The following is a 46442-nucleotide window of genomic DNA, read 5'->3' as shown; positions in this document are numbered from 1 at the left end:
CGAATCGAATTATACAGTACATTTAGCAAATGTCAACTAAAATTATCGAAAATTCTAACTAACTGTGTTATACTGTCTGCTTCGTTTTCTTCACCGCGTCAGCAGCGAAGAACCGAACTATACGCCTACCTACAAAACCAGTCAACACATTTCACAAAATTATTTTCTGAAATTTAATCACTTCCCTGTTTTAACAGGGTTTTTATTTCTAAAAAAATACTATCAAACTCCCACACTATCCATACATACAAAAAAATACAAACTAAAGGCCGTCTGAAATGCTCTTTCAGACGGCCTTTTTTTATGGTTTCTATTTATCCAATACGTTGAAGGACAATTTCTAGGACAAATTTACTGCCCACATAGGCAAAAATCAGACTGACAAATCCGACAATAGTCCAAACGGCGGCTTTCTTGCCGCGCCATGCGGTCATGCTGTGTTTCAACAATAATGCGCCATAAATCAGCCACGACATAATACTGAAGATGGTTTTATGCGTGAAGGTCATGGGTTTGCCGAAAATGGCTTCGGCAAAAAACGTCCCGCTGATAACTGAATAGGTCAATAAAACGAATCCTGCCCACATACCTTGGAACATAAGTTTTTCCAAACTCAATAATGGCGGCAAGAAACTAACTAATGCGGAAAAACGGCGTTTGTGCAGATTGCGGTCGAGCAAAAGGATCAGGATGGCAAATAAGGTAACGATGCCAAACAATCCGTATGCGAGCAATGATGATGCAATGTGCGATAGCGGCAATAAGTCTACAATTTGACGACCTGTGAAATCTCCCGGGAAAAGGAAACCCAGCAATAAGGTCAATGCAGCACAGGGATACAATAAGAGTTGCACACCGCGCAGACAATAAAAGAAGCTGCCCAGGCAGTACATCATCAGCATCAGCCAAACTATCAGACTGAGAGAATAACCAAAACCGGTAATCAATACCCTATCCTGCAATACAGGGAACATTAATGCTGCGCCATGTACCAATAATGCGCCACTCAAAATCAGCAGCTCGGTTTTCAGCGGGTAAGACTTATTATTGTGCTTTTTATGTTGCAACCAGGAAAATACGCCCAATCCGGCATACACCAGCATAAGGCAGATTAAGACAATCGGCATAAATATCTTTCTCAATAGACGTGTGAACACTAGACGGACACCCGGCAGGGTTTCAGACGGCCTTGGTGTCGTGTTTGTGTTCTTGAAGCATAACTTCGGACTATCGTGTAAAATAATCCGAATTTTATTTTAACAAAGAATGCCCTGTATTGGGCAGCTATTCTCATTATCAAGGATAAGTATGTTAGACAACCTGACCAACCGCTTCAGCAAGGTACTTAAAAATATTCGCGGCCAATCAACACTGACCGAAGACAATATTAAAGAAGCCTTGCGCGAGGTTCGTCTTGCCCTGCTGGAAGCCGACGTTGCATTGCCCGTCGTTAAAGAATTCGTCAACACAGTCAAAGAACAGGCCCTTGGTCAAGAAGTCGTCGGCAGTCTGACACCTGACCAAGCCTTTATTGGTGTGGTCAACCAAGCCTTAGTCGAGCTGATGGGCAAGGAAAACAAAACACTGGATTTATCGGTTTCACCGCCTGCCATCGTTTTAATGGCCGGTTTGCAGGGTGCCGGTAAGACAACAACCGTCGGCAAACTCGCCCGCCTGCTGAAAAACGATCAGAAGAAAAAAGTTTTGGTGGTATCTGCCGACGTTTACCGCCCTGCCGCGATTGAACAGCTGCGCCTATTGGCCGAACAGGTCGGCGTGGACTTTTTCCCATCCGATACCAACCAAAAACCGGTTGAGATTGCAACTGCCGCCGTCGATTACGCCAAAAAACATTTTTACGATGTATTGATGGTCGATACCGCCGGCCGCCTGGCAATCGATGAAGAAATGATGAACGAAATCAAAGCGCTTCATGCTGCGGTTAACCCGGTTGAAACTTTGTTCGTCATCGATGCCATGTTAGGTCAGGATGCTGTGAACACTGCTCAGGCATTTAATGAAGCCCTGCCGCTGACCGGTGTCGTATTGACCAAGATGGACGGCGACTCGCGCGGCGGTGCGGCATTGTCCGTACGCCATGTAACCGGCAAACCGATTAAATTTATCGGTGTCGGCGAGAAAATCAACGGCCTCGAACCTTTCCACCCCGACCGTCTTGCCAGCCGTATCCTCGGCATGGGCGACGTATTGACCCTGATTGAAGACGTTCAAAAAGGTATTGATGAAGAAGCCGCCGCCAAAATGGCAAAAAAGCTGCAAAAAGGCAAAGGCTTCGACCTCAATGACTTTAAAGAACAAATCCAACAGATGCGCAATATGGGCGGCTTGGAAAACCTGATGTCGAAAATGCCGGGCGAACTGGGTCAAATATCGAAACAAATCCCCGAAGGCACGGCTGAAAAAGCGATGGGCAAAGTAGAAGCCATCATCAACTCGATGACTCCAAAAGAACGCGCTAACCCTGCCCTGCTCAAAGCCAGCCGCAAACGCCGTATTGCAATGGGCGCGGGTACGACCGTGCAGGAAGTGAACAAATTGCTCAAGCAGTTTGAACAAATGCAACAGATGATGAAGATGTTCAGCGGCAACGGTTTGGGCAAACTGATGCGCTTGGCCAAAGGTATGAAGGGAATGAAAGGCATGTTCCCGGGTTTGTAAGCTAATTTGACAGTAAACGCCGTCTGAAAAGTTTCAGACGGCGTTTTTATTTTTACTCTAGCAAGAATTACTATTCACATATAACTATGAAATCTATTCCTTTTAAGGATTTTCATAGCGTACCGATGCCTCTTCCAACATTTCCCATTGGCCACCACTACCATGGTAGGTTTCGGCACCAAGCCTGAAAACGGCATTGCAGTGCGTACATTGAAAATAATGTACCACGAAATCGTTCCAACCATATATGTCACGATTACCCTGAGAATCAGTATGGGTAATGTAACCGCTATTGGCAATGGTTTTAGCAAAATCAAGGCTGGGACCATAAACTTTGGCGTAGGCTGGGGTAATGTCGATGAGCGTGCCGTCTGCTAAACGATCAGAGGCTCGCAGTAACATTTGCGATAATTCTTTCGGAACCCTGATACGAACGGTAGGTCGCAGGTCAGAACAGTAATCACACATTGTTTGGATCTTTCAGCATAGTAAAGGAAAACGAAGTGGAAGGAGCGCGAAATCCTTGCTTATTCAATCCTCAACTTATTGCGGCTTTTTCTGCTCTTCGCGTACTTTGTCCACCAACTGGTCAATCGTGGTCATGCCGGACTGCCAGTCTTTAAATTCGACTTGGTATTTGCCACCAACGATCACAGTCGGTGTGCCGCTGATTTGGAATTTATTGGTCAATTCTTCCATTTGGGCCGCACGTGCTTGGCTTTCGGGCGCTTCAAATGCAGCCAATACTTTTTTGCCGTCAAACGCGGTTTGCTCAGACAACCATTTTTTCAGGGTATCGGTATCGGCCAAGTTGATTTTTTGGTTAACCATCGCATCGAAAATATGGCTGTTGGCTTTATCTGATTCACCGGCCATTTCCACTGCGGCCGCCAAACGTGCCAAAGGTTTCATTTCATCACCCCACACAACATGCTCCCGGCGCATATAGGTATCGTCTTTAAACGTTTTGATGTGCTCGCTCAAAACCGGCTCAAGATGGGCGCAATGCGGGCAGAAGTAGCCGAAGAATTCCAATACTTCGATTTTGCCGGCCTGCTGTTGCGGAATCGGATTGGACAATACGGTGTAATTGACACCTTCGGTCAATGCGGCAGGGGCTGCCGGAGCGGATGTGTTGCTTTGGGCGCTGTCTGCCGGAACGCTGGTTTCCGCCTGTTTGCCGCAAGCGGCCAATGCCAACAGGGTCAATGAAGTCAAGGCTAAGGTTTTCAGTTTCATAGGTATCTCTTTACATTCAAATCAATGGGCGGATTTTATGGCATTTCGTTGGAGGTGTGTTCGATTTGAGTGAAAAAATGTGTTTAGTTTTATTTCAACCTTTATAAAGGCCGTCTGAAATATGGCTTAGATCATAGCCTTATTTTCAGACGGCCTTTGCCTGATTTCATCAGAAACGGTAATTTACCCGGGCGGTATAGCCACGCGGATTACCCGGCATGGCGTCCGAACGCCAATATTTTTGATTGAGCAGATTGGCTGCGGCAAAGGTAACGTTGACGTTTTTATGGTTCCAGCCGAGCATGGCATCAACTCGGGCAAAGCCGGGAAGCGTGGTAACTTCTTTGTTTCTTGAATCGTAGCCGTAGCGTTTGCCCGTACCGGTTACGCCGATTTCGCCATAGAGGTTTTCGGTTGGGGTGTAACGGAAAAACAGGTTGCCGGTAACGTTGCTGGTGTTATTCAAATGAATGCCCACTCGGTCGGGATTGTCTTTGTCTTCAACGACTTTCGCCTGCATCACGCCCAACGAACCGCGCAGATAGAGTTTTTTGGGAATGATTTGCCCGATGGCGGACAATTCCACGCCACGCGAACGGTGTTTACCGCCGACTGCCCAAGTGTAGGGATCATTTTGCGCGTCGGGGCGGTAGCGGATATTGAAGCGTTCTATTTGGTAGGCAGACAACGTAGTGCTGAGGCGGTCGTCTAGCCAACTGCTTTTAACGCCGGTTTCGTATTGGCGGGTGTACTCGGGGTCGGCGTTGAACACGGCGGAAGACGACGTATCGATGCTCAAATAGCCGCGTCCGCCATAAGGTGCGAAGCCTTTGTTATACGAGGCGTAGAGCGTGTGGGCAGGCGTTGCGTTCCACACTGCGCCGATGTTGGGGCTGAATGAGTGACCGCTGTATTGGCGGCGGCTGCCGGTGAGTTTGTTTTCTGAATTGAAGGTGTACTTGTCGTAACGGCCGCCGAGGACGAATTTCAAATCGGGCGTGGCGGAGAAGATGTTTTGCACAAAGATGCCGTAGGAGTCGGCTTTGTGGCGGTTTTCGGTCAGTACGGGCTGCAATCTACCCGAAGCCGGCCAGCTTGCGCGGTCGTAAGGGTCGATGGAGGCAGTAAAGGCGCGGCTGTAACCCAATGTCGGGTTGCGGTGTTCGCGGCTGTAATCCATGCCTACGGTCAGGTGGTTTTCAAAACGGCCGATGTTGTAGTCGCCGTTGAGCGTGAAATTGGACGACAGGGTTTTGTTGTCGGTCTGCTGCCAGGCGTAGTTGCGTTTGATTCGGCTGCCGTTTTCGCTGCCTGCATGAAAATGGTCGAAATCCTGCGCCGCCGTGCGGTGGGCAAGCTGCCATTGGGCGCGCCATTTGTCATTGAAGGCGTATTCAAGGTCGGAACGCCAAACTTGCAGCTTGTCTTTCACAAAATCGTTCGGGTGGGCAAAGCCCATGCGGTAAGGCAGTCCGAAGCGGTCGTACACGGACTTGGTCGGGCTGCGGTCGGGCGTGCGCTCCACATTGTCGTAGGTATATTGTCCCGTCCATTTCAAGCCGTTGTCGAGTTTGACGGTAATGCTGGGCGAAACCATGACATTTTTGCTGTCTATGCCGCTGCGGAACGAATTGGCGCGCCCGACTTCGCCGGTGAGGCGGATGGCGACGTTTTTGTTCAGCACTTCGTTGATGTCCATATTCAGGCTGCGGTTTGCCCACGAGCCGTAAACTGCACCGATGTTGCGGCTTTGTTTGAAGTTGGCGTATTTGCTGACCATGTTGATAACGCCACCGCCGTTGGTGCGGCCGTAAAGGACGGAAGACGGGCCTTTCAGGATTTCCACGCGCTCGATGTTGGCGGTACTGCGACGCACTTGTCCGCTTTCGCGCACGCCGTCGCGGTAAATATCGGATGCATCGGCTTGGAAGCCGCGCAGGAAAATGCTTTCGCCGCGCATATCGTAGGCAGCGTCAATGCCGGCATTGCCTTCGAGGATGGAACTCAAATCGTTCGTACCGTAATTTTTGTTTTTCTGGATATTGAGCGTATCGACGGTTTGCGGCGTTTCTTTGATGAGCTGTCCGTTGCGGGTAACGGCGGCTTCGTCGTAGTTGATGTAGCCCTTGAGTACGCTGGTGTCAGACTGCCCGACCACAGAAACAGTGGGCAAAGTAGCGGTGTAATGTTCACCATTGTCCTGCGTATCGGCGGCAGTAACAGGGAAAGAAGCGATAATCAGCGTGGGTAATAAAGCCAAATGAAATGGTATTTGCATTTTTATACTCAATTTAACGAAACAACCGAATTATATTGTCTCACAAAAGAAATGAGAATAGTTTCTTTTAATTATATTTAACATGATATTTGTAAACAAAGGCCGTCTGAAACACATATCGGTTTCAGACGGCCTCTCTTCTTGATAGGCACTTCTAAACTACTTACTCAACAGCATTTCCTGCATCAGCTTCATGCCCCATTGCCAGCCGCTGAGTGCGCCGTTTAACTGGCCCGAATGCGGCGATTGAAGCAGGCGTGCATGCCAGCGGTCAGCCTGTTCTTGCGCCCAATCGCGTGGCGTGCCGTTTGTTTCGGCGATGACCAACGCCGTACGGCAAGGACAGCGGACACGTTGGAACGTATGGATTTCGTCCTTGGGAAAAGCTTCGGGACGCGGCGAGACCAAAATAATATTGGTCAGGCGTTTTTGCGTCAGGATGTCGGCTTGGTACAGCCATGCTAAAAATGCGGACACGCCGGCACCATGAGCCACGACGGCAATATTTCTGCTGACGATATGGTCGAAGGCCGTCTGAATAGCGTGTTGCCATTCGGAAATGGTTTGCCGACTATCGGCTTCGGCAGTTTGAACAATCGGATAGCTGACCGCCCAGCGATCTATCCACATTTCCGCTTCATCCGCATCGCGTATCAGAAACAGTGCCATTTCTTCGAGTTCGAAGCTCTGCATTTCAGACGGCCTATTTGAGCAAGTCGTTGAGTGTAAATGCAATCAGCAATGCGGCTGGCACGCTGAGGATGGCACAAGTCGCCAAACAAAGTACGATGTTGGCAATCAGCCGCCAACCCTTCCAAGCAAAACATTTGGCCGCAATCAGCAGGCAAGGCAGAGAAAACAGCAGCCATACCAACGCCCACGTCGGATTGGCCTTGGTCGGCGCAACCCAACCGGACATCCGTGCCAACATAAACACCGCCCACACCAGCATGGGCAATACAAATGCCGCCACGACCCACGCCGCACCTACGCCAGTCTTGCCGTTTATATTCCAATCATATTTACCAAAAACCTTATTCGGCAACATAGTCATACTCCACAACTAACGGGGCGTGATCTGAGAATTTTTCATCTTTATAAACGTGTGCGGAAACGGCCTTGGCGGCCAACTCCGGCGTCACCATCTGATAATCGATACGCCACCCGACATCTTTCGCATACGCTTGTCCGCGGTTACTCCACCAGGTATAGCCCGGCACATCGGGATAAAGTGTGCGCCACATATCCGTCCAACCGAGTTTGTGGATGACTTTGCCTATCCATTCGCGCTCTTCTGGCAAGAAGCCCGAATTTTTCTGATTGCCCTTCCAGTTTTTCAAGTCGATGTTTTGGTGGGCAATGTTCCAGTCGCCGCAGACGACGATATCGCGCCCTTCGTTTTTCATGGCTTCGAGCATGGGATAGAACGCGTCCAAAAAGCGGTATTTCACTTGTTGGCGCTCTTCCGCGCTGCTGCCGCTGGGCAGATACAGCGAAATTACCGACAACTTGCCGAAATCGCAACGGACAAAACGGCCTTCCCTGTCGAATTCTTCAATGCCCATGCCGATTTGCACATTGTCGGGTTTGCGTTTACTGTACACCGCCACGCCGCTGTAACCGCGCTTTTCGGCGCAATGCCAGTAGCCGTGCATACCGTGCGGATTCTTCATATCGTCTGACAGGTCGGCTTCTTGAGCTTTCAGTTCCTGCACGCAGACAATGTCCGCGCCCGATGCGGCGATGTATTCATAAAAACCTTTTTTATAGGCGGAGCGGATGCCGTTGACGTTGGCAGAGATGATTTTCAACATAAGATTTGAGTAATTTTTAAAAACGGATAATAGGATTGGAGTTTTCAGACGGCCTGCAAGTCATAAACAAATACTTTGGAATTGCGGCCGTTGGCATTGTATTCCTGCCGGCGTTCGGCAGGCAGGTCATCGGCTAAGGCCGTCTGAAAGCCTCGTTCGACAAACCATTCGCCCGTATGCGTGGATAAGGCGAAGAGCGTTTTAATATTTAAGGCGCGTGCTTTTTGAAACAGATGTTCCAACAGCAATTCGCCGTAGCCGCCATCACGCGCTTCGGGCGACACCACCAGGCAGGCCAATTCGCCGCAGTCCGGTTCGGAAAAGGTTTTCAACGCCACGCAGCCGTAAATGTTTTGATCGTGTTCCAATACGGAAAAACTAGAAATATGGTTTTCCAAATACTCGCGGCTGCGGTGTAACAAGATGCCTTGTTCCGCCAACGGACGGATTAAGGCGATGATGTGCGGAATGTCGTCGCTGCGTGCCTGACGGATGGAAACAAACGGCTCACGGGCAATAGATGTACCGCTGCCCTCGCGGGTAAACAGCTCGCGCAACAGGCTGCCGTCTTCACGGCCGTTGAGAATCTGCACCCGCGATACGCCGTTTTCCAACGCACCTACCGCTGCATGCAACAAATCGGCCGGCGCATCGGGATTATCGTGTATCAGCTCCTGCACTTCACCGACAGACAAAGTATTGGCCAAAGAGCCGTCGGCACGACGGATACCGGCTTCTTCGGTCAAGAAAACCAGCTTCTCCGCCTGCAAAGCCATTGCCACTTCCTGAGCGGTTTCACACATACTCAGATTGAAGGTTTTGCCGCTGTACGAATGCCCCAAAGGGCTGATCAGCACCACGGCGCCGCCATCTAAGCGCAAACGGATTTCTTCTGCGTCGATTTTGCGGACGGTACCGGTATAGCCCATGTCCACACCGTCGATAACGCCCAACGGACGGGCGGTAATAAAGTTGCCGCACGCGATAACCGGCGGCTTGCTCCGTTGCGGTGCGGATACGCTGCTGAACAAGGCGGCTTCGACATCGCTGCGGATAATCCCCGCCACCTGCTTCACTTCCATCAAAGTTGCTTCATCGGTAATTCGTCGGCTGCCGCTGTATTTCGGAACAAAATCCCGACCCGAAGCCAATTTGTCGAGCAAATGCCGCGAACCATGTACCAAGACCAAACGCAAGCCCAAGCTGGCCAACAGGTTCAAATCTGCGGCCAAACGAATCAGGGTTTCGCCTTCCAACAAGCTGTCGGTCACGCCGACCACCATGGTTTTGCCGCGCAAATATTGTATATAGGGCGCGGCCTCGCGAAAGCTGGCAACAAAATGGGCGATGGCACTCATAGCAGGGCAAGATAAAAGAGTTGCATAATCAAAACCGTCAGCGCAATCAGCGATGCCAACGTCCAGTTGAAACCGTCCTTGCGCGTTTTGACCGCCGCCTGCTCTTCCGCCTTAGGCTCTTCCTTGATCGCGCTGTTGAGCAAATTGGAAATTTCTTTGCGCGAGAGTTTGGAATGCTTGAGGATTTGCGCGCCGATGTTATGCACGAGGCGCACATCCGTTACCGCCACAGGCAGATGAGCCGGATCGGCCGGCAGGTTGCCCGACAGATAATCCTTGGCCTTAAACATCCCCGAACAACGCGTGCAGACCACGAAACCCTGCGCCACGTTCAACTGGGCATCTTTCACCCAATGTGGTGTTTTACAATGAGGACAAGAACAAGCAGGCATGAGTATTTTCCGTAAGTGTATTGAATCAAAAATATATATTTTAGCTAATGTTTCAGGCCGTCTGAAACAGTTTTCAGACGACCTGAGCATGATGTTATGGTTTAAACCGCGCCGTAACGTTCGCGATAGGCTTTGACCGGCTCGAAGAAGCCGCCAAATTCGGCATTGTTTTGCAAGAGCGTGAACAAGTCATTCAGGTTGGCAATCGAAACCACCGGCAGGCCGTATTGTTTTTCGACTTCCTGCACCGCCGACAATTCGCCCGTGCCTTTTTCCATGCGGTCGAGCGCAATAGCCACTGCGGCAGGCGTTGCGCCTTCGGCCTCAATCAGTTTGACCGACTCGCGCACGGATGTACCGGCGGAAATCACATCATCGATAATCAGCACGCGGCCTTTCAAAGGCGCACCCACCAACACGCCGCCCTCGCCGTGGTCTTTGGCTTCTTTGCGGTTGTAGGCAAACGGTACGTTTACGCCTTTTTCCGCCAACATCATCGCTGTTGCCGCCGCCAAAATAATGCCTTTATAGGCTGGGCCGAACAGCATATCGAATTTCACGCCGCTGGCAATAATGGCCTCGGCGTAAAACTTCGCCAGCTGCAAAGTCGATGCGCCGTCATTGAACAAACCGGCATTGAAAAAATAAGGCGACTGACGGCCGGCCTTGGTCGTAAATTCGCCGAATTTCAACACATTTTGTGCCAAAGCGAATTTGAGGAAGTCTTGACGGAAATCGGACATTTGGGTTCTCCCGAAAGATGTTGATTTATCAAAGAAACGATTATAAAGGATTCATGCGGAAAAATCAGGCCGTCTGAAAGCAGGTTCAACCCCGCGTTAAACCGACAAGGCGGCATTGCCTTCTTATCCCTGCACTCAAAGCGGATTATTCCCGATGATACGGATGGTTGTGCAAAATCGAAACGGCGCGATAAAGCTGCTCGGTCAGCAAAACGCGCACCATACCGTGCGGCAAGGTCAGGCTGGAAAGGCGCATCATCATATTTGCCTGCTGTTTCAAACGGTCGGTCATGCCGTCTGCGCCGCCGATAATAAAGCAGACGTGTTCGCCGTTTTGCTGCCAGCTTTTCAAATGTTGCGCCAATTCGACCGAAGTCGGCGCTTTGCCGCGCTCGTCCAATACCACCAAAAACGCGCCCTGCGGTATGGCTTCCAGCAGGCGTTTTTCTTCAGCCGCCATGCCCTGAGCCGCATTCACACCCGCGCCGCGTTTCTCTGGCTTGATTTCTTTCAGCGCATAATTAACATCGCGCCCGAAGCGTTTGGCGTACTCGCCGACGGCTTCATCCACCCAACGCGGCATTTTCGTGCCGACAGCCAAGACGGTGATATTCATGGGGTATCCTTTTGTATCGTTGTCGGTTGGATATTATGGTCAAGCAAGCCCTTAACCTTTTCAAACCATGAGCCAATACCCATGCAACCGACTGAAAATAAAAGGCCGTCTGAAAGCCGAATGTATCCCGTTCGACTGTTTCAGACGGCCTTTCAATGATTAGCAGTGAACCAGTGTACCTTCGTTTTCGCCGGTTACCACGCGTTTGAGCGAGCCTTCTTTAGCAATACCGAATACCACGATATTGAGCTTGCGTTCGCGGCAGAGGGCAAAAGCAGTGGCATCCATCACTTTGAGGTTTTTCAACAAGGCTTCGTCAAAAGTAATGGTTTCGTAGCGTGTTGCAGATGGGTCTTTTTTCGGGTCTGCGGTGTACACGCCGTCGACGTTGGTGGCTTTGAGCATCACGTCGCAGTTCATTTCCGCGCCGCGTAATGCAGCGGCAGTGTCGGTCGTGAAGAATGGGTTACCGGTACCGGCGGCGAAAATCACAACTTTGCCTTCTTCCAAATATTGAATGGCTTTAGGACGGGCGTAAGTTTCAGCGATTTGCTGCATAGACAGTGCGGATTGTACGCGCGCTTTGATGCCCAAAGTTTCAAATGCGTCTTTGAGTGCCAACGCGTTCATCACGGTTGCCATCATGCCCATGTAGTCGGCAGTGGCGCGGTCCATGCTGCCTGCTTGGGCGGATACGCCGCGGAAAATGTTACCGCCGCCGACAACGATACCGACTTGCACGCCCATTCTCACGATTTCGGCAATTTCGCCGACAGTTTGAACGATGGTATCGTGATTGATGCCGAATGGATCAGAGCCCATCAGGGATTCGCCGGAGAGTTTCAGTAATACGCGTTTGTATTTGATTTGCTGTGTCATGGGATACCTTGCTTTCTTGAATGTCGTCGGTCGGAGTTCGGGCCGTCTGAATTTTCAAACGGTCGGATTACAATGATATGGTGTGTCGTTCTATTATTGTTTTGTTTTCAGACGGCCTTTATATTCAGCCGTCTTAAAATAGGTACCGTAAACGGTTTTCTCAAAAAAAAGCACCCTGATTCGTTTGGAATCTAGGTGCTTTCTTTTTCATAAGTGCCTTACACTTTAGCAGCGGCAGCAACTTCGGCTGCGTAGTCAACAACGGCTTTCTCGATACCGTCGCCTACTTTGTAGCGTACGAAGCTAACCACTTCAGTGCCGTTTTCTTTAGCGAATTGGGCAACAGTTTGGTCAGGGTTCATCACGAATGCTTGGCCGTTCAGAGTGATTTCAGCCAAGAATTTGCGAATACGGCCTTCAACCATTTTAGCGGCGATGTCGGCAGGTTTGCCGGAAGCGATAGCTTGTTCGGTGTAGATGTGGCGTTCTTTTTCAACGGTTTCAGCATCTACTTCGGCTTCGCTTACGCATTGTGGTTTAGCGGCAACGATGTGCATACCGATTTTGCGTGCTACGTCTTCAGAGCCTTTGTACTCAACCAATACGCCTTCGGTAGCCAAAGCACCGTGGATGTAGGCAACCAGTTGGTTGGCAGTGTCGATCACTTGGAAGCGGCGAACAGACATGTTCTCGCCCAATTTAGCGATGATGGCTTTGCGTTCTGCTTCAACCAGTTCGCTCAGTTCTTCAACAGAAGCCGGTTTTTTCTCGGCAGCAGTTTTAGCAACGAAGTTGGCAAATTCTACGAAGCCGGCGTCTTTAGCAACGAAGTCGGTTTCGCAGTTTACTTCAACCAATGCGCCGACATTGCCGTTGATCGCGTAAGCCAATACGCCTTCGGCAGCAGTACGGCCAGCCAGTTTACCGGCTTTCGCACCAGATTTAATACGCAGGATTTCTTCGGCTTTGTCGAAGTTGCCTTCAGCTTCAACCAAGGCTTTTTTGCATTCCATCATGCCCAGGCCGGTAGCGGCGCGCAGGTCGGCAACCATTTTTGCAGTAATTTCTGCCATTTTGAATCTCCTAGATTTTTGGGAACACGGCCATTGCCGTGTTTGGAAATAGTGGCCGTCTGAAACGGATTTCAGAACGGGATTTGAGAAAAGGGGCATAACGCCCCTCTTCTGTGTACCGAATTATTCGGCAGCAGCTTCTTGGGCAGCGGCTACAGTTTCTTGCAGCGCTTGGTTTTTGCCTTCCAAAACTGCGTCAGCGATGCCGCGGCAGTACAGGCGGATGGCTTTAGCGGAGTCATCGTTACCAGGGATAACGTATTTCACGCCGTCAGGGCTGTTGTTGGTATCGACTACGGCGATAACAGGGATGCCCAATTTTTCAGCCTCAACCAGAGTACCTTTTTGGTAGCCGGTATCGATAACGAAAATCGCGTCAGGCAGGCCTTTCATGTTTTTGATACCGCCCAAAGAACGTTCCAGTTTTTCAACGTCGCGTTGCATTTCCAGAATTTCTTTTTTGTTGAAACCGCCTTCAGCAGCGTTTTCCAGGGCAGCAGTTTTTTCTTCCAGGCGTTTGATGGATTGCTTAACGGTTTTGTAGTTAGTCAGCATACCACCCAACCAGCGGTAATCAACGAAAGGCATACCGGCACGGGTAGCTTCTTCGCGGATAATGTCGCGGGCTTGGCGTTTGGTACCTACGAACAATACTGTACCTTTGTTGGCAACCAGACGACGTACGGCTTCTTGCGCCTCTTGGAACATCGGCAGGGTTTTTTCCAAGTTTACGATATGGATTTTGTTGCGCGCACCGAAAATGTATTGGGCCATTTTCGGGTTCCAGAAACGGGTTTGGTGACCGAAGTGAACACCGGCTTCAATCATCTGACGCATAGTAATTTGAGACATGTTATTTCCTTGAAAGGGTTAAAGAGCACACATTCAATCGCATAGAACTTGATAGGCGGCGCCTATTGTCAAGCACCCTTCGGCGAAAGTGGGCATAAGTTTTAAAAAAATAAAAGCGTGTTTCCCAAATGGAAAACTGACGGATTATAGCGGATAAGAGGCCGTCTGAAAAGGGATTTCATACCTTTCCGTCCTGTTTTTCATCCGTCTGTACCGCCTTTTGGCGGGCCGCTTCAAACTCCGCCTGCTCCTGCCGTTTCATCCGGCGGTTGCGGCGGCGGATGGTCACGACGAAGACCGTGAACACGGTGGGCAACACTGCCCAAAAAACCAAATAAATCAACGCGCGCGCAATACTCGGCTGCGCGGCGGAAAACATCACGGCAACAAAAAGATAGCCGATGGCGACAATGTGCCACATCGTGTGCGTCCTGTTTGAATGTTAACAAAATCGTTATAATCGCAACATTCTACCGCAATCCCGAAAGGCCGTCTGAAAATGAGGAATCCCGAAAAATCGGCACTACGCAAACAGTTCCGCCGCGCACGCGCCCAAATGAGCGCCGCCGAGCGAAACGCCGCCACCGAAACCATCAACCGCCTGCTCAAGCCCTACATTAAAAAAGGACGGAAAATAGGCGTGTATTGGCCGATGGGCAAGGAATTGCGATTGGACGGCTTTGTCCGTGCCGCACAAAAACGCGGCGCAAAACTCTACCTGCCCTATATCGAACCGAACACGCGGCGGATGTGGTTCACCCCCTACCCTGCCGACGGCGCCAAACAAGAACGCAAACGCGGCCGCGCCAAATTGCATGTCCCCCAATTCACCGGCAAAAAAATCCGCGTCCACCAACTCAGCCTGCTGCTGGTCCCCATCGTCGGCATCGACAAACGCGGCTACCGCCTTGGACAAGCCGGCGGCTATTACGACGCCACCCTCTCCGCCATGAAATACCGCCTGCAAACCCGAACACTGGGCGTAGGCTTCGGCTGCCAACTGACCGACACACTGCCGCGCGAACCGCACGACCTGCCGTTGGACGGGTTTGTATCGGAGTCGGGCGTGCTGGTGTTCAAACATCATTAATCAATAGCTTTCAGACGACCTCAAAAAAGCCGTCCGTTAAGACACTATAAAAGATCGTCTGAAAAATCAAACCATCAAATACAAAGGAAACCACATGGCTGATTTTTCATCCGCTCCCGTTTTGTCCTTCGATCGCGTCCGTCTCGAACCTTTAACAACGGCACACGAAGCCGGTTTGCGCGAAGCAGTTTGCGACGGCGAAGTTTGGAAGCTGAACGTAACCACCGCGCCCGAACCCCACCAAGTAGCTGACTATATCCGCACCGCCATACAAACCCGCCTCGCCTTTGCCGTCATCGACGAAGACACGGGAAAAATTGTTGGCTCGACTTCGCTTTACCACATCGACCTCGCCATCCCACGCCTCTACATCGGTTTCACATGGTATGCCCTGTCGGCACAGCGCACGCACATTAATACCGCCTGCAAAATCATGTTGCTCGACTACGTTTTCGACACTTTAAACTGCCGTTGCGCCTGCTGGCAGACCGACAACCTCAACACCGCCTCCCAACGCGCCATCGAACGCTTGGGTGCACACCAAGACGGCATCTTGCGCTGCCACAAGCTGCGGAAAGACGGCAGCGTGCGCGATACGGTTGAATACAGCCTGCTGCGTGAGGAATGGCCGCAGGCAAGGGTAAAACTGCTCGAAAAAGCGGCAGCTTATGACGCGTCCTGAAAAAACGTTTTCTTCTTCATTTTTTCATCAGAACACGCCCATCTTGCTGAAAATCCGAACTCTTTAAAAATTAATGAAATAAGGTGCAACACCGTCAATCCCCTGATAAATAAAGGCCGTCTGAACATTTCAGACGGCCTTTATTCGGATTAAACCTTACTTCGCATCTTTAAATCCGCGTTTCAAATGCACCATCAGCAATGCAACGGCGGCAGGCGTTACGCCGGAAATGCGGCTGGCTTGGCCGACGGTTTCGGGTTTGTGCTGGTTGAGCTTTTGCTGCACTTCTGCCGACAAACCTTTGACTTTGCTGTAATCGATATCCTCGGGCAGCTTTAAGGTCTCGATGTCGCGGCGGCTGTCGATTTCTTCGTTTTGGCGGTCGATATAGCCTTGGTATTTGACTTGGATTTCGACTTGTTCGACCACGCTGTCGGCAAGTGCGGTTTCAGGTTGTGCGTCGGGCAGGGTCATCAGTGCGGCGTAGTCGAGGTTCGGGCGGCGCAGGAGGTCGTGCAGATTGGCTTCGCGGCTGAGTTTTTGGCCGAACACGCGGATTTGTTCTTCTTCGGCGAGTTTTTGCGGCGTGTACCACGTTGTTTTCAAACGTTGGATTTCGCGTTCGATGGCTTCGCGTTTTTCGTTGAACATGCGCCATTGCTCTTCACCCACCAAACCGATTTTGTAGCCGTCTTCGGTCAGGCGCATGTCGGCGTTGTCTTCCCTGAGTTGCAGGCGGTATTCGGCGCGGCTGGTGAACATTCGGTAAGGCTCGTTCACGCCTTTGGTGATAAGGTCGTCCACCAATACACCGAGATAGGCTTGTTCGCGGCGCAGCAGGAGCGGGTCTTGTTCGCGGACGTATTGCACGGCGTTCGCGCCTGCAAGCAGGCCTTGTGCGGCGGCTTCTTCGTAGCCGGTTGTGCCGTTGATTTGTCCGGCGAAGAAGAGGCCTTGGATGGTTTTGGTTTCGAGGCTGGCTTTGAGGTTGCGCGGGTCGAAGTAGTCGTATTCGATGGCGTAGCCGGGGCGCAGGATATGGGCTTTTTCCAGACCTTTCATGCTGCGCACGAGCGCAATTTGGATGTCGAACGGCAGGCTGGTGGAGATGCCGTTGGGGTAGTATTCGTTGGTGGTCAGGCCTTCGGGTTCGAGGAAAATCTGGTGGCTGTCTTTGTCGGCGAAGCGGTTGATTTTGTCTTCGATAGACGGGCAGTAGCGCGGGCCGACGCCTTCGATTTTGCCGGTGAACATGGGGCTGCGGTCGAAGCCGCTGCGGATAATTTCGTGTGTTTTCAAATTGGTATGCGTAATCCAGCAGGACACTTGGCGCGGGTGCATTTCGGCGTTGCCGCGCACGGAGAAGACGGGCACGGGCGTGTCGCCGGGCTGTTCGGTCAGCTGGGAGAAATCAATCGTGCGGCCGTCGATGCGCGGCGGCGTGCCGGTTTTCAGACGGCCTTGCGGCAGGTTCAATTCGCGCAAACGGCCGCCCAAGGATTTGGCGGCAGGATCGCCGGCGCGGCCGCCTTCGTAGTTTTCCAAACCGATATGGATTTTGCCGGACAAAAACGTGCCGGCAGTCAACACAACGGCGCGTGCTTTAAACTCCACGCCCATCGCGGTGACCACGCCGCTGATGCGTTCGCCATCAAGCGTTACGTCTTCAACGGCTTGTTGGAAAAGCTCCAGATTTTCTTGGTTTTCCAGCATTTCGCGGATGGCGGCTTTATATAGGATACGGTCTGCCTGCGCGCGCGTGGCTCGCACTGCCGCGCCTTTACTGGCGTTCAAGCGGCGGAACTGGATGCCGGATTTGTCGGTGGCCAACGCCATCGCACCGCCCAATGCGTCGAGTTCGCGCACGAGGTGGCCTTTGCCGATACCGCCGATGGAGGGGTTGCACGACATTTGACCGAGGGTTTCGATGTTGTGTGAAAGCAGCAGGGTTTGCGCACCCATGCGTGCGGCGGCAAGTGCGGCTTCGGTACCGGCATGGCCGCCGCCGACGACAATCACGTCGTAGGTTTTGGGGTAAATCATGTAAGTCATGTTTATGTGTTCTGTAAAGGTTTCAGACGGCCTTTTGTTGATCAGGCCGTCTGAAAAGTGGAATAAAATCTTAAAAAACCAAGCTTAGAAGGTATAGCCTGTTTCCAATTCGTCATCGCCGACCAATTCGACCAGCAACGCATACAGCGGCGCCAAATCGTTGTAACGGCGGGATACGCGGCGCAGGTAGTTCAAGAAGCGCGGGATTTCAGGACGATATTTGTCTTTGCCGTCGCGGTAGTACAGGCGGGCAAAAATACCGGCCACTTTCAAATGGCGTTGTACGCCCATCCATTCAAACCAGCGGTAGAACTCGTCAAACTCGGCAGGCACGGGCAGCTGGGCAGCGCGTGCTTTTTCCCAATAACGGATGACCAAGTCCAATACAAATTCTTCTTCCCATTCGATAAACGCATCGCGCAACAGCGACACCAAATCATAGGAAATCGGGCCGTAAAGCGCGTCTTGGAAGTCCAACACGCCCGGGCGGCCTTTTGCCAACATCAGATTGCGGACGATAAAGTCGCGGTGGACATACACTTTGGGCTGCGCCAACAGGGGCGGCAGCAGCGTATCGACGGTTTGCTGCCACAACTGGCGTTGCTTGAAGGTCAGCTCGCGGCCCAATTCTTTGGCCACAAACCATTCGGGGAACAAGTTAATCTCGCGCAGCATGACTTCGCGGTCGTATTCCGGCAGTTTGCCGGGTTGGCTGGCTTTTTGCAGCTCGATCAGTTCGTCGATGGCTTCGAGCAGCAGGGCTTTGTGGGCGGTTTCACTGTTTTCCTGATTCATGGCAGTCAGGAATGTGGTGTTGCCCAAATCGTTCAACACCATAAAGCCCAACGCTTCATCCACATGAAGCACTTGCGGCACATTGACCATATTAAACAATTTTTGCACTTTCAAATACGGCGCAACACTCATCTTCTCAGGAGGCGCGTCCATACAGATGACGGTTTGGCCGTCTGAAAACGTCGCGCGGAAATAGCGGCGGAAGTCGGCATCGGCTGCCGCAAAGCTCAATTCGAACGGCTGGTTCGGGTAAACAGACTCCAGCCAGTTTTGTAATTCGGTTTGTCGTTGCATAGCGGTATCGCAGAATTTCAGGTTACAATAACCGCTATTCTAACTGGCAAACCGATTTAAGGGGCGATTTTGGCTCGTTTATTTTCACTCAAACCCTTGGTACTCGCCTTAATTATGGGCTTTGGCGCAACAGCCGTGCGCGCGGAAGATGCTTCTGTTCCGCAGGCGGAAGACTATACCCCTGCCCACACCGCCGAATCCAAACCGGCAAAAACCGGCCAAAGCGAAGCCGATCCGCTTTCCTTGGGCAGCACTTGCCTGTTTTGCGACCACGAAGATGCCAAGCCGGCCGAAACCGCCGAAATCAAACGCAGCGGCGAGCCAGCCCTGCCTGCCGATTACACCCGCGTCAACGCCGATAAAATAGAAGGTCAGACCCAAGTCGGCGTCCGTGCCGAAGGCGACGTCATTGTCGAGCGCAATGCCGATGTTCTCAACGCCGATTGGGCGCAATACGACCAAGCCACCGATACCGTTACCGCCGGCGACCGCTTTACCCTGTATCAAAACGGTTCGACCGTATCCGGCGACCAATTGGTTTACAACCTCAAAAACCAAACCGGTTCCGGCACCGCCGTGCGCCTCAATACTGAACAAGGCGGCCGCCGCCTTCAAAGTGTCAGCGAAAAAGCCGAACTCAAAGGCAAAGGCCTCTACAAACTCATCAATACCAAATTCAACACCTGTTCGCCCGGCGACGCCAGCTGGTATATCCAAGCGCAAAGCATCGAAGCCGATGAATCGACAGGCATCGGTGTGGCCAAACACGCTTCGCTCGTATTCGGCGGCGTCCCCGTCCTCTACACGCCTTGGGCGGACTTCCCCATCAATGGCAACCGCAAAAGCGGCCTGCTCGTTCCGACCATTGCCACCGGTTCAGACGGCCTTGAGCTGAGCCTGCCCTACTACTTCAACCTTGCGCCGAATTTGGATGCCACCATCCGCCCGGGCATCATCAGCAAACGCGGTGTGCAACTGGGCGGCCAAGTGCGTTATCTGCAGCCGAATTACAGCGGCGAAGTCGATGGCGACTGGATGCCGAACGACCAAAAAAGCGTCCACAACAACCGCTACCAGTTCAAATGGAAACACCAGCAGCAGCTGAACAGCAAAATCAGCGGCGGCATCAACTACAACCAAGTTTCCGACGACGATTACTACCGCGACTTCTACGGCCGCGAAGACATCGCGCGCAACGTCAACCTCGACCGTCAGGCATGGCTCAATTACAGCGACAAACTGTTGGGCGGCAGCTTCGACGGCTCGTTGCGCGTACAAAAATACCAAACGCTGGCCAACCAAGACGGCTATAAAGACGAACCTTATGCCATCATGCCCCGTCTGACCGGCCGTTGGCAAAGCCATCTCGGCAAGGCTCAACTCAACGTGTTCGGCCAATTCACCCGTTTTGACCACGATACCAAGCAAGACGGCAGCCGCGTGGTGCTCTACCCGAGCGTCAAATGGGACTTCCACAACCAATGGGGCTACATCCGACCTAAAGTTGGCGTACATGCCACTTATTACAGCCTCAACAGCTTCAATGGTCAAAGCGGCCGCAATGTCAGCCGCGTCCTGCCGATCATCAACGTCGACAGCGGCCTGACTTTCGAGCGCAGGGCCCGTCTATTCGGCGGAGAATACCTGCAAACACTTGAACCGCGCCTGTTTTACAACTACATTCCGACCAAGTCCCAAAACGACCTGCCCAATTTCGACAGCTCCGAAAACAGCTTTACCTATTCGCAGCTGTTCCGCGAAAACCTGTATTCCGGCAACGACCGCATCAATTCTGCCAACAGCCTGACGCTGGCCACACAAAGCCGCATCCTCAACCCCAATACCGGTGCGGAACTCTTCCGTGCAGGTATCGGCCAGAAGTTTTATTTCAAAAAAGACAACGTCCTGCCTGACGGCAACGTCAGCAATTATCCGCGCAGCCAATCCGACTGGGTAGCCTTTGCACACGGCAACATTACCCCGAGCATCCGCATCGACTTGGACATCCACTACAACCAAAACCAAAGCCGTGCCGAAAGCTACGCTGCAGGGATTACCTACAACCCCGAACCGGGCAAAGTCTTAAGCGCGCGCTACAAATACGGACGCAACGAGCGCATCTATCTGCAAGCCAACGGCGACTATTTCTATGACAAACTCAGCCAAGTCGACCTTGCCGCCCAATGGCCGTTGAGCAAAAACCTATACGCCGTCGCCCGTTACAACTACGAAATCGAAGCCAAAAAACCGCTGGAAATGCTCATCGGTGCAGAATACAAAAGCAACTGCGGCTGCTGGAGCGCAAGCTTGGTCGGCCAACGCTATGTTACCGGCGAAAACAGCCACAAAAACGCCGTATTCTTCAACCTCCAACTCAAAGACTTAAGCAATATCGGCAACAACCCATTCGAAAAACTCCGCTTAGCCATCCCCGGTTACAGCAAAACCAACGAGGTAGTCAAACAATGAACTTCAAACCCCTGATTCTCGTCGCCGCACTCACTCTCGCAGTAGGCGCACACGCCGCTCCTAAAGCCAAAGCAGGCAAAGCGCGCGCAGCCAAAGCCCCTGCCGTCAGCGCCACCGCCATGCCTGCCGTACAAAGCGGCGTACATCTTTCAGACGGCATTGCCGCGGTTGTCGACAACGAAGTCATTACCCACCGCCAAGTAGAACAAGCCGTGGCACAAGCGCGTCAAACCATGCCTAAAGGCACGCAAATGGACGCCAACGAGCTGCGCCAACAGGTTTTGGCACAAATGATCAACCAATCCCTGATCCTCCAAGCCGGCAAACGCCGCAACATCCAAGCGACCGATAGCGAAATCGAAGCCGTTATCGCGCACAATCCCAACATCAAAAATCCGTCTGCCGCCGTCCGTCAAGACATCGCCGACAGCATTATTGTTGAAAAAGTGCGCCAACAGGCCATCATGCAAAACAGCCGCGTGAGCGACTCCGAAGTGGCACGCTACATCGAGCAGGCCAAACAACAAGGCATCACCCTGCCCGAAGCCGACCCTGTGCGCCAATATCATGCCCAACACATCCTCATTAAAGCCGACAACGACAATGCCGCCGTCGGCGCAGAAAGCACCATCCGCAAAATCTACTCACAAGCCCGCAGCGGCGCAGATTTCGGCGGTTTGGCACGCCAATACTCGCAAGACAGCAGCGCCGGCAACGGCGGCGACTTGGGCTGGTTTGCCGACGGCATGATGGTTGCCCCATTTGAAGAAGCCGTCCACAAACTCAAACCCGGCCAAATCAGCGCCCCTGTCCGCACCCAATTCGGCTGGCACATCATCAAGCTGAACGACGTCCGCGAAGCAGGTACGCCTGAAGAGCGCCAACAAAACGCCGTCCGCCAATACCTGTCCCAACAAAAAGCGCAACAGGCGACCACCAACCTCCTGCGCGAACTGCACAGCAGCTCCTACGTTGACGTACGCTAATTGCGCGTATTGTTAAAAAGGCAGAAATCCGTACAATAAGGCCGTCTGAAAACCATTATTCAGACGGCCTTTTCCCTTAAGCAACCATTGATTAAAGCACCCCATCATGTCCATCCGTCCTAACTGGCAAGCCGCCACCCTGCTGCAAGCCGAAGAAACCTCCATTACCTCCGCACACACCGGCCGCACCTACCGCATTCAAGCCGCGGCACTCGGCGAGCGTCCGGCAGGCGGCTATCCCGTACTGTATATTCTTGACGGGGATGCCTTTTTCCCTGCCATCCTCAATATGGCGCAATCCCTGCTCATCAACCCCATCACCAAAAGCCATGCCGCCTGTCTGATTGTCGGCATCGGCTACACCGGCGGCACCATCCGCGACTTAAGCCAACGCGCCCTCGACTACACGCCGCCGCTGCCCGACAACGCGCCCGAATCCGAACGCAAACAATACGGCCAAGCCGACCGCTTCAGCCGCTTTATCGATGACGAACTCTCCGCCCTGCTCGACAGCAAATACCGCATCGACACCCAAAACCAAGCCGTCTTCGGCCATTCGTTCGGCGCACTGTACGGCCTCTATTCCCTATTTACCCGCCCCGAACGATTCCGCCATTATTTGCTGGTGTCACCGTCTATCTGGTGGCAAGACCGCCGCGTACTCGATTGGCTGCCCGACACTTTGCCACAAGGAATCGGCATCCGCCTTGGCGCAGGCGAACATGAAGGCAGAAACAACCGCCCCGACCAAACCAGCAGCGGCATGGTTGCACAAGCCAAAATTCTTGCCGGCACTTTGCACCACCTCGGTGCGGATGTCCGCTTTACCCTCTACCCCAACGCCAATCACGGCAACGCCCCGTTTTACGCCCTGACCGACTGCATCGAATATTTGCGCAACGTATGGCAGCGTTAAAGCAGGTTTGCCAAACATTGAGGCCGTCTGAAACGCAAACTTAGAAGCGTATTGAACCTATCGGATCAATTTAAAACCCTCCAAAATCCAATTATAAAAAGGCCGTCTGAAATCTATTGTTCAGACGGCCTTTGATATACGGTTTGCCAATCAGCCATTATCCCTGCTTTTTCCATTCCAAAGCCAAATCATACAGCGCCTTTTTATTCTCGCCGGTAATCTTGGCGGCAAGCTCGGCTGCTTGTTTGGTCGGCAACTCGGCCGCAAGGATTTTCATGGTGTTTTGCGCCGCTTCGGGCAAATCACTGTGCTTTTCTTTCACAGCAGGGTGCAACACCAGCACCATCTCGCCGCGCGTTTGGTTGCTGTCGTTTTTAAGGGCGGCTTGGATTTCGGCAACCGTACCGCTGAGAAAGGTTTCAAATGTTTTGGTGATTTCGCGCGCCAAAGTCAAACGGCGTTCGGGAAACTGCGCGGCCATATCCGCAAGGCTTGCTTCGATACGGTGCGGCGTTTCAAACATCACAATCGGAAAATCGGCTTCCGCCCATTTGGCCAGCAGCTTTTGGCGTTCGCCGGCCTTAGGCGGCAGGAAACCATTGAAGTAAAAATCGGATTCCGTCACACCGGCCACGCTCAACGCCCCCATGACCGCGCTTGCGCCGACCACAGGCACCACTTTAAATCCGGCTTCGCGCACGCGGGCGGCAAGTTTCGCACCCGGATCGCAAACCGCAGGCGTACCCGCATCCGAAACTTGGGCGACGCTCAGGCCGTCTGAAAGATGGGCGATGATTTTATCGGCCATTTGTTGCTCGTTGTGTTCGCGAACGCTCACGAGTTTGCCCTGAATACCGTACGCACTCAAAAGCTGGGCGGTAACACGGGTATCCTCGGCGCAGATAATGTCGGCCTTTTGCAGCACGGCCAGTGCGCGCAACGTTATGTCGGCTAAATTGCCGATGGGTGTGGCAACAACGTATAATATCTGTTTTTCGATGCTGTCGACGGCTTTTTGCAGGTGTTTTGTGTACATAGATTCAAGGCCGTCTGAAACGGCGTCTCTTTAAAAACAATGATTATATAACGGGTAAACTTTTCATGCGCTTAAACCACAAACAGGGGGCGGCGGCCGAAGATGCGGCACTGGCGTTCCTACAGGCCAAAGGCTGCTCGCTGCTGGCACGGAACTGGCATTGTGCCTACGGCGAAATCGATTTAATCGTCAAAAACGGCGGTACGATTGTGTTTGTTGAAGTAAAATACCGCAAAAACCGAGGTTTCGGTGGTGCCGCATACAGCATCTCGCCGTCCAAATTATTGAAATTGCAACGAAGTGTAGAGTATTATCTGCAAAAGCACGGGTTAAACCATGCGCCCTGCCGCCTAGACGCGGTACTGATTGAAGGCGACGGTCAACCCGAATGGATTCAAAATATTACAGGTTAACCTCATGACAACATTACAAGAACGCGTTTCCGCGCATTTTGCCGAGAGCATCCGCGCCAAGCAGGAAGCCGAAAAAGTACTGGTCGAGCCGACCGCACAGGCTGCCGAGCTGATGCTGCAATGCCTGATGAACGACGGTAAAATCCTGGCCTGCGGCAACGGTGGTTCGGCTGCCGACGCTCAACACTTCGCCGCAGAAATGACCGGCCGTTTTGAAAAAGAACGCATGGAATTGGCCGCTGTCGCGCTGACGACAGACACCTCCGCCCTGACCGCCATCGGCAACGACTACGGTTTCGACCATGTATTCAGCAAACAAGTGCGCGCACTCGGACGTGCAGGCGACGTATTGGTCGGCATCTCCACCTCCGGCAATTCCGCCAACGTCATCGAAGCCATCAAAGCCGCACACGAGCGCGACATGCACGTCATCGCCATGACCGGCCGCGACGGCGGAAAAATCGCTGCCATGCTCAAAGATACCGACGTTTTGCTCAACGTCCCTTATCCGCGCACTGCCCGCATTCAAGAAAACCATATTTTGCTGATTCACGCCATGTGCGACTGCATCGACTCCGTCCTGCTTGAAGGCATGTAACCCTTTCTTTTCAGACGGCCCATCCCTTAGAGGCCGTCTGAACGCCCACCCGTCCATACCCAAGGAAAAGGATATGAAGAATATCAAACGCTACGCCCTCCCCGTTCTGACAGCGACCCTCTTGAGCCTGAGTCTGAGCGGCTGCGTCGGCGCACTGATCGGCGGTGCAGCCGTCGGCACCAAATCCGCCGTCGACCGCCGCACCACCGGTGCGCAAACCGACGACAACGTTATGGCCCTGCGCGTCGAAACCACCGCACGCTCCTACCTGCGCCAAAACAACCAAGTCCAAGGCTACAAGCCCAAACTGAACGTTGTCGGCTACAACCGCCACCTGCTCCTGCTCGGCCAAGTGGCCACCGAAGGCGAAAAACAATTTGTTGAACGCATCGCCCGCTCCGAACAAGCCGCAGAAGGCGTGTACAACTACATTACCGTTGCCTCACAAGCGCGTTCGTTCGGTGATGTGACCAACGATACTTGGGGTACATCCAAAGTCCGCGCCACCCTGTTGGGCCTCAGCCCGGCCACCCAAGCACGCGTCAAAATCGTGACTTACGGCAACGTGACCTATGTGATGGGCATTCTCACGCCTGACGAGCAAGCCCGCGTGACCCAAAAAGTCAGCACGACCGTCGGCGTACAAAAAGTCGTGACCCTCTATCAAAACTACGTTGCCAACTGATTCACAGGCAACCCGGGGCCGTCTGAATATTCAGACGGCCATTCCTCCAACGATTACCCGACCCATCATGTCAAAGAATAATAAAACTCCTTTCCAACTTAAGCCCAAACACCTAATCCGCGCTTTATTCCTTGTCAGCTTTATCGCCGTCGCAGCCCTTGTTGCCGGCGTATTCAGCACCCTAAACTCCGGTAAAACCGACGTACCAGAAAAAAGCCCTGCCGAACAAACCGACACACGCATTGAAGTTTGGCGCCCCAACGGCGCAGTCGAACCTGAAACCGTTCAACCTGCCAAAGACGGCGACGCAAAAACCGCCTCCGGCAATCCTGTCGTCCCACAAGACGAAAAAGGCGAAAAAGCGGAAGAAGGTGTAAAAACCGACCGCCCCACTACACACCGCAGCAAACGCACAGAAAACAAACGCGTTGAAGCCGACAAATCAGAAAACACACAATCCGACAACAGCAGCCCTGCCGCTCAAAACACACCTCAAACAGACAGCCAGCCGGTAGAAAACAAATCGGCAAAAGCCAAAGCCCCCGAGTCCAAACCGACTCCCAAAGCCGAGCCTGAGGCCAAACCGACTCCCAAAGCCGAACCTGAGGCCAAACCACAAGCCAAACCGCGCAATAAAGACAATCTCGACAACCTGTTTTAAACAGACGGCACACCCGTCCCGTTCAGACGGCCCCCATGCCGTCTGAAACAAGAAGGAAACCTCATGGACAAAGTCATCATCAAAACCCCCGAAGAAATCGAAAAAATGCGCGAACTCGGCCGCTTGGTCGCCGAAGCCCTCGATTACATCGGCCAATTCGTCAAACCCGGCGTCACCACCAACGAAATCGACAAACTCGTTTACGATTACCACGTCAACGTTCAAGGCGGTTATCCCGCCCCCCTCAACTACGGCAACCCGCCCTACCCGAAATCCTGCTGTACCTCCGTCAACCACGTCATCTGCCACGGCATTCCCGATGACAAGCCGCTGAAAGAAGGCGACATCGTCAACATCGACCTGACCATTAAAAAAGACGGCTTCCACGGCGATTCCAGCCGCATGTTTACCGTTGGCAAAGTCTCCCCGATTGCCCAGCGCCTGATCGACGTGACCCACGCCTCCATGATGGCGGGTATCGAAGCAGTCAAACCCGGCGCCACCCTCGGCGATGTCGGCTATGCCTGCCAACAGGTTGCCGAAAATGCCGGCTACTCCGTAGTTCAAGAATTCTGCGGCCACGGCATCGGCCGCGGTTTCCACGAAGCGCCGCAAGTGGTCCACTACGGCCGCAAAGGTCAGGGCCTCGTCCTCAAACCGGGTATGATTTTTACCATCGAGCCGATGATCAACCAAGGCAAACGCCACCTGCGCATCCTGAACGACGGTTGGACAGTGGTCACCAAAGACCGCTCCCTTTCCGCCCAATGGGAACACGAAGTCTTGGTTACCGAAACCGGCTACGAAATCCTCACCATCAGCCCTGCCACCGGCAAGCCTTAAACTTGAAAAATTTTCAGGCCGTCTGAAAATACAGATTCAGACGGCCTGAAATTTATCCGTTTTCCCGACCCGTCAAACCGAATAAAAGCTCAAAATTAAGTTTTTACCCATAATGAATTGTTTAGTTGTGTAAAAATTTGCCCACGCCATATTTAAGATAATCGCATAATTTGATGATTTATATGCCAAAAATTATACGAAATAATGAATTAAGAAATATTTACACAAATTATGGCAAACAGCGGCAAACTTCTTTCGAATATACTGTCTAATTATCTAGATCAGTCATTTGCAATACGCCCACATATCACCCCAAAAGCCTACAGGAAAAGGGATGCCGGCATTCTTGCAGACCCATTTTTATGCCTAGAGGCATGCAACAAATACCACAATAAGGAAGATTCATGAAATCGTTCGAAAAAATTGAAAACATCCGCGATATCCGTAAAAAACTCGGCCTGAACCAAATGGACTTCTGGAGCCGCATTGGTGTGACTCAATCCGGTGGTTCCCGTTACGAATCCGGCCGCAATATGCCTAAACCTGTACGCGAATTGCTGCGTTTGGTACATATCGAGCGCGTAGATTTAGCTAAAGTCAACCGTGACGACTTGGCCGTTGCTTCCCTGCTGAAAAACCGCGACCCTGAGTTGTACGCTTCTCTGAAAAAAGAAGCCAAAGCCGACAACAAAGGCAAATAATCAAGCCATTCAAAAGGCCGTCTGAAATTCGTTTTCAGACGGCCTTTTTACTTTCTGCACACTAAGGGCATGTCGCATACATGCCCTTTTTCATTTACGGCTGATACTGTTTGAAATAATCCAACACCGTTTGCGGCAGCCATTGCAGATTCAGACGGCCCCAATCGCGACTGACAAAGCCGACATGCCCGCCGTATGCCGGTTGCAGCAGCGTAACGGCCGAGGACACGTCCCGCCCGGTCGGCAGGGCTTCCGGCGGCAGGAAGGGGTCGTTGACGGCATTGAGCAGCAGCAACGGTGTATCCACGCCTTTCAGAAATGGCTTGCAGGAATTGCGGCGGTAGTAATCGTGGCGGTCGGCAAAACCGTGAAGCGGCGCGGTAAAGCGGTCGTCAAAATCGCCAAGCGTTTTGCAGTTTTGCCGGCTCAAGGCCGTCTGAAACTGAGGAATCGCTCGGGCTTTCGGCAGCAGCGAATTCAAAAAATAACGCGTGTAAATCAGTCGCGTCATGCCCTGATCAAAACGCGTACCGGCCGCCACGGCATCGACCGGCGCGGAAACGACGGCAGAAGCACGCGGAACGGCATTGCTGCCCTGCTCGCCCAGATATTTGGCCAAGGCATTGCCCCCCAAAGAAACGCCGACGGCGTAAATGGTTGAATAGCGCCGGGCCAGCGTGTTGAGCATAAAGGCGATTTCAGTCGTATCGCCGAGGTGGTAGAACACGGGCGCGGTGTTTGCGATGCCGCCGCAACTGCGGAAATGGGCAACCACGCCGTTCCAACCGCGCTGCTGCACGGCTTTCATCAACTCGACCGCGTAATGGCTCTCGCTGCTGCCTTCCAGTCCGTGAAACAAAACCACCAACGGCGCATCGGGATTGGCACTATCGACAAAATCGTAGGCAACTTGGGTTTTGCCGGTACTGTCGGGCAAAAGCTCGCGGCGGTAGTCGGGCGCCTTGCCTTGCAGCAACTTGGCAAACAGGGTGTCGGCGTGGCCGTTTCTGAGCCAATAAGGTGTGTTGGGCAAACGTATATTCATAGTTTATTTCTTCTGTTTTTCAGACGGCCTGAAGATAAGCATATACACCAGCAAGGCAGTCAGCGTGCCGTTTGTCCAACCTGCCCAAACATCGGTGGGATAATGCACGCCCAAATAAATGCGTGAAAACCCGGTCAACAGGGCAAAGGCAATACCGGCCACCCAAGCGGCGCGGCGGTAGCGCGTGCGGCGGCAAAGCAATATCAGCATGACGGCAATGGCGGCGGAAAACGTACTGTGGCCGCTGGGGAAGGAAAAATTGCTCTCTTCAATTAGGCGCGGCCAAAGCAGTGGGCGTTCGCGGGCAAACCAAACCTTCACAATCAGCATGTTCACAGTCGGCACCAATGCCGCCAACACGCAAAACAGTGCTTCGCGCTTCTTATCGGCGAAATACAGGGCGGCGGCAACCGCGCCGATTAGCGGCACGGCAATCGCGGTTTTGCCCAGATAGTGCAACACGGTGGCAATCGGGTCAAACCATGTGCCCGCGTGGGCATGGACGGCGTGCATCAGCGGCGGCTCGAAAGCGAAGCCGCCATATTGCGCCAGCCAAATGCCGATAACGAGGGTCGGCGGTAAAAACAGCAAAGAAGCGAAAGCCAGTGCGCGTTTGGCTTGGGCTGGAGACAAGTGCATTATTCCACCGTTTCTTTCAAAGTCGCGCCAATCGCCTGCAAACCCTGCAACGCATCTGCCCACGCCGCATCCAGCAAGCGGCATGCCTCGCCTTCCGCTTTGATGCCGAACTCGATATGCGGCGGAATATAACGGCCGTCTGAAGCGGTACGGCCCACGGTGGGCAGGCTGTACGAACGGATACCGGCGTAGGTACGCTCAAGATGTTCCATAATCGGCGTAATGCGCGATTCGGGTTGGTCGAACACATACACGCTGCGGCTGCCGCGTTCGGTTTGGTTGAAGCGGTCGGCGTAATAAGTTTCCAATACCCATTCGGCCATCGGGTGCGCCATCACGGGGAAGCCGGGGAAGAAATAATGCTCGCGGATGGAAAATCCGGCGATGTTGTTAAACGGATTGGGTACCAATTCCGCGCCTTCGGGAAAATCCGCCATTTTCAGACGCTGGGCGTGTTCCGGCGAATCGAGCGGCTCGCCGCGTTTCAGGGTTACGCCTTCGATAAACTTGGCGGCTTCAGGATGGCGGATAACGGGCAAATCCAAAGCAGCCGCTGCGGCTTGGCGCGTATGGTCGTCAGGTGTAGAGCCGATGCCGCCGGTAACGAAAGTCGGCAGGCCGTCTGAAAAGCTGCGGCGCAGCTGTTTGACCAGCAATTCGGGTTCGTCGGGCAGATATTGCACCTGATTGAGTTTCAGCCCGTGCGATTCCAATAAAGATTTGAAAAAGGCGAAATGCTTGTCTTGGCGGCTGCCGTGCAGGATTTCATCGCCGATGATAATGAGGTTAAAAGCGTTCATGATGAGGTTTCTTTAATACGGCCTTCCGAACATTCAGACGGCCTATTGCTGACAATGTATTCCATTTATAAGATAATGGTTTCAACTTTTCAAGTCTGGAGAAATTCCCATGAGCCAAAACCATACCATTTTACAAAATCTCCCCGTCGGTCAAAAAGTCGGCATCGCCTTCTCCGGCGGCCTTGATACCTCTGCCGCGCTGTTGTGGATGAAACTCAAAGGCGCGCTGCCTTACGCCTACACCGCAAACCTCGGTCAGCCCGACGAAGACGATTACAACGCCATTCCTAAAAAAGCGATGGAATACGGCGCAGAAAACGCCCGCTTAATCGACTGCCGCGCGCAGTTGGCACACGAAGGCATCGCCGCCATCCAATGCGGCGCGTTCCACGTTTCCACCGGCGGCATCGCCTACTTCAACACCACACCTCTGGGCCGCGCCGTGACCGGCACCATGCTCGTTTCCGCCATGAAAGAAGACGACGTGAATATCTGGGGCGACGGCAGCACCTACAAAGGCAACGACATCGAGCGTTTCTACCGCTACGGCCTCTTGACCAATCCCGCGTTGAAAATCTACAAACCTTGGCTCGATCAACAATTTATCGACGAACTCGGCGGCCGTCACGAAATGAGCGAATTTCTGATTGCCAACGGCTTCAACTACAAAATGTCGGTTGAAAAAGCCTATTCCACCGACTCCAATATGCTCGGCGCAACGCATGAAGCCAAAGATTTGGAATTCCTCAACAGCGGCATCAAGATCGTTAAGCCCATCATGGGCGTTGCCTTCTGGGACGAAAGCGTCGAAGTCAAACCCGAAGAAGTCAGCGTGCGCTTTGAAGAAGGCGTGCCGGTTGCATTAAACGGCAAAGAATACGCCGACCCCGTCGAACTCTTCCTCGAAGCCAACCGCATCGGCGGACGCCACGGTTTGGGCATGAGCGACCAAATCGAAAACCGCATCATCGAAGCCAAATCGCGCGGCATCTACGAAGCCCCGGGCATGGCATTATTCCACATCGCCTACGAGCGTTTGGTGACCGGTATCCACAACGAAGACACCATCGAACAATACCGCATCAACGGCCTGCGTCTCGGCCGACTGCTCTACCAAGGCCGCTGGTTTGACAGCCAAGCCCTCATGTTGCGCGAAACCGCACAACGCTGGGTTGCCAAAGCCATTACCGGCGAAGTTACCCTCGAACTGCGCCGCGGCAACGACTATTCGATTCTGAACACCGAATCGCCCAACCTGACCTACCAACCCGAACGCCTGAGCATGGAAAAAGTTGAAGACGCCGCATTCACCCCGCTCGACCGCATCGGCCAACTGACCATGCGCAACCTCGACATCACCGACACCCGCGCCAAACTGGGTATTTACTCGCAAAGCGGTTTGTTGTCCTTGGGCGAAGGTTCCGTATTGCCGCAGTTGAACAATAAAGAGTAGAATCATAGGGGGTCTTAAGGCCCCCTTATTTTAAAGGAATAAAATGAAAGAATATAAAGCCGTCATTTATCAAGAGAACCTGCTTTCCAGCTTGATTTTCGGCAGCGCCAAAATCAATCCGGTCAAATTCAGCGATTTCCTCAACAGCCACGCTTCGCAAGGCTGGAAGGTCGTTACCATGGAAAAAGACCAGCGCCGCATGCTGCTGTTTTTCGTGCGTGAAGCCTACGTCGTCATTTTGGAAAAAGAACGTGTTTAAGCTCGGCGTCTATGCCTGTCTCGGATTGTTCGTCGGCTGGGTGTTGCTCTTGATTTTGCAACTGTGGTTTGCCTTTATCGACGCCGATTTGTTTTTCAAAATCTCCCTGACCATGGCCGGTCTTTTCATTATCATTCTGGCCAGCTTACTGGTCATCGGCCAGTATTTTGCCGAAAAGAAAATGAAAGACGACGGATTTATCAACTGATACCGCTTTAAAAACACCCTATTTTGAAAACTTAACGCAACATCCTTGTTTAATAGACAAGGCCGTCTGAAATTTAAGTTTCAGACGGCCTTATTACCCTTCCCAAATTTATCAAATACCATGAAATTCTTTTCTCACTTTTATCTTGAAAATCATATGTATTTCAACGACTACTTGAAATACATCCTGATTTTCGCCGCCCTCGTCATCCTCCTGCTCGCCGTATCGCAATACCTGCGCCACCGCATGGACACCAAATACCGCGACCTGAGCATTATTGCGCTGCTGTTGCTCATCCTCATCTGCGGCACGCAATATCTTTCGTACAGCGAGCGTCAAAACTTTGCCGCCGACACTTCGCGCATGGTGGGTTTTCTCAATGCTTTGATTGAAAACCAAAAAGTTGAAAAACAAGACATCATCGTCAACAGCACGCGCCTGTTCAACGGCATGATTATCGGCATTAAAAACCAATACTACGAAGTCCATTTCAATCAAGACTTCTCCGCCTACACGCTGACGCCCATCAATTTGGTCAACAACAATATCGAACTCATCGATAAAGAATAACAGGATACACACACATGGAAGCATACTCCCTGCTCGCCCTCAAACTGCTGATGGGTTTTTTAGGTTTGATTTTGCAAATCAACCTCTTAGGCAAAGGCAACCTCGCGCCGACCTCCGCCATGGACCAAGTGCAAAACTATGTACTCGGCGGCATCATCGGTGGCGTGATTTACAGCGACAGCGTCGGCCTGTTGCAATTTTTCCTCGTGCTGATTTTGTGGACGCTGTTGGTCTTGAGCCTGAAATTCATCAAAAACCACAACCGCTGGGTCAAATCCATCATTGACGGCAAATCCGTCTGGGTTATCGTCAACGGCGAAATCCAAACCGATGAATGCATGAAAAACGGCATCAGCGCGCACGACCTCATGTTCAAACTCCGCGCCGCCGGCATCTACGAAATCTCTGCCGTCAAACGTGCCGTGATGGAACAAAACGGCCAGCTCGCCGTCATTAAGTACGGCGACGAAAGCCTGCGCTATCCACTGATTACAGACGGCCAAGTTGACCCCGACATCCTCGAAATCATTAAGCGTGATGAAGAATGGCTGCAACAGGAACTCGACCGCCTCCACCTTGAAGCCTCGCAAGTCTATATCGGCGAATACATAGACGGAAAATTGGTGGCACACCGTTATCCTTCTTGATTTGAAAATAGCAGGCCGTCTGAAACCTTGATTTCAGACGGCCTTTTTGTATTCAGCCCAAACACTGATTTTTTAATCGCGATATTCAAACCTTGCACCCAAAAATTGAGCCAGTGCGGAGACGTGGGAATGTCGAGGGTCTTTGACGGCGGTCAGCAATAAAATATTGCCGTGCTGTTTTTCCAAATCCAGCAGCCGCTTGATGGCGGCTTGTGCAGTTTCATTGTGCAACTCTTCGTGATAACGGCTGACAAAACCGTCAAAATTTTGAGCCGGATTTTCGTGATACCAGCGGCGCAGGTTTGCACTGGGCGTAATGTCTTTCAGCCAAAGCGCAGTGGCAAAAACCTCTTTGCGGACGCCGCGCGGATAGAGGCGGTCGATAAAGACGGCGGTTTGTTTAGAATCGGGTTGATAGGCGTAAATGCGTTGTACGGTAAACATTATGTCTGCCTTCAAATCGATTCAGGCCGTCTGAAAATTCAGACGGCCTGATGTTTTTTAGGATTTAAAACAGTTTTTTGACTTCGGCTTCGATATCGTCGGCACGCATAAAGGTTTCGCCGATCAGGAAAGTATGCACGCCGTGGCCGCGCATGAAATCGACGTCTTCTTTGTTGCGGATGCCGCTTTCGGTTACAACGGTTTTGCCGCTCAACTCAGGCAAGAGGTCGAGGGTTTGTTGCAGGGTCACTTCAAACGTACGCAGGTTGCGGTTGTTGACGCCCCACAGCGCTGTGGTCATGTTGCGGCATTTTTCCAGCTCGGACGCATCGTGCAATTCCAACAATACGGTCATGCCCAATTCGTGGGCGACGGCTTCAAAACGCTCAAGTTGCTCGGCTTCCAATGCGGCGGCAATCAGAAGAACCGCATCCGCACCCCACGCGCGCGCCTGATAAATTTGGTATTCGTCGATGATAAAGTCTTTACGCAAGACCGGCAGCGCCACGGCCGCACGCGCCTGTTTCAAATACTCCGGCGAGCCTTGGAAATAAGGTTCGTCCGTCAACACGGACAAACAGGCCGCACCCGCTTTTTCATAGGCAACGGCGATTTCGGCAGGATGAAAATCAGGGCGGATCAGGCCTTTGCTCGGGCTGGCTTTTTTGACTTCGGCAATAATGGCGGGCAGGTTTTGTGCGTGTTTTGCACGGATCGAGCCGATAAAGCTGCGAACCGGCGCAGCAGCCTGCGCTTGGGCTTTGATGTCTTCCAAGGAAACGGCGGCTTTTTGGGCGGCCACTTCTTCTGCTTTGGTGGCAAGGATTTTGTTGAGAATATCGGTCATGGCGTTTTTCTACTGAGCTGATTTTCGGGTTTAAATCGTGCAACATGCCGTTGCCGATTAGGTTTCAGACGGCCTGAATGCCGTTATTTTAATGGTTTGAAAAAAGGCGGGCAAGAATGCCCGCCTTTGTGCTTGCTTCAATTTAGTGATGAATGCCCAAAACGGTCGCGTTGTGGCTGATGATTTCGTCCGCCAAAGACGGATTGTCGTTCAGCTTGATGCCGTAACCGGGCACCAATTCTTTCAGACGGCCTGACCATGATTCGGCATGATCGGGGAAGCATTGGTGAACAAGTCTGATCATCAGCGGAACTGCTGTCGATGCACCGGGAGACGCGCCCAGCAATGCGGCCAGCGAGCCGTCGGCATGGGCGACGATTTCGGTACCGAATTGGAGTACGCCGCCTTTTTTCGGGTCTTTTTTGATGATCTGCACACGCTGACCGGCGGTAATCAGTTCCCAATCGTCAGGATTGGCTTCGGGATAGTAGTCGAGCAGCGAGGCGAAGCGTTCTTCTTTGGTTTTGCGCAATTCGCCCAAGAGGTATTTGGTCAGCGGCATATTGTCCCAACCGGCGCGGAGCATGGGGTAGAGGTTGTCCATGTGGATGGACATCGGCAAATCCATGAGCGAGCCTTGTTTGAGGAAGTTGGGGCGGAAGCCTGCATACGGGCCGAACATCAAATGGCGTTGGCCGTCCACGTTGCGGGTATCCAAGTGCGGAACGGACATTGGGGGCGCGCCGACGGAGGCTTGGCCGTACACTTTGGCGTTGTGTTGCGCGGCCGTTTCGGGATTGCTGTTGCGGAAGAAGAGGCCGGAAACCGGAAAGCCGCCGTAGCCTTTGCCTTCGGGGATACCGGATTTTTGCAGCAGGGTCAGTGCGCCGCCGCCTGCGCCGAGGAAGACGAAACGGGTGCGGAGTGTCAACGGGTCGTCATCGTCTTTGGTGCTGCTGGTTTTCAGCACCCATGCGCCGTCCGATTCGCGGTTGAGGTCGTCGACATGGCGGTTGAATTTGATTTTTACGCCTTTGTCGCTCAAGTATTTGACCATCTGGCGGGTCAGGCTGCCGAAATCGACGTCCGTGCCTTCGGCGGAGTAGTTGGCGGCGATGGATTGGTTTTCATCACGGCCGTTGATAACCAGCGGCGCCCATTCGGCAATTTTGGCGCGGTCGGTAGAAAACTCCATTTTTTCAAAGAGTTTTTGGTTTTTGAACACGTCGAAACGTTTTTGCAGATAACTGCAATGGTCGGCGTTCATCACCAGCGACATATGGGGGACGGAATTGATGAAAGTGCGGTCGGTCAGTTTGCCTTCTTCGACCAAAGTCGCCCAAAATTGGCGGCTGATATGGAATTGTTCGGCAATATTGAGGGCGCGGGTCGGATCAATCGTGCCATCGGCAGTCAGGGGCGCATAGTTCAATTCACACAGCGCAGAGTGTCCCGTACCGGCATTGTTCCATGCATTTGATGATTCCAACGCTACATCTTCCAAGCGTTCGATCAGGGTGATTTCCCAAGATGGTTCGAGTTCTTTGAGCAATACGCCCAAAGTAGCGCTCATAATGCCGCCGCCTACTAATACGACATCGGTTGCTTCAGCCATGGTTTTACTCCTACTAAAGTCAGGCATGGTTTGCCTTGTGGTTATCTATCATTATAAACAACTGATTTCATAGGAATTATTTTGTATTTTTGTTGTGTGTGAAACTTTTGTTGCCTGCTGAGTTTCCGAGCGTAAATGGCGGAAGGCAGTTTCGGTTTGGGTTCCAGATTTCAGGTCTTTATAATATGTTATTGAGAATTTAGTAGATTTTACGGAGAAATGCAAAGATTTTCTGTTCGGTTCATATAAAAATAAGAGATTAGGTCGTCTGAAAACGTTTTCTTAACCTTTATCCGCCAACGTTTGCCAAGAAAAAAGAATTTTTCATTTCTTTTTTAATTGACCGTTTTTGTCAGCAATTTCAGCGCTAACAAACGTGAATCAACCGCCAATCTGCTATCATTTCGACTTATCCCACAACAAGGCAAGCCGCCATGTATCTGACACAAGAAAAACCCTACCGCCCCCTATTGGTCGCACTGATGTTCCTCACCCTGCCGCTGGCGATGATATTGCACAATATCGTGCAAATCGCCTTTTCAGACAGCCAAGGACTGCTGGTCACAGTCAAAAACGGCACATGGGCATGGCAAAGCGGCTGGCAGGATTCCGTCGCATGGTTTGTCTGCGGCATGTTTGCCTTCCTCAACTTGCCGATTGCCGGCGGACTGACCAAGCTGGCGTATAAAAAAATGATGCGCCGGCATTCGCGTTACGCCATCTTCCTTGCCGGTGTCGCAGCGTGTGCCTCAGCGGTGGCAGGCTTGATTTTTGAAGCCATCTTAGGCAATGCCGCATTGGCAGGCATGCGTGGGCAAGGCGTGTTCTACTACACCCTCTCCGTATGGATCATCGCCATGCTGACCCTGCCCAAACAGCTCACGCGCGCGCCGGAGCAGCCCATCGTCTTTCACAAGATGAAACGTTGATTCAACAGGCGCAAACATTTTCAGACGGTATGCTTTCCGTTACCATTACATCCAACGCGTTTTAACCAATAAGGAATAACAAATGAATCAGGCGCAACAGCTCCGCGACGGCATACAGGCACTGGGTTTGGACATCGACGAAGCCAAACAAGCCAAACTGCTAGACTATGCCGCCCTGCTGCAAAAGTGGAACAAAACCTACAACCTGACCGCCCTGCGCGATCCCGCCCAAACCGTCAGTCATCACCTGCTCGACAGCCTGACCCTCCTGCCCTATATCGAACACGCGCAAACCATGCTTGACGTCGGCTCCGGCGGCGGACAGCCCGGCATACCCACTGCCATCTGCCGCCCCGACCTCGACATTACCCTCCTCGATGCCAACACCAAAAAAACCGCCTTTCTGCAACAAGCCGTCATCGAACTCGGCCTTAAAAACGTCCGCGTCATCAGCGGCCGCGTAGAAGCCGCCGCCGACTGCCGCGCCGACGTCATCACCAGCCGCGCCTTTGCCGAACTCGCCGACTTCGTCAACTGGACCGAACACCTCCTCAAAGACGGCGGCTACTGGGCAGCCATGAAAGGCGTATATCCGCAAGAAGAAATCGACAAACTCCCCGAAAGCGTCGCCGTCGAAAAAGTCGAAGCATTGCACGTCCCCCAACTCAATGCCGAACGCCATATCGTCATCATCCGCAAAAAGGCCGTCTGAAAACAACCCAAGCATACCGAATAACGGTACAATCCAGCCATCCACACTTAACACGACAGCAAAGCACATGAGCGCACAAATCCTCGCCGTCGCCAACCAAAAAGGCGGAGTCGGCAAAACCACCACCACCGTCAACCTAGCCGCCTCCCTGGCCTCCAAAGGCCGCCGCGTCCTCGTCGTCGACCTCGACCCCCAAGGCAACGCCACCACAGGCAGCGGCATCAACAAAGCCACCATCGAAAACGGCGTTTACCAAGTTGTCCTCGGAGAAACCGACATCCCCAACGCCGTCGTCCGCAGCAAAGAAGGCGGCTACGACGTATTGGGCGCCAACCGCACACTGGCCGGCGCAGAAGTCGAACTCGTCCAAGAAATCGCACGCGAAATCCGCCTCAAAAACGCCCTGCAGCTCGTTGCCGACAACTACGACTACGTCCTCATCGACTGCCCCCCGTCCCTGACCCTGCTCACCCTCAACGGCTTAGTCGCCGCCAACGGCGTCATCGTCCCCATGCTTTGCGAATACTACGCCCTCGAAGGCATTTCCGATTTAGTGGCCACCGTCCGCAAAATCCGCCAAGCCATCAACCCCGACCTCGACGTAACCGGCATCGTCCGCACCATGTACGACAGCCGCAGCCGCCTCGTCGTCGAAGTCAGCGAACAGCTCAAACAACACTTCGGCAACCTGCTCTTCGACACCGTCATCCCCCGCAACATCCGCCTCGCCGAAGCCCCCAGCCACGGCCTCCCCGCCCTCGCCTACGATGCCCACGCCAAAGGCACGCAGGCTTATCTCGACTTGGCCGATGAACTGATTGCACGGTTGGAAAAATAAACAGAAATATGAATATAAAAGGCCGTCTGAAAGTTGGGAAATACTTTCAGACGGCCTTTGGTTTGATTGGAAAGAACATTTTTAAAAAAGACCGCGTGCGTGCGTACCGCACACACCCTACACATAAATTTTAAACTCTTTGTAATTCATAGGTAGGGTGTGTGCCCAAAGGCACGCACGCGGTTGCATGGAGGCTACGGCTTGCTTATTTTAATATAATTAATTGATTTTAATAAATTAAATATTTCTTTTACAGCATAATTCATACCTAAAAAATTATTAATTTACCCTTAAATAAAGTTATTTAAGATAATACGTTGACAAAAAATCTCTACTAACATATAATCAAGGAAAATAAATTTTAACTGGTGGCTGATATGAACTTAAATAACCTTATTAATTCACTAAAAGAGGCTTATTTACGCCTTGTTAGTGAATTTGGTAGTGAGCATGTTGGTCGATATTACGTACCTTACGATCTGTTAAAAGAGGAGTTAGGTTACAAACGTGCAACAAAAAAAATGCTTGAAACTTCTATGTTAATTTTAAGGCAAGCTGGTTTTGAAGTATCTGATGAACCGGCTAATAGGGCTCTTTTAGTGAAAGTCGATATTAACTCACTTTCTTATATGGATAGCGAACGTTTAGCTAAAGCATTAGAGCAATATCGAAATAAACCTCATGGATAAAATAAAGCCGACCTTAATTATTGACGTAATTAAGGTCGGCAGGTAGGTATTCAATGTTGACGCATTGAATACAATGCAGCATTCCCAGCCGCTCATTACAACAGCAACTAGGTTATAAACTGCTAACTTTCTGACTAAAAGTTCTTAGATTTTAACCATAACGTCTGCGATTGTCTACTATCCGTTAAGCGTTGGGCAACATCCTCGGATAGAAAGTGTATATATGTATACAGACGATCGAGGCACTTTTATCTTACGTTGGACTCGTAAATTGCCCAATGGTAAGGTAATTCGTGCTAAAGGAAAGCCTTTTAAAATCTATATTTCAAAGTAATTGTGTTGAGGTATTTTTAATACATTACAATTTGCAAGCCGTTTGGTTATAAGCCAAACGGCTTTTTGTTGCACAATGAACAAGTTTTACAAAAACAATCCTAATATAGAAATTTACATACCGAATTTTCCCCACTCCTTCAACAACCTCTTCACCGACACCGGATACGGTGTCTTCAATTCCTGTGCAAACAGCGACACTCTCAATTCTTCAATCATCCATTTAAACCCTGCAAGGCCGTCTGAAACGGGTAGTCCTTGTTTCACCAAACTGTCGGTTTTTTCTTGCCACATTTGTTCCAGCTCTTGAATATCGGCTTCGCGGGCTGCGTCGCGGGCGGGGTTGCTACTGTATTTTTCGAGACGCAGGGTCATGGCTTTTAGGTAGATGGGGAGGCGCGGCCATTGTGCCCACGGGGTGCGGGTGGCGAAGCCGGCGGCGAGCAGGGTTTGCAGGCGTAGTCTTAGGAGGTGGGTCAATGGATGCTTGCCGAGTTTGCCGTTGAGTTCGGCATAGGCGGCTGCGGTTTCCTGCAAGTAGCGGCTGAGGGCTTCTTTGACGGCAGGCAGGCGGCTGCGGGCGCGTTTGATTTGCTCTTTAAAGGCTTTTTCGTTGCGTGGCAGCTCGTCTTCGCCGATAAAGGCGCGGTCACAGACGGCTTGGGTGAGGTCGTCGCGCAGGGTGTCGGCATTGATGTGTTTGAGCAGCATGGCGGCTTGGGTAAAGCCTTGGATGCCTTTGTTCAGGTCTTTAACTTGTTCTTTTAATTGCAGCTTCATCAATTCGATTACGCCTTGACGGTGTGCCTGTTCGGCGGCTTCGGTGGTGTCAAACAGGCGCAGGGCGATGCGGCCGTCTTTTTCTTTTTGCAGGCCGAGATAGCCGGTGAGCTGTTGTTTGCCACGGGCAAATTTGATGGATTCGGGCAGGGTGCCGATGTCCCATGCGGTAACGTTGTCGCGCTCGAATTCTTGGGTGTTGTCGCGGAAGGTAACGGCGGCGGCTTGGCCGAGTTGTTGTTGCAATTCATGCAGTTTGCGGCCGCCGGCAAGCTCTTGTCCGCCGTCGTCGATAATGCGCAGATTCAGATAGCAGTGTTCGGGCAATTCTTGCGCCACCCATGCGTCTTGGTCGATTTGCTCGAGAATCCGCATATCGCCGGCGCTTTTGGCGATAAAGTGCGCCAACTGGGGAATGATGGCCGCTTGGCGGTCGGGATTGCTTTCGAGAAATTTGGTGATGAAATCGGGTACGGGCACGCAAATGCGGCGGATTTGCTTCGGCAGGGCTTTAATCAGCAGCTGGATTTTTTCGCGCAACATACCGGGCACCAGCCATTCGAGCGACGGCGCGTGCAGGCGGTTGAGGACGGTCAGCGGCACGGTCATGGTCACGCCGTCGAGCGGATGGTGCGGCTCAAAGCGGTAGGAAAGTTTGAACTTGCCGTCTGCGGTTTGCCAGAATTTGGGGAACTGTTCTTCGGTAATGTGCGCGGCGGCGTGTTGCATCAAATCGTCGCGGCTGAGAAACAGCAGGCGCGGATTGTCGCGTTCGGCGGTTTTGAGCCAGGCTTCAAAGGTGCGGATATCGGCAAGGGGCAAAGGTTTCAGACGGCCTTTGCCTTTTGCGGCATGCTGATTGGTCTTGTTGTCTGATCCGTTTTGTTCGGCATTTTTATCTGACAGGTTTTGTCCGCCCTCTTCACTTCCCCAAATGCCGCCTTTCGCGTCTTTCCACACCAGCTCGGGCAGGCGTTCGTTATAAAACGCAAACAGGGCTTCGTCGTCGACCAATACGTCTTGTTTGCGCGATTTGTGTTCGAGTTCGGTAATTTCTTTAATCAGCTTTTTATTGTGGGCAAAAAAGGCCGTCTGAAGATTGCTTTCCTGCGCCACCAATGCGCCGCGGATAAAGATTTCGCGCGCTTCTTTGGGCGCAACTTTGCCGTAAGACACGGGGCGGCGCGGCAATACGGTCAGGCCGTAAAGCGTCACGCGTTCACTGGCGATGACTTCGCCGCGTTTTTGCTCCCAGTGCGGCTCGAAATAATGATAGCGGACGAGGTGCGGCGCTTCCTGCTCTATCCATTCGGGCTGGATAACGGCGACGTCGCGCGCGTAAAGGCGCGTGGTTTCAACCAATTCTGCCGCCATCACCCATTTAGGTTTGGCTTTGAACAAGGCTGATGCCGGGAAAAGGTGGAAACGGCTGCCGCGCGCGCCAGTATAGTCGTTGCCGTCGGGTGATTTCATGCCGACGTTGGCGATAAGGCCGGTCAGCAGGGCGCGGTGGATTTGTTCGTATCCGGCTTCTTTAGCGGCGCGGATTTGGGCGCGGTGTTGTTTCTTATCCAGTTGTTTTTGTTTGAGCTTTGCCGCCAAATCTTGGTCGCCTTGGCTTTCAGACGGCCTTAATTGTTCTTGGGAAGGAGGTTGTCTAAACGCGGCTTCTTTGGTGGTCAAACCCATTTCAATCGCGGTTTGAGCAAGCTGGTGGTGCAGCTCGCGCCATTCGCGCATCCGCAGATGCGACAGGAAATATTGACGGCACCATTGCACCAGCTGCTTGTTGGACAAACCTTTGTCGCGCTCGCGCTGGAAGCTGTCCCAAATATTCAGATAGGCAAGAAAGTCAGATTGCTTATCGGTAAAGCGTTCATGCGCCTTGGCCGCGGCATCGCGCGCTTCCAACGGCCGCTCGCGCGGGTCTTGAATCGACAGTGCGGACGCGATCACCAATATTTCCGCCATGCAGTCGTGTTTCTTCGCCGCCAGTAAAATACGCGCGATTTTCGGGTCGATGGGCAGGCGCGCCATTTGTTCGCCGAGCTTGGTCAGACGGTAGCGCGTGTTGGCACCGATATGGCCTGAACTGTTTTGCAGGCCGTCTGAAATATTGGCTGGGTTGAATCGGGCATCAATGCCTGATCCGCGTACTTGGTTTTTCATATTTTGCATAGTCTTGTCAATCGGGCATCTATCCCCGACATCATCTAAATTTGTCTTTATTGGTTTTCACGCCGCTTATTGTGGATAAACATATTCCGCCTTGCCATCGCGAATGTTCAAGCTGCCTGCATCGCCTGTAATCAGGTTGCCCGTTACCGAGCCTTCACTACAACCTGAAACCGGCATATCGTAGCCCAGTGTGTGAATCAAAAACGTTGAAAGCTGCTGATGGAAGGCAATCTCGCAAGGTGTAAAAGCTTGGTTGGCAGCCTGTTGCACGGCCTTATCCGGGCTGTACAACACCAGCGGCACAAGATAGCTGTCGGGCTGTACCGTGCCTTGATTGTAGGTATCTTGGCGTACATACTGACCATGATCGGAGGTATAGGCAAACAGCCAGTTGCCGTCAGGCTGCTTTTGCAGCTGCTCGAATACGGTTTGAATCATTTGGTCGGTTTTATGGATGGTGTTGTCGTACTTGTCCACAATATTGGCCTCGCCGAATACTTTATCTTGAGGCTGCAACAATGCACCGTATGGGACGTGCGAACCGCGTTGGTGCAACACGATAAAATGCTTGCCCTGCTGCAAATTGATTTTGTCAAACAGCGGCAGCAGTTTCTCATCGGGCATATTGTCGCCGTTGCCGTAGCCAAGCTGCGTCGGCTGAATCAGATGGTCTATCCATTTCTTACCGATTAAGTTCAAAATCGCCATCTCGTTTTCCGCCTGCGCGCTGTAAAAATACGTTTCATAGCCCTGCTCTTTAGCGAGGCGGAACATATTGGTATCGCCGCTGCTGATTTGCTCGTAGCCGTTGGCATGCGGTATCGCATTAAAAAAGCTGGGCAGGGACACAGCCGTCATCAAAGCGGCGGAATAGCTTTGTTTCACAATCGGCTTAAATTCGGCTTGCGACAGCTGGGTCAAAAATGGCGAAGTTTCGCGTCCGTAACCAAACAGTTTCAAATGCGTCGCGCTTTCACTTTCGCCCATAATCAGGACGATATTTTGAACACTGCCCTGCCCGATTTTGCTTGGCGCAGACTGTTTGAACACAGGAATCTTGCTTAAATCAAACAACTGATACGGCAACACGCGTCCGATAAAATAGCCAAAGCTGAAATAATTGGCTTTGATGCGGCTGTATGTTGGTTTGGGCGAAATACCGTGTTCCTGCGTCGTACTGAATGAACGTCCAAAAATCAGCAACATCGCCGCAATAAACAAAATATCGGCAGCAAAATGCGTCTTACAGCGGAACTTGGCAAGGCTGCAAAACAGCACGACTTCCAACACGCCCCACAACACAGGCAGCCACAACTTATCCAACATCGACGCGCCCGCGCTGCCAACTTCGGTAACCTCTTTCAGCATCAGCCAATAATTAATGCCCGTTATCCAACTTTGATAAACCGCGTAATGCACATTGTTGGCAATGATGCTGAGCGCAAAAAACAACGCAATCAGCAACCGTGAAGCCTTATAACGCGCAAACAGATACAGCGCAGCAATCACAAATGTCAGCGCAAACGTTTCTGCAATTTTTGCCGCCGGCAGAGTTTCAATTCCGAATACAAAGCGATAGGCAATTTCGCTGGCAGTAAGTAAAGACGAATACAGAACAAGCGTGAGGAAAGATTTTTTCATCATTAATATTTCACAATAAAAAATTTACCGATTGAGTTTTAAAACCCAATATTCCCTTTTCAATAGTTTTTAGTTTCTCAATGATTTAGGCCGTCTGAAAATGAAACATAATCTACCATTTTCTTTTACTTTTCAGATGGCCTCCACCGCACCCAACTCCAGTAATACCTGAAAACCGTCATTGATATACCGCGAATCGGGCATTTCTAAAAATGGGAATGCTGCTACGTCGCCCAAGTTCAGCGATGCCATGCGTAGGATGACGGCGGCTAGGTTGCTGCGGACGATTTCGGGGGCGGTAAATTCGGGGCGGCTGTTGAAATCTTCTTCTGAAAACAGTCGGATACACACGCCTGCGGAGACGCGTCCGCAGCGACCGGAGCGTTGGCAGGCGGCAGCTTGGGAGATTTTTTCGACATGAAGCTGCTCCACTTTCGCCCGTGCGGAATAGCGTTTGACGCGCGCGAGGCCGGTGTCGATGACGTATTTAATGCCCGGTACGGTGAGCGAGGTTTCGGCGACGTTGGTTGCCAGCACGATGCGGCGTTTTGCGCCTGATGGGTGGAAGATTTTGTGCTGCTCGGCGTGCGACAGGCGTGCGAATAGGGGCAGGATTTCGTCGTTGCGGCGCAGCGTGGATTTGCGCAGGGCTTCGGCGGCTTCGCGGATTTCGCGCTCGCCCGGCAGGAACACCAAAATATCGCCTTCGCCATAGCGTACCAATTCGTCGGCTGCATCGACAATTGCGTCGGTCAGCTCGACTTCTGCGTCGTCTTCGTCTTTGCTGGTCAGCGGTCGGTAGAGGATTTCGACGGGATACGTCCGTCCGCTCACTTCTAAAACAGGGGCACCGTTGAAGTGTTGGGAGAAGCGTTCTGCATCTATCGTTGCCGAGGTGATGATGACTTTCAAATCAGGGCGGCGCGGCAGCAGCTGTTTCAAATAGCCCAAGAGGAAGTCGATGTTCAGGCTGCGTTCGTGCGCTTCGTCGATGATAATCGTGTCGTATGCGGCGAGATAATGGTCGGTCTGGGTTTCTGCCAGCAGGATGCCGTCGGTCATCAACTTGACGCAGGCATCGCGCGAGGTGTGGTCGGTAAAGCGCACTTTATAGCCGACCGCGTTGCCGATTTCGGATTTCAGCTCTTCGGCAATCCGCTCTGCTACGGAACGCGCAGCCAAACGGCGCGGCTGGGTATGCCCGATCAATCCTGCCGCCCCACGCCCGAGTTCCAAACAAATCTTGGGCAACTGCGTGGTTTTGCCCGAACCGGTTTCGCCGCAAATAATCGTTACCTGATTTTCGGCAATGGCTTTTTTGATTTCGTCGAGCTTTTCGTGAACGGGCAGCGTGTTGTCGAATTCGGGCTTGGGCAGTTTGGACAGGCGTTGCAGATAGAGGTCGTGCGATTTTTTGTATTTTTCCTCAACCTTGGCCAGGCCGCCGTATTTATTGGGGTTCTTAAAGGCAGATCGCAGAAAATGGCGGTCTTTGGAGAGGGTTTGGGCGAAATCGGGTTGCGGCATGATGGTGCAATAAATTAAATAATGTGAAAAGAATGGAATTATAGCAAAAGGCCGTCTGAAACTTGCTTGCTTTCAAGTTTCAGACGGCCTTTGTATGGATAAACCGTTTTAGTCGGCGGCGTGCCAAGGTTTTTGCATACCGGC

General features: G+C 52.1%; 48 protein-coding genes. 21 read left to right on the top strand and 27 right to left on the bottom strand.

Features of this window, described 5'->3' with window-relative positions:
• Positions 1–314 precede the first annotated feature (314 nt).
• A complete protein-coding gene (locus ACTHUM_RS05080) occupies positions 315–1127 on the bottom strand; it encodes a cytochrome C assembly family protein (RefSeq protein ID WP_070695210.1) in 813 nt (270 codons plus the stop codon).
• Between the two features lie 181 nt (positions 1128–1308).
• Here ACTHUM_RS05080 and ffh point away from each other — a divergent pair, with 181 nt between their 5' ends.
• The gene (ffh, locus tag ACTHUM_RS05075; protein WP_003684000.1) at positions 1309–2679 is read left to right on the top strand and encodes a signal recognition particle protein; all 1371 of its coding nucleotides are present in this window, start codon (positions 1309–1311) and stop codon (positions 2677–2679) included.
• A 102-nt stretch (positions 2680–2781) separates the two neighbouring features.
• Here ffh and ACTHUM_RS05070 read toward each other — a convergent pair whose 3' ends face one another.
• The 14 genes from ACTHUM_RS05070 to ACTHUM_RS05005 form a co-directional block, all read right to left on the bottom strand.
• Complete coding sequence (locus tag ACTHUM_RS05070; protein ID WP_083314038.1) at positions 2782–3081, bottom strand: hypothetical protein; 300 nt, start codon at positions 3079–3081, stop codon at positions 2782–2784.
• Between the two features lie 141 nt (positions 3082–3222).
• Complete coding sequence (locus tag ACTHUM_RS05065) at positions 3223–3918, bottom strand: thiol:disulfide interchange protein DsbA/DsbL (protein ID WP_003749428.1); 696 nt, start codon at positions 3916–3918, stop codon at positions 3223–3225.
• A gap of 169 nt (positions 3919–4087) precedes the next feature.
• A complete protein-coding gene (locus ACTHUM_RS05060; RefSeq protein ID WP_440361266.1) occupies positions 4088–6196 on the bottom strand; it encodes a TonB-dependent receptor in 2109 nt (702 codons plus the stop codon).
• A 159-nt stretch (positions 6197–6355) separates the two neighbouring features.
• A complete protein-coding gene (locus ACTHUM_RS05055; protein WP_440361267.1) occupies positions 6356–6889 on the bottom strand; it encodes an alpha/beta hydrolase in 534 nt (177 codons plus the stop codon).
• Positions 6890–6899: 10 nt separating this feature from the next.
• Positions 6900–7244 carry a hypothetical protein gene (locus tag ACTHUM_RS05050; protein WP_049330844.1) on the bottom strand — a complete coding sequence of 115 codons (345 nt, stop codon included), beginning with the start codon at positions 7242–7244 and terminating at the stop codon, positions 6900–6902.
• Positions 7231–8010: an exodeoxyribonuclease III gene (locus tag ACTHUM_RS05045; RefSeq protein ID WP_003684015.1), complete on the bottom strand. Its 780-nt coding sequence runs from the start codon at positions 8008–8010 to the stop codon at positions 7231–7233. Before ACTHUM_RS05045 ends, ACTHUM_RS05050 begins: the two co-directional genes overlap by 14 nt.
• 44 nt (positions 8011–8054) lie before the next feature.
• A complete protein-coding gene (gene argA / locus ACTHUM_RS05040) occupies positions 8055–9368 on the bottom strand; it encodes an amino-acid N-acetyltransferase (protein WP_150540694.1) in 1314 nt (437 codons plus the stop codon).
• Complete coding sequence (locus ACTHUM_RS05035; RefSeq protein ID WP_150540693.1) at positions 9365–9760, bottom strand: MJ0042-type zinc finger domain-containing protein; 396 nt, start codon at positions 9758–9760, stop codon at positions 9365–9367. The genes argA and ACTHUM_RS05035 overlap by 4 nt, the downstream gene beginning before the upstream one ends.
• Before the next feature lie 101 nt (positions 9761–9861).
• A complete protein-coding gene (pyrE, locus tag ACTHUM_RS05030; protein ID WP_003682682.1) occupies positions 9862–10503 on the bottom strand; it encodes an orotate phosphoribosyltransferase in 642 nt (213 codons plus the stop codon).
• 145 nt (positions 10504–10648) lie between these two features.
• Complete coding sequence (gene rlmH / locus ACTHUM_RS05025; protein ID WP_036493712.1) at positions 10649–11119, bottom strand: 23S rRNA (pseudouridine(1915)-N(3))-methyltransferase RlmH; 471 nt, start codon at positions 11117–11119, stop codon at positions 10649–10651.
• A 159-nt stretch (positions 11120–11278) separates the two neighbouring features.
• Positions 11279–11998, bottom strand: a complete 720-nt coding sequence (gene pyrH / locus ACTHUM_RS05020) for a UMP kinase (protein ID WP_003708812.1) — start codon at positions 11996–11998, stop codon at positions 11279–11281.
• Positions 11999–12216: 218 nt separating this feature from the next.
• Entirely contained in the window at positions 12217–13071 is an 855-nt protein-coding gene (gene tsf / locus ACTHUM_RS05015) for a translation elongation factor Ts (protein WP_002215087.1), read from the bottom strand.
• A 123-nt stretch (positions 13072–13194) separates the two neighbouring features.
• A complete protein-coding gene (gene rpsB / locus ACTHUM_RS05010; protein WP_002230071.1) occupies positions 13195–13923 on the bottom strand; it encodes a 30S ribosomal protein S2 in 729 nt (242 codons plus the stop codon).
• Between the two features lie 178 nt (positions 13924–14101).
• Positions 14102–14344, bottom strand: a complete 243-nt coding sequence (locus tag ACTHUM_RS05005; RefSeq protein WP_070608453.1) for a hypothetical protein — start codon at positions 14342–14344, stop codon at positions 14102–14104.
• Positions 14345–14422: 78 nt separating this feature from the next.
• On the opposite strand from ACTHUM_RS05005, the gene ACTHUM_RS05000 reads away from it, so the two are divergent.
• On the top strand, positions 14423–15013 hold the full coding sequence (locus ACTHUM_RS05000; RefSeq protein WP_070765213.1) for a 5-formyltetrahydrofolate cyclo-ligase: 591 nt from the start codon (positions 14423–14425) through the stop codon (positions 15011–15013).
• 94 nt (positions 15014–15107) lie between these two features.
• Positions 15108–15695: a GNAT family protein gene (locus ACTHUM_RS04995; RefSeq protein ID WP_314765965.1), complete on the top strand. Its 588-nt coding sequence runs from the start codon at positions 15108–15110 to the stop codon at positions 15693–15695.
• Positions 15696–15851: 156 nt separating this feature from the next.
• Here the strand turns inward: ACTHUM_RS04995 and mnmG are convergent, their stop codons facing one another.
• Together mnmG and amgK are read right to left on the bottom strand one after the other, a co-directional pair.
• Positions 15852–17747 (bottom strand): tRNA uridine-5-carboxymethylaminomethyl(34) synthesis enzyme MnmG, encoded by a 1896-nt coding sequence (gene mnmG, locus ACTHUM_RS04990; protein ID WP_314765966.1) that lies wholly within the window; start codon positions 17745–17747, stop codon positions 15852–15854.
• Between the two features lie 84 nt (positions 17748–17831).
• Positions 17832–18836 (bottom strand): N-acetylmuramate/N-acetylglucosamine kinase AmgK, encoded by a 1005-nt coding sequence (gene amgK / locus ACTHUM_RS04985; protein WP_004520257.1) that lies wholly within the window; start codon positions 18834–18836, stop codon positions 17832–17834.
• A 69-nt stretch (positions 18837–18905) separates the two neighbouring features.
• Between amgK and ACTHUM_RS04980 the strand changes: the two genes are divergently transcribed.
• The 3 genes from ACTHUM_RS04980 (at position 18906) to ACTHUM_RS04970 (ending at position 23207) form a co-directional block, all read left to right on the top strand.
• Entirely contained in the window at positions 18906–21305 is a 2400-nt protein-coding gene (locus tag ACTHUM_RS04980) for an LPS-assembly protein LptD (protein WP_349291118.1), read from the top strand.
• Positions 21302–22291, top strand: a complete 990-nt coding sequence (locus tag ACTHUM_RS04975; RefSeq protein WP_036493692.1) for a peptidylprolyl isomerase — start codon at positions 21302–21304, stop codon at positions 22289–22291. Before ACTHUM_RS04980 ends, ACTHUM_RS04975 begins: the two co-directional genes overlap by 4 nt.
• A gap of 106 nt (positions 22292–22397) precedes the next feature.
• A complete protein-coding gene (locus ACTHUM_RS04970) occupies positions 22398–23207 on the top strand; it encodes an alpha/beta hydrolase (RefSeq protein ID WP_150540688.1) in 810 nt (269 codons plus the stop codon).
• A gap of 157 nt (positions 23208–23364) precedes the next feature.
• Here ACTHUM_RS04970 and rsmI read toward each other — a convergent pair whose 3' ends face one another.
• Positions 23365–24243, bottom strand: a complete 879-nt coding sequence (gene rsmI, locus ACTHUM_RS04965) for a 16S rRNA (cytidine(1402)-2'-O)-methyltransferase (protein ID WP_150540687.1) — start codon at positions 24241–24243, stop codon at positions 23365–23367.
• Positions 24244–24308: 65 nt separating this feature from the next.
• Here rsmI and ACTHUM_RS04960 point away from each other — a divergent pair, with 65 nt between their 5' ends.
• From ACTHUM_RS04960 to ACTHUM_RS04935, 6 genes are all read left to right on the top strand, one after another.
• The gene (locus ACTHUM_RS04960) at positions 24309–24656 is read left to right on the top strand and encodes a YraN family protein (RefSeq protein WP_070695194.1); all 348 of its coding nucleotides are present in this window, start codon (positions 24309–24311) and stop codon (positions 24654–24656) included.
• A 4-nt stretch (positions 24657–24660) separates the two neighbouring features.
• Positions 24661–25254, top strand: a complete 594-nt coding sequence (locus ACTHUM_RS04955; protein WP_003749391.1) for a phosphoheptose isomerase — start codon at positions 24661–24663, stop codon at positions 25252–25254.
• A 73-nt stretch (positions 25255–25327) separates the two neighbouring features.
• Complete coding sequence (locus tag ACTHUM_RS04950) at positions 25328–25939, top strand: BON domain-containing protein (RefSeq protein WP_070461240.1); 612 nt, start codon at positions 25328–25330, stop codon at positions 25937–25939.
• Between the two features lie 67 nt (positions 25940–26006).
• Positions 26007–26600, top strand: coding sequence for a hypothetical protein (locus tag ACTHUM_RS04945; RefSeq protein WP_070649309.1), 594 nt, complete (start codon positions 26007–26009; stop codon positions 26598–26600).
• Between the two features lie 42 nt (positions 26601–26642).
• On the top strand, positions 26643–27443 hold the full coding sequence (gene map, locus ACTHUM_RS04940; RefSeq protein ID WP_223168906.1) for a type I methionyl aminopeptidase: 801 nt from the start codon (positions 26643–26645) through the stop codon (positions 27441–27443).
• Between the two features lie 404 nt (positions 27444–27847).
• Positions 27848–28144 (top strand): helix-turn-helix domain-containing protein, encoded by a 297-nt coding sequence (locus ACTHUM_RS04935; protein ID WP_003680641.1) that lies wholly within the window; start codon positions 27848–27850, stop codon positions 28142–28144.
• A 94-nt stretch (positions 28145–28238) separates the two neighbouring features.
• Here the strand turns inward: ACTHUM_RS04935 and ACTHUM_RS04930 are convergent, their stop codons facing one another.
• Genes ACTHUM_RS04930 through ACTHUM_RS04920 form a run of 3 tightly spaced genes read right to left on the bottom strand, consistent with a single transcriptional unit; the run spans position 28239 to position 30628 of the window.
• Positions 28239–29189, bottom strand: coding sequence for a YheT family hydrolase (locus tag ACTHUM_RS04930; protein WP_070695193.1), 951 nt, complete (start codon positions 29187–29189; stop codon positions 28239–28241).
• Positions 29190–29192: 3 nt separating this feature from the next.
• A complete protein-coding gene (locus ACTHUM_RS04925; protein ID WP_070695192.1) occupies positions 29193–29828 on the bottom strand; it encodes a phosphatase PAP2 family protein in 636 nt (211 codons plus the stop codon).
• On the bottom strand, positions 29828–30628 hold the full coding sequence (locus tag ACTHUM_RS04920) for a competence/damage-inducible protein A (RefSeq protein WP_070695191.1): 801 nt from the start codon (positions 30626–30628) through the stop codon (positions 29828–29830). The genes ACTHUM_RS04925 and ACTHUM_RS04920 overlap by 1 nt, the downstream gene beginning before the upstream one ends.
• 109 nt (positions 30629–30737) lie before the next feature.
• On the opposite strand from ACTHUM_RS04920, the gene argG reads away from it, so the two are divergent.
• The 5 genes from argG (at position 30738) to ACTHUM_RS04895 (ending at position 33765) form a co-directional block, all read left to right on the top strand.
• The gene (gene argG / locus ACTHUM_RS04915) at positions 30738–32081 is read left to right on the top strand and encodes an argininosuccinate synthase (protein ID WP_440361268.1); all 1344 of its coding nucleotides are present in this window, start codon (positions 30738–30740) and stop codon (positions 32079–32081) included.
• Between the two features lie 43 nt (positions 32082–32124).
• Positions 32125–32340 carry a DUF4177 domain-containing protein gene (locus ACTHUM_RS04910; RefSeq protein WP_036493650.1) on the top strand — a complete coding sequence of 72 codons (216 nt, stop codon included), beginning with the start codon at positions 32125–32127 and terminating at the stop codon, positions 32338–32340.
• Positions 32333–32548, top strand: a complete 216-nt coding sequence (locus ACTHUM_RS04905) for a hypothetical protein (RefSeq protein WP_070695190.1) — start codon at positions 32333–32335, stop codon at positions 32546–32548. The genes ACTHUM_RS04910 and ACTHUM_RS04905 overlap by 8 nt, the downstream gene beginning before the upstream one ends.
• Before the next feature lie 120 nt (positions 32549–32668).
• Positions 32669–33118 (top strand): DUF3290 domain-containing protein, encoded by a 450-nt coding sequence (locus ACTHUM_RS04900; RefSeq protein WP_036493644.1) that lies wholly within the window; start codon positions 32669–32671, stop codon positions 33116–33118.
• 14 nt (positions 33119–33132) lie between these two features.
• Positions 33133–33765: a DUF421 domain-containing protein gene (locus ACTHUM_RS04895; RefSeq protein ID WP_440361269.1), complete on the top strand. Its 633-nt coding sequence runs from the start codon at positions 33133–33135 to the stop codon at positions 33763–33765.
• Positions 33766–33837: 72 nt separating this feature from the next.
• Here the strand turns inward: ACTHUM_RS04895 and ACTHUM_RS04890 are convergent, their stop codons facing one another.
• The 3 genes from ACTHUM_RS04890 to ACTHUM_RS04880 form a co-directional block, all read right to left on the bottom strand.
• Positions 33838–34209 carry a DUF488 domain-containing protein gene (locus tag ACTHUM_RS04890; RefSeq protein WP_440361270.1) on the bottom strand — a complete coding sequence of 124 codons (372 nt, stop codon included), beginning with the start codon at positions 34207–34209 and terminating at the stop codon, positions 33838–33840.
• A gap of 64 nt (positions 34210–34273) precedes the next feature.
• A complete protein-coding gene (trpC, locus tag ACTHUM_RS04885) occupies positions 34274–35056 on the bottom strand; it encodes an indole-3-glycerol phosphate synthase TrpC (RefSeq protein ID WP_440361271.1) in 783 nt (260 codons plus the stop codon).
• 142 nt (positions 35057–35198) lie between these two features.
• Complete coding sequence (locus ACTHUM_RS04880) at positions 35199–36671, bottom strand: malate:quinone oxidoreductase (protein ID WP_070695188.1); 1473 nt, start codon at positions 36669–36671, stop codon at positions 35199–35201.
• A 434-nt stretch (positions 36672–37105) separates the two neighbouring features.
• On the opposite strand from ACTHUM_RS04880, the gene ACTHUM_RS04875 reads away from it, so the two are divergent.
• The 4 genes from ACTHUM_RS04875 to ACTHUM_RS04860 all read left to right on the top strand — a co-directional run bounded on the left by ACTHUM_RS04875 (position 37106) and on the right by ACTHUM_RS04860 (position 39839).
• A complete protein-coding gene (locus ACTHUM_RS04875; protein WP_440361272.1) occupies positions 37106–37600 on the top strand; it encodes a hypothetical protein in 495 nt (164 codons plus the stop codon).
• 82 nt (positions 37601–37682) lie between these two features.
• Positions 37683–38312, top strand: coding sequence for a 16S rRNA (guanine(527)-N(7))-methyltransferase RsmG (rsmG, locus tag ACTHUM_RS04870; RefSeq protein ID WP_036493627.1), 630 nt, complete (start codon positions 37683–37685; stop codon positions 38310–38312).
• A 67-nt stretch (positions 38313–38379) separates the two neighbouring features.
• Positions 38380–39150: a ParA family protein gene (locus tag ACTHUM_RS04865; protein WP_003681348.1), complete on the top strand. Its 771-nt coding sequence runs from the start codon at positions 38380–38382 to the stop codon at positions 39148–39150.
• A 377-nt stretch (positions 39151–39527) separates the two neighbouring features.
• A complete protein-coding gene (locus ACTHUM_RS04860) occupies positions 39528–39839 on the top strand; it encodes a hypothetical protein (protein WP_070824046.1) in 312 nt (103 codons plus the stop codon).
• 447 nt (positions 39840–40286) lie between these two features.
• On the opposite strand, the gene ACTHUM_RS04855 is transcribed toward ACTHUM_RS04860, so the two are convergent.
• The 3 genes from ACTHUM_RS04855 to hrpA all read right to left on the bottom strand — a co-directional run bounded on the left by ACTHUM_RS04855 (position 40287) and on the right by hrpA (position 46298).
• On the bottom strand, positions 40287–43130 hold the full coding sequence (locus ACTHUM_RS04855) for a DUF3418 domain-containing protein (protein ID WP_440361273.1): 2844 nt from the start codon (positions 43128–43130) through the stop codon (positions 40287–40289).
• Between the two features lie 66 nt (positions 43131–43196).
• The gene (gene lpt3, locus ACTHUM_RS04850; protein WP_440361274.1) at positions 43197–44774 is read right to left on the bottom strand and encodes a lipooligosaccharide phosphoethanolamine transferase; all 1578 of its coding nucleotides are present in this window, start codon (positions 44772–44774) and stop codon (positions 43197–43199) included.
• Between the two features lie 129 nt (positions 44775–44903).
• Positions 44904–46298, bottom strand: a complete 1395-nt coding sequence (gene hrpA, locus ACTHUM_RS04845; protein ID WP_004520228.1) for an ATP-dependent RNA helicase HrpA — start codon at positions 46296–46298, stop codon at positions 44904–44906.
• Positions 46299–46442: the final 144 nt, after the last annotated feature.

The sequence above is a fragment of the Neisseria sp. P0021.S006 genome, assembly GCF_051956895.1.
This window is presented reverse-complemented; position numbering and strand designations above follow the sequence as displayed.

Coding starts and splice junctions, on each gene's coding strand:
- ACTHUM_RS04925 (WP_070695192.1), bottom strand. CDS start 29,828: ATGCACTTGTCTCCAGCCCAAGCCAAACGCGCACTGGCTTTCGCTTCT.
- pyrE (WP_003682682.1), bottom strand. CDS start 10,503: ATGTCCGATTTCCGTCAAGACTTCCTCAAATTCGCTTTGGCACAAAAT.
- mnmG (WP_314765966.1), bottom strand. CDS start 17,747: ATGACTTACATGATTTACCCCAAAACCTACGACGTGATTGTCGTCGGC.
- ACTHUM_RS05055 (WP_440361267.1), bottom strand. CDS start 6,889: ATGCAGAGCTTCGAACTCGAAGAAATGGCACTGTTTCTGATACGCGAT.
- ACTHUM_RS04855 (WP_440361273.1), bottom strand. CDS start 43,130: ATGCAAAATATGAAAAACCAAGTACGCGGATCAGGCATTGATGCCCGA.
- ACTHUM_RS04975 (WP_036493692.1), top strand. CDS start 21,302: ATGAACTTCAAACCCCTGATTCTCGTCGCCGCACTCACTCTCGCAGTA.
- ACTHUM_RS04895 (WP_440361269.1), top strand. CDS start 33,133: ATGGAAGCATACTCCCTGCTCGCCCTCAAACTGCTGATGGGTTTTTTA.
- ACTHUM_RS04950 (WP_070461240.1), top strand. CDS start 25,328: ATGAAGAATATCAAACGCTACGCCCTCCCCGTTCTGACAGCGACCCTC.
- ACTHUM_RS04900 (WP_036493644.1), top strand. CDS start 32,669: ATGAAATTCTTTTCTCACTTTTATCTTGAAAATCATATGTATTTCAAC.
- ACTHUM_RS04995 (WP_314765965.1), top strand. CDS start 15,108: ATGGCTGATTTTTCATCCGCTCCCGTTTTGTCCTTCGATCGCGTCCGT.
- ACTHUM_RS05060 (WP_440361266.1), bottom strand. CDS start 6,196: ATGCAAATACCATTTCATTTGGCTTTATTACCCACGCTGATTATCGCT.
- argA (WP_150540694.1), bottom strand. CDS start 9,368: ATGAGTGCCATCGCCCATTTTGTTGCCAGCTTTCGCGAGGCCGCGCCC.
- ACTHUM_RS05065 (WP_003749428.1), bottom strand. CDS start 3,918: ATGAAACTGAAAACCTTAGCCTTGACTTCATTGACCCTGTTGGCATTG.
- argG (WP_440361268.1), top strand. CDS start 30,738: ATGAGCCAAAACCATACCATTTTACAAAATCTCCCCGTCGGTCAAAAA.
- hrpA (WP_004520228.1), bottom strand. CDS start 46,298: ATGCCGCAACCCGATTTCGCCCAAACCCTCTCCAAAGACCGCCATTTT.
- pyrH (WP_003708812.1), bottom strand. CDS start 11,998: ATGACACAGCAAATCAAATACAAACGCGTATTACTGAAACTCTCCGGC.
- ACTHUM_RS04930 (WP_070695193.1), bottom strand. CDS start 29,189: ATGAATATACGTTTGCCCAACACACCTTATTGGCTCAGAAACGGCCAC.
- ACTHUM_RS05000 (WP_070765213.1), top strand. CDS start 14,423: ATGAGGAATCCCGAAAAATCGGCACTACGCAAACAGTTCCGCCGCGCA.
- lpt3 (WP_440361274.1), bottom strand. CDS start 44,774: ATGATGAAAAAATCTTTCCTCACGCTTGTTCTGTATTCGTCTTTACTT.
- rsmG (WP_036493627.1), top strand. CDS start 37,683: ATGAATCAGGCGCAACAGCTCCGCGACGGCATACAGGCACTGGGTTTG.
- trpC (WP_440361271.1), bottom strand. CDS start 35,056: ATGACCGATATTCTCAACAAAATCCTTGCCACCAAAGCAGAAGAAGTG.
- tsf (WP_002215087.1), bottom strand. CDS start 13,071: ATGGCAGAAATTACTGCAAAAATGGTTGCCGACCTGCGCGCCGCTACC.
- ACTHUM_RS04880 (WP_070695188.1), bottom strand. CDS start 36,671: ATGGCTGAAGCAACCGATGTCGTATTAGTAGGCGGCGGCATTATGAGC.
- ACTHUM_RS04970 (WP_150540688.1), top strand. CDS start 22,398: ATGTCCATCCGTCCTAACTGGCAAGCCGCCACCCTGCTGCAAGCCGAA.
- ACTHUM_RS05045 (WP_003684015.1), bottom strand. CDS start 8,010: ATGTTGAAAATCATCTCTGCCAACGTCAACGGCATCCGCTCCGCCTAT.
- ACTHUM_RS05050 (WP_049330844.1), bottom strand. CDS start 7,244: ATGTTGCCGAATAAGGTTTTTGGTAAATATGATTGGAATATAAACGGC.
- ACTHUM_RS05070 (WP_083314038.1), bottom strand. CDS start 3,081: ATGTTACTGCGAGCCTCTGATCGTTTAGCAGACGGCACGCTCATCGAC.
- rlmH (WP_036493712.1), bottom strand. CDS start 11,119: ATGAATATCACCGTCTTGGCTGTCGGCACGAAAATGCCGCGTTGGGTG.
- ACTHUM_RS04955 (WP_003749391.1), top strand. CDS start 24,661: ATGACAACATTACAAGAACGCGTTTCCGCGCATTTTGCCGAGAGCATC.
- ACTHUM_RS05080 (WP_070695210.1), bottom strand. CDS start 1,127: ATGCCGATTGTCTTAATCTGCCTTATGCTGGTGTATGCCGGATTGGGC.
- rpsB (WP_002230071.1), bottom strand. CDS start 13,923: ATGTCTCAAATTACTATGCGTCAGATGATTGAAGCCGGTGTTCACTTC.
- ACTHUM_RS04860 (WP_070824046.1), top strand. CDS start 39,528: ATGAACTTAAATAACCTTATTAATTCACTAAAAGAGGCTTATTTACGC.
- ACTHUM_RS04945 (WP_070649309.1), top strand. CDS start 26,007: ATGTCAAAGAATAATAAAACTCCTTTCCAACTTAAGCCCAAACACCTA.
- ACTHUM_RS04875 (WP_440361272.1), top strand. CDS start 37,106: ATGTATCTGACACAAGAAAAACCCTACCGCCCCCTATTGGTCGCACTG.
- ACTHUM_RS04910 (WP_036493650.1), top strand. CDS start 32,125: ATGAAAGAATATAAAGCCGTCATTTATCAAGAGAACCTGCTTTCCAGC.
- ACTHUM_RS04890 (WP_440361270.1), bottom strand. CDS start 34,209: ATGTTTACCGTACAACGCATTTACGCCTATCAACCCGATTCTAAACAA.
- ffh (WP_003684000.1), top strand. CDS start 1,309: ATGTTAGACAACCTGACCAACCGCTTCAGCAAGGTACTTAAAAATATT.
- ACTHUM_RS05005 (WP_070608453.1), bottom strand. CDS start 14,344: ATGTGGCACATTGTCGCCATCGGCTATCTTTTTGTTGCCGTGATGTTT.
- ACTHUM_RS04960 (WP_070695194.1), top strand. CDS start 24,309: ATGCGCTTAAACCACAAACAGGGGGCGGCGGCCGAAGATGCGGCACTG.
- ACTHUM_RS04935 (WP_003680641.1), top strand. CDS start 27,848: ATGAAATCGTTCGAAAAAATTGAAAACATCCGCGATATCCGTAAAAAA.
- rsmI (WP_150540687.1), bottom strand. CDS start 24,243: ATGTACACAAAACACCTGCAAAAAGCCGTCGACAGCATCGAAAAACAG.
- amgK (WP_004520257.1), bottom strand. CDS start 18,836: ATGCAACGACAAACCGAATTACAAAACTGGCTGGAGTCTGTTTACCCG.
- ACTHUM_RS05035 (WP_150540693.1), bottom strand. CDS start 9,760: ATGCCTGCTTGTTCTTGTCCTCATTGTAAAACACCACATTGGGTGAAA.
- ACTHUM_RS04920 (WP_070695191.1), bottom strand. CDS start 30,628: ATGAACGCTTTTAACCTCATTATCATCGGCGATGAAATCCTGCACGGC.
- ACTHUM_RS04865 (WP_003681348.1), top strand. CDS start 38,380: ATGAGCGCACAAATCCTCGCCGTCGCCAACCAAAAAGGCGGAGTCGGC.